Annotated in this window: 54 protein-coding genes (2 of these 54 only partly in view); 26 read left to right on the top strand and 28 right to left on the bottom strand. The window is 74.1% G+C overall.

The annotated features are described in order from the left end of the window. Both ACK8HX_RS08820 and ACK8HX_RS08815 read left to right on the top strand, forming a co-directional pair. Window positions 1-1006: the 3' portion of a phospholipase C gene (locus ACK8HX_RS08820; protein WP_411940310.1), read on the top strand. 482 nt of this gene lie to the left of the window's left edge; the window shows 1006 of its 1488 coding nt (coding positions 483-1488); its start codon lies beyond the left edge, outside the window; it ends in the stop codon at window positions 1004-1006. Continuing rightward, window positions 990-2033: a hypothetical protein gene (locus ACK8HX_RS08815; protein WP_411940309.1), complete on the top strand. Its 1044-nt coding sequence runs from the start codon at window positions 990-992 to the stop codon at window positions 2031-2033. Before ACK8HX_RS08820 ends, ACK8HX_RS08815 begins: the two co-directional genes overlap by 17 nt. Here the strand turns inward: ACK8HX_RS08815 and ACK8HX_RS08810 are convergent. Both ACK8HX_RS08810 and ACK8HX_RS08805 read right to left on the bottom strand, forming a co-directional pair. Continuing rightward, entirely contained in the window at window positions 2030-2848 is an 819-nt protein-coding gene (locus ACK8HX_RS08810; RefSeq protein ID WP_411940308.1) for an HAD-IIB family hydrolase, read from the bottom strand. The two genes, ACK8HX_RS08815 and ACK8HX_RS08810, sit on opposite strands and share 4 nt — an antisense overlap. A 7-nt stretch (window positions 2849-2855) precedes the next feature. Then, on the bottom strand, window positions 2856-4703 hold the full coding sequence (locus tag ACK8HX_RS08805; RefSeq protein WP_411940307.1) for a right-handed parallel beta-helix repeat-containing protein: 1848 nt from the start codon (window positions 4701-4703) through the stop codon (window positions 2856-2858). Window positions 4704-5237: 534 nt separating this feature from the next. On the opposite strand from ACK8HX_RS08805, the gene ACK8HX_RS08800 reads away from it, so the two are divergent. Further along, a complete protein-coding gene (locus ACK8HX_RS08800; protein ID WP_411940306.1) occupies window positions 5238-6611 on the top strand; it encodes an esterase-like activity of phytase family protein in 1374 nt (457 codons plus the stop codon). 57 nt (window positions 6612-6668) lie between these two features. Here the strand turns inward: ACK8HX_RS08800 and ACK8HX_RS08795 are convergent, their stop codons facing one another. The 3 genes from ACK8HX_RS08795 to ACK8HX_RS08785 all read right to left on the bottom strand — a co-directional run bounded on the left by ACK8HX_RS08795 (window position 6669) and on the right by ACK8HX_RS08785 (window position 8639). Beyond that, complete coding sequence (locus ACK8HX_RS08795) at window positions 6669-7250, bottom strand: fasciclin domain-containing protein (protein WP_411940305.1); 582 nt, start codon at window positions 7248-7250, stop codon at window positions 6669-6671. Window positions 7251-7357: 107 nt separating this feature from the next. Next, window positions 7358-8086, bottom strand: coding sequence for an anti-sigma factor (locus ACK8HX_RS08790; protein WP_411940304.1), 729 nt, complete (start codon window positions 8084-8086; stop codon window positions 7358-7360). Then, window positions 8073-8639: an RNA polymerase sigma factor gene (locus tag ACK8HX_RS08785; RefSeq protein ID WP_411940303.1), complete on the bottom strand. Its 567-nt coding sequence runs from the start codon at window positions 8637-8639 to the stop codon at window positions 8073-8075. The genes ACK8HX_RS08790 and ACK8HX_RS08785 overlap by 14 nt, the downstream gene beginning before the upstream one ends. A gap of 219 nt (window positions 8640-8858) precedes the next feature. Here ACK8HX_RS08785 and ACK8HX_RS08780 point away from each other — a divergent pair, with 219 nt between their 5' ends. Together ACK8HX_RS08780 and ACK8HX_RS08775 are read left to right on the top strand one after the other, a co-directional pair. Beyond that, a complete protein-coding gene (locus ACK8HX_RS08780; protein ID WP_411940302.1) occupies window positions 8859-9431 on the top strand; it encodes an RNA polymerase sigma factor in 573 nt (190 codons plus the stop codon). Window position 9432: 1 nt separating this feature from the next. After that, a complete protein-coding gene (locus ACK8HX_RS08775) occupies window positions 9433-10245 on the top strand; it encodes a hypothetical protein (RefSeq protein ID WP_411940301.1) in 813 nt (270 codons plus the stop codon). Window positions 10246-10273: 28 nt separating this feature from the next. Here ACK8HX_RS08775 and ACK8HX_RS08770 read toward each other — a convergent pair whose 3' ends face one another. Next, window positions 10274-13339, bottom strand: a complete 3066-nt coding sequence (locus tag ACK8HX_RS08770) for a bifunctional diguanylate cyclase/phosphodiesterase (RefSeq protein WP_411940300.1) — start codon at window positions 13337-13339, stop codon at window positions 10274-10276. A 154-nt stretch (window positions 13340-13493) separates the two neighbouring features. Between ACK8HX_RS08770 and ACK8HX_RS08765 the strand changes: the two genes are divergently transcribed. Next, entirely contained in the window at window positions 13494-14033 is a 540-nt protein-coding gene (locus tag ACK8HX_RS08765; protein ID WP_411940299.1) for an O-acetyl-ADP-ribose deacetylase, read from the top strand. Window positions 14034-14094: 61 nt separating this feature from the next. Here the strand turns inward: ACK8HX_RS08765 and ACK8HX_RS08760 are convergent, their stop codons facing one another. The 3 genes from ACK8HX_RS08760 to ACK8HX_RS08750 form a co-directional block, all read right to left on the bottom strand. Next, complete coding sequence (locus ACK8HX_RS08760) at window positions 14095-14859, bottom strand: hypothetical protein (protein WP_411940298.1); 765 nt, start codon at window positions 14857-14859, stop codon at window positions 14095-14097. Window positions 14860-15062: 203 nt separating this feature from the next. Next, complete coding sequence (locus ACK8HX_RS08755) at window positions 15063-15761, bottom strand: metal-dependent transcriptional regulator (protein ID WP_411940297.1); 699 nt, start codon at window positions 15759-15761, stop codon at window positions 15063-15065. 10 nt (window positions 15762-15771) lie between these two features. Then, window positions 15772-17010, bottom strand: a complete 1239-nt coding sequence (locus tag ACK8HX_RS08750) for an MFS transporter (RefSeq protein WP_411940296.1) — start codon at window positions 17008-17010, stop codon at window positions 15772-15774. 106 nt (window positions 17011-17116) lie between these two features. On the opposite strand from ACK8HX_RS08750, the gene ACK8HX_RS08745 reads away from it, so the two are divergent. Next, window positions 17117-17869, top strand: coding sequence for a hypothetical protein (locus ACK8HX_RS08745; RefSeq protein WP_411940295.1), 753 nt, complete (start codon window positions 17117-17119; stop codon window positions 17867-17869). Beyond that, the gene (locus tag ACK8HX_RS08740; protein WP_411940294.1) at window positions 17866-18708 is read left to right on the top strand and encodes an SDR family NAD(P)-dependent oxidoreductase; all 843 of its coding nucleotides are present in this window, start codon (window positions 17866-17868) and stop codon (window positions 18706-18708) included. Before ACK8HX_RS08745 ends, ACK8HX_RS08740 begins: the two co-directional genes overlap by 4 nt. A gap of 15 nt (window positions 18709-18723) precedes the next feature. Here the strand turns inward: ACK8HX_RS08740 and pdxH are convergent, their stop codons facing one another. Beyond that, window positions 18724-19401: a pyridoxamine 5'-phosphate oxidase gene (gene pdxH, locus ACK8HX_RS08735; protein ID WP_411940293.1), complete on the bottom strand. Its 678-nt coding sequence runs from the start codon at window positions 19399-19401 to the stop codon at window positions 18724-18726. A 19-nt stretch (window positions 19402-19420) separates the two neighbouring features. Then, a complete protein-coding gene (locus ACK8HX_RS08730; RefSeq protein ID WP_411940340.1) occupies window positions 19421-20698 on the bottom strand; it encodes an MFS transporter in 1278 nt (425 codons plus the stop codon). 163 nt (window positions 20699-20861) lie between these two features. On the opposite strand from ACK8HX_RS08730, the gene ACK8HX_RS08725 reads away from it, so the two are divergent. The 3 genes from ACK8HX_RS08725 (at window position 20862) to serC (ending at window position 24301) form a co-directional block, all read left to right on the top strand. Next, entirely contained in the window at window positions 20862-21764 is a 903-nt protein-coding gene (locus ACK8HX_RS08725) for an NYN domain-containing protein (protein ID WP_411940292.1), read from the top strand. Window positions 21765-21822: 58 nt separating this feature from the next. Continuing rightward, window positions 21823-22956 carry a citrate synthase 2 gene (locus ACK8HX_RS08720; protein WP_411940291.1) on the top strand — a complete coding sequence of 378 codons (1134 nt, stop codon included), beginning with the start codon at window positions 21823-21825 and terminating at the stop codon, window positions 22954-22956. Window positions 22957-23170: 214 nt separating this feature from the next. Then, the gene (serC, locus tag ACK8HX_RS08715) at window positions 23171-24301 is read left to right on the top strand and encodes a phosphoserine transaminase (RefSeq protein WP_411940290.1); all 1131 of its coding nucleotides are present in this window, start codon (window positions 23171-23173) and stop codon (window positions 24299-24301) included. Between the two features lie 123 nt (window positions 24302-24424). On the opposite strand, the gene ACK8HX_RS08710 is transcribed toward serC, so the two are convergent. From ACK8HX_RS08710 to ACK8HX_RS08700, 3 genes are all read right to left on the bottom strand, one after another. After that, on the bottom strand, window positions 24425-25723 hold the full coding sequence (locus ACK8HX_RS08710) for an MFS transporter (protein WP_411940289.1): 1299 nt from the start codon (window positions 25721-25723) through the stop codon (window positions 24425-24427). Further along, the gene (locus ACK8HX_RS08705) at window positions 25720-26175 is read right to left on the bottom strand and encodes a MarR family winged helix-turn-helix transcriptional regulator (RefSeq protein ID WP_411940288.1); all 456 of its coding nucleotides are present in this window, start codon (window positions 26173-26175) and stop codon (window positions 25720-25722) included. The genes ACK8HX_RS08710 and ACK8HX_RS08705 overlap by 4 nt, the downstream gene beginning before the upstream one ends. A 182-nt stretch (window positions 26176-26357) precedes the next feature. Then, window positions 26358-27857, bottom strand: coding sequence for an NCS2 family permease (locus ACK8HX_RS08700; RefSeq protein ID WP_411940287.1), 1500 nt, complete (start codon window positions 27855-27857; stop codon window positions 26358-26360). Window positions 27858-28030: 173 nt separating this feature from the next. Here ACK8HX_RS08700 and ACK8HX_RS08695 point away from each other — a divergent pair, with 173 nt between their 5' ends. Beyond that, window positions 28031-28330 (top strand): DUF2530 domain-containing protein, encoded by a 300-nt coding sequence (locus ACK8HX_RS08695; protein ID WP_411940286.1) that lies wholly within the window; start codon window positions 28031-28033, stop codon window positions 28328-28330. 38 nt (window positions 28331-28368) lie between these two features. On the opposite strand, the gene ACK8HX_RS08690 is transcribed toward ACK8HX_RS08695, so the two are convergent. Both ACK8HX_RS08690 and ACK8HX_RS08685 read right to left on the bottom strand, forming a co-directional pair. Next, window positions 28369-29109, bottom strand: a complete 741-nt coding sequence (locus ACK8HX_RS08690) for a DUF3027 domain-containing protein (RefSeq protein WP_411940285.1) — start codon at window positions 29107-29109, stop codon at window positions 28369-28371. Continuing rightward, the gene (locus ACK8HX_RS08685; RefSeq protein ID WP_411940284.1) at window positions 29106-29504 is read right to left on the bottom strand and encodes a cold-shock protein; all 399 of its coding nucleotides are present in this window, start codon (window positions 29502-29504) and stop codon (window positions 29106-29108) included. The genes ACK8HX_RS08690 and ACK8HX_RS08685 overlap by 4 nt, the downstream gene beginning before the upstream one ends. Before the next feature lie 194 nt (window positions 29505-29698). Here ACK8HX_RS08685 and ACK8HX_RS08680 point away from each other — a divergent pair, with 194 nt between their 5' ends. Continuing rightward, window positions 29699-31009, top strand: coding sequence for an MFS transporter (locus ACK8HX_RS08680; protein ID WP_411940283.1), 1311 nt, complete (start codon window positions 29699-29701; stop codon window positions 31007-31009). A gap of 114 nt (window positions 31010-31123) precedes the next feature. Here the strand turns inward: ACK8HX_RS08680 and ACK8HX_RS08675 are convergent, their stop codons facing one another. Both ACK8HX_RS08675 and ACK8HX_RS08670 read right to left on the bottom strand, forming a co-directional pair. Further along, window positions 31124-31960, bottom strand: coding sequence for a hypothetical protein (locus ACK8HX_RS08675; protein ID WP_411940282.1), 837 nt, complete (start codon window positions 31958-31960; stop codon window positions 31124-31126). A gap of 234 nt (window positions 31961-32194) precedes the next feature. Then, window positions 32195-33133: a hydroxymethylglutaryl-CoA lyase gene (locus ACK8HX_RS08670; protein WP_411940281.1), complete on the bottom strand. Its 939-nt coding sequence runs from the start codon at window positions 33131-33133 to the stop codon at window positions 32195-32197. 127 nt (window positions 33134-33260) lie between these two features. Here ACK8HX_RS08670 and ACK8HX_RS08665 point away from each other — a divergent pair, with 127 nt between their 5' ends. From ACK8HX_RS08665 to ACK8HX_RS08640, 6 genes are all read left to right on the top strand, one after another. Beyond that, the gene (locus ACK8HX_RS08665; RefSeq protein WP_411940280.1) at window positions 33261-33842 is read left to right on the top strand and encodes a hypothetical protein; all 582 of its coding nucleotides are present in this window, start codon (window positions 33261-33263) and stop codon (window positions 33840-33842) included. 78 nt (window positions 33843-33920) lie between these two features. Then, entirely contained in the window at window positions 33921-34628 is a 708-nt protein-coding gene (locus tag ACK8HX_RS08660; protein ID WP_411940339.1) for a response regulator transcription factor, read from the top strand. Continuing rightward, complete coding sequence (locus ACK8HX_RS08655) at window positions 34628-36130, top strand: sensor histidine kinase (protein ID WP_411940279.1); 1503 nt, start codon at window positions 34628-34630, stop codon at window positions 36128-36130. The genes ACK8HX_RS08660 and ACK8HX_RS08655 overlap by 1 nt, the downstream gene beginning before the upstream one ends. 68 nt (window positions 36131-36198) lie before the next feature. Next, a complete protein-coding gene (locus tag ACK8HX_RS08650) occupies window positions 36199-37596 on the top strand; it encodes a S1C family serine protease (RefSeq protein WP_411940278.1) in 1398 nt (465 codons plus the stop codon). A gap of 109 nt (window positions 37597-37705) precedes the next feature. Beyond that, on the top strand, window positions 37706-39547 hold the full coding sequence (locus ACK8HX_RS08645; protein ID WP_411940277.1) for a DUF2339 domain-containing protein: 1842 nt from the start codon (window positions 37706-37708) through the stop codon (window positions 39545-39547). Window positions 39548-39620: 73 nt separating this feature from the next. Further along, window positions 39621-40235 (top strand): HD domain-containing protein, encoded by a 615-nt coding sequence (locus ACK8HX_RS08640; RefSeq protein ID WP_411940276.1) that lies wholly within the window; start codon window positions 39621-39623, stop codon window positions 40233-40235. On the opposite strand, the gene ACK8HX_RS08635 is transcribed toward ACK8HX_RS08640, so the two are convergent. Further along, window positions 40216-40992, bottom strand: coding sequence for a DUF4031 domain-containing protein (locus ACK8HX_RS08635; protein WP_411940275.1), 777 nt, complete (start codon window positions 40990-40992; stop codon window positions 40216-40218). The genes ACK8HX_RS08640 and ACK8HX_RS08635 overlap by 20 nt on opposite strands. 51 nt (window positions 40993-41043) lie before the next feature. On the opposite strand from ACK8HX_RS08635, the gene ACK8HX_RS08630 reads away from it, so the two are divergent. Both ACK8HX_RS08630 and ACK8HX_RS08625 read left to right on the top strand, forming a co-directional pair. Then, the gene (locus ACK8HX_RS08630; RefSeq protein WP_411940274.1) at window positions 41044-42141 is read left to right on the top strand and encodes a DNA glycosylase AlkZ-like family protein; all 1098 of its coding nucleotides are present in this window, start codon (window positions 41044-41046) and stop codon (window positions 42139-42141) included. A 97-nt stretch (window positions 42142-42238) separates the two neighbouring features. Beyond that, window positions 42239-42529 carry a WXG100 family type VII secretion target gene (locus ACK8HX_RS08625; protein WP_411940273.1) on the top strand — a complete coding sequence of 97 codons (291 nt, stop codon included), beginning with the start codon at window positions 42239-42241 and terminating at the stop codon, window positions 42527-42529. Window positions 42530-42536: 7 nt separating this feature from the next. On the opposite strand, the gene ACK8HX_RS08620 is transcribed toward ACK8HX_RS08625, so the two are convergent. The 3 genes from ACK8HX_RS08620 to ACK8HX_RS08610 all read right to left on the bottom strand — a co-directional run bounded on the left by ACK8HX_RS08620 (window position 42537) and on the right by ACK8HX_RS08610 (window position 47770). Then, window positions 42537-45095: an ABC transporter permease gene (locus ACK8HX_RS08620; protein ID WP_411940272.1), complete on the bottom strand. Its 2559-nt coding sequence runs from the start codon at window positions 45093-45095 to the stop codon at window positions 42537-42539. A 2-nt stretch (window positions 45096-45097) separates the two neighbouring features. After that, window positions 45098-45874 carry an ABC transporter ATP-binding protein gene (locus ACK8HX_RS08615; protein WP_411940271.1) on the bottom strand — a complete coding sequence of 259 codons (777 nt, stop codon included), beginning with the start codon at window positions 45872-45874 and terminating at the stop codon, window positions 45098-45100. A 99-nt stretch (window positions 45875-45973) separates the two neighbouring features. Then, window positions 45974-47770, bottom strand: a complete 1797-nt coding sequence (locus tag ACK8HX_RS08610) for an alkaline phosphatase D family protein (RefSeq protein WP_411940270.1) — start codon at window positions 47768-47770, stop codon at window positions 45974-45976. 82 nt (window positions 47771-47852) lie between these two features. Between ACK8HX_RS08610 and ACK8HX_RS08605 the strand changes: the two genes are divergently transcribed. Beyond that, window positions 47853-48281 carry a hypothetical protein gene (locus ACK8HX_RS08605; RefSeq protein WP_411940269.1) on the top strand — a complete coding sequence of 143 codons (429 nt, stop codon included), beginning with the start codon at window positions 47853-47855 and terminating at the stop codon, window positions 48279-48281. 78 nt (window positions 48282-48359) lie between these two features. Here ACK8HX_RS08605 and groL read toward each other — a convergent pair whose 3' ends face one another. From groL to ACK8HX_RS08590, 3 genes are all read right to left on the bottom strand, one after another. Then, window positions 48360-49985 carry a chaperonin GroEL gene (gene groL, locus ACK8HX_RS08600; protein ID WP_411940268.1) on the bottom strand — a complete coding sequence of 542 codons (1626 nt, stop codon included), beginning with the start codon at window positions 49983-49985 and terminating at the stop codon, window positions 48360-48362. 213 nt (window positions 49986-50198) lie between these two features. Further along, window positions 50199-50804, bottom strand: a complete 606-nt coding sequence (locus ACK8HX_RS08595; protein ID WP_411940267.1) for a DedA family protein — start codon at window positions 50802-50804, stop codon at window positions 50199-50201. A 36-nt stretch (window positions 50805-50840) separates the two neighbouring features. Continuing rightward, complete coding sequence (locus ACK8HX_RS08590; protein WP_411940266.1) at window positions 50841-51305, bottom strand: hypothetical protein; 465 nt, start codon at window positions 51303-51305, stop codon at window positions 50841-50843. Between the two features lie 115 nt (window positions 51306-51420). Between ACK8HX_RS08590 and ACK8HX_RS08585 the strand changes: the two genes are divergently transcribed. Genes ACK8HX_RS08585 through ACK8HX_RS08575 form a run of 3 tightly spaced genes read left to right on the top strand, consistent with a single transcriptional unit; the run spans window position 51421 to window position 53561 of the window. Further along, window positions 51421-52653: an inorganic phosphate transporter gene (locus tag ACK8HX_RS08585; RefSeq protein ID WP_411940265.1), complete on the top strand. Its 1233-nt coding sequence runs from the start codon at window positions 51421-51423 to the stop codon at window positions 52651-52653. An 11-nt stretch (window positions 52654-52664) separates the two neighbouring features. Beyond that, window positions 52665-52964 carry a hypothetical protein gene (locus tag ACK8HX_RS08580; RefSeq protein WP_411940264.1) on the top strand — a complete coding sequence of 100 codons (300 nt, stop codon included), beginning with the start codon at window positions 52665-52667 and terminating at the stop codon, window positions 52962-52964. 6 nt (window positions 52965-52970) lie between these two features. Further along, complete coding sequence (locus tag ACK8HX_RS08575; protein ID WP_411940263.1) at window positions 52971-53561, top strand: DUF3349 domain-containing protein; 591 nt, start codon at window positions 52971-52973, stop codon at window positions 53559-53561. 94 nt (window positions 53562-53655) lie between these two features. Here the strand turns inward: ACK8HX_RS08575 and ACK8HX_RS08570 are convergent, their stop codons facing one another. The 3 genes from ACK8HX_RS08570 to ACK8HX_RS08560 form a co-directional block, all read right to left on the bottom strand. Beyond that, on the bottom strand, window positions 53656-53949 hold the full coding sequence (locus tag ACK8HX_RS08570; protein ID WP_411940262.1) for a DUF3263 domain-containing protein: 294 nt from the start codon (window positions 53947-53949) through the stop codon (window positions 53656-53658). A gap of 284 nt (window positions 53950-54233) precedes the next feature. Then, window positions 54234-55598 (bottom strand): pyridoxal phosphate-dependent decarboxylase family protein, encoded by a 1365-nt coding sequence (locus ACK8HX_RS08565; protein ID WP_411940261.1) that lies wholly within the window; start codon window positions 55596-55598, stop codon window positions 54234-54236. A 10-nt stretch (window positions 55599-55608) separates the two neighbouring features. Then, window positions 55609-56268, bottom strand: a complete 660-nt coding sequence (locus tag ACK8HX_RS08560; protein WP_411940260.1) for an HAD family hydrolase — start codon at window positions 56266-56268, stop codon at window positions 55609-55611. 143 nt (window positions 56269-56411) lie between these two features. Between ACK8HX_RS08560 and ACK8HX_RS08555 the strand changes: the two genes are divergently transcribed. Beyond that, window positions 56412-56566 carry the start of a uracil-DNA glycosylase gene (locus tag ACK8HX_RS08555; protein ID WP_411940259.1) on the top strand. 535 nt of this gene lie beyond the right edge of the window, so 155 of the gene's 690 nt are visible here — the first part of the coding sequence; its start codon is at window positions 56412-56414; its stop codon lies beyond the right edge, outside the window.

Here is a 56566-nt window from a genome sequence, read left to right as displayed (position 1 = left end):
GGCGTTCGCCGACGAGGGCGACCCCACCCGTCAGGCCATGGGCTACTACGACGACCGCGACATCCCCTACTACTGGAACGTCGCCGACGAGTACGTGCTCTTCGACCGGTTCTTCACCTCCGCCGGCGGCGGGAGCGTCTGGAACCACATGTACTGGGTCGCCGGCGTGCCCGGGAACCCCGACGGGGACAGCATCCCCGCCGAGGGGTTCGGCGACATCCCCACGATCTTCGACCGCCTCCAGGAGGCGGGAGTCTCGTGGAAGTTCTACGTCCAGAACTACGACCCGAGCGTCACGTACCGCACGTACCGGACCGTCGACGACGCCAACAAGGGCGCCCAGGTCGTCTGGGCCCCGGTGCTGGCCTACGCGCGCTTCCTCGACGACCCGCGCCTGTCCTCGCGGATCGTCCCGCTCGACCAGTACTACCGCGACCTCGCGGACGGCACGCTGCCCTCGGTGTCGTACATCGTCCCGTCCGGGGCCAGCGAGCACCCTCCGGGGAGCGTGGCCGCGGGCGTGCGGTTCGTCCGGGGTCTGCACACCGCCCTCATGCGCAGCACCTCGTGGGAGTCCTCCGCCTTCCTGTGGACCTACGACGACTGGGGCGGCTGGTACGACCACGTCGTCCCGCCCCAGGTCGACCCCTACGGTTACGGGTACCGGGCTCCCACCCTCCTCGTCAGCGCCTACGCGCGACGAGGGCACGTCGACAGCACGACGTTGGACTTCACGTCGGGCCTGAAGTTCATCGAGGAGAACTGGGGGGTGGAGCCGCTCGCCGAGCGCGACCGCGAGGCCAACAACATCCTCACCGCCTTCGACTTCACGCAGCGACCGCGGCCCCCCCGCCTGCTGTCCGACGAGCGCAAGCCGGCGCGGGAGTTCACCTCACCGCAGGGCTCGATCTACCTCGCGTACGGCGGGGGTGTCCTCCTTCCGGCCTCCGTGGTGGTCCTCGGTGCGCTGTGGTCCACGTGGAGACGACGTGACCGGCGGTCGTGAGGTGGCGGCGCGCCGCGCGCTCGTCACCCTCCTCCTCGCGGCGGCGGCGGCCTCAGGAGTGCCCGCCGCGTCCGCCGCGGCGGCGGCCGCCTGCCCGGCCGACCGCCCGCTGGTCGAGGTGTCGGTCAGCACGGTCCCGGTCGTGCCGGGGGCCCGGCTCGACGTCGCGGGCCGGACCGTCGTCACCGACGGCGCGGGCCACGCGACGGTGACCGTGTGCCGGCTGACCTCCGCGCGCGACATCACGGCACCGACGACGCCGATCCAGCTGCCGGGGCACCGCCGGGCGATCTTCGACCGGGTGTTCCTCAGCGCTCGCGGCCGCGTCGTCCAGGCGGCGTACGGGATCGACCACGAGGTCTCCTTCGCGTTCTCCGGCCTCCCCACACGCCAGATCGAACGCTTCTCGCTCAAGTCCAGCACGGGCGAGGTCATCACCCGGACCGACCTGGGACCCGTCCACCTCCCGGGCACCCGCGTGCTCCGGGGACCGGACGGGCTGGAGGAGCGCGAGATCTACTACTCGGTGGAGTCCGTGACGGTCGCGGGCTCCAGCGTCGTCAACCGCTCGCAGATCAGGTTCTACCCGAGTGAGCGCCAGGTGGTCCGGGTGCCGCTCCTGGCCTTCGACGTCCGCGTCGAGGTCGTCGACCGGCTCTTCCGGCACCCCGTCGGGTCCGAGGTGCAGCTCGTGCGCGAGGGCATCCTGGACCTGCGGAAGCCGCTCGTCGACGGCCAGACCGTCTTCACCGAGGTCCCGCGCGGTGAGTACGACGTGGTCGCGGCGGCCCCGGGTCTGCGGATCAACCGGAGCCTGACCCTGTCCACGGACCAGGTCGTCGTCATGCCGGTCCTCACCTGGCTGGACCTCGCCGTGCTCGGCGGCGTCCCGCTCGCGATCGCCGTGGGGCTCGTGCTCGCGCCCCGGCCGAGGCTGAGGCAGCGGCTGGTGGCCGCCGGCAGGTGGCCGCTCGTGAGGGGACGGCGGCTGGCCGCGCTCGCCCTCCGAGGGGCCGGGGGCGGCTAACGGCGACGCGCGAGGGCGGGTGCACCCCGGGCGGGCCCGGAGGCGCGTGCCCCAGCCCCGGCGAGCAGGGCGTGGATGATGCCGAGGGTCTCGTGCTCGTCCCGCACCGGCTGGGTCCGCACACCGAGCGACAGCACCGGGTGGTCGTTGCCGCCGGGGTCGAGCCGGTCACCGACGAAGAGCACCTCGTCGGGCCGCAGGGACAGCAGCTCGAGCATCCGCGACAGGCCGAAGGCCTTGTCGATGCCGCGTGCCGTGACGTCGACGGAGGTCGACCCGCCCGAGCGCACCTCCAGCCGCGGCAGGAGCGCCGCCACGCCCCGGCGCAGGTCCTCGCGGCGCCGGCCGTCGGGGTCCCACACCTTCTTCGCGTCCGGGCTCGCGTGCTGCCCCAGGGCGGAGAACGTGACCTGCGTGCCGCGGTCCTCGATGCGTTCGCCACTGACGACGTCGTCGGGCTCCCACAGGCCCAGGCTCCGCGCGACCGACTCCAGCGCCTCGGCCGCCACCGAACGGTCCTCGACGGACAGCTCGTGGGCGTAGAGCTCGACCCAGTCGCCGTCGACGAGCCGGAGGTAGCGGGTGCCGCACGTCGGCATGAGGTGGAGCCTCGCCAGCCGGCCCGAGGTCCCCAGCGGCGCCAGCAGCTGGGTCCGGAACTGCGTGACGTTGCCGCCGGAGATGACGAGGACCTCGTGGCGCTCGAGGAGGGCGAGGAGGGCCGCCACCATCTCAGGCGCCAAGGGGGTCTTGGACGGCGCCAGGGTGTCGTCGAGGTCGAAGGCGACGAGCCTGGTCGCGTGCGGGGTCGTCACGGCCGGCTCACGGGATCGTGTACGTGAGGTGGAGGACCGGTGCGCCCGCAGGACTCCCGTCCCAGGCCCAGGCGGTGCGTTTCCCGGTGCCGGTCACGAGGACGAGGACCGCGTTGCCCGCGTTCCAGTCCCCGCGGGCCACCACCTGCTGCAGCCCGTTCGCGAGGCCGGGGGTCCGCTGGTCGGCGCCGGCCGCACCGACGGTCGACCAGGGCGCGGGAGCCCACGCCACCGGGGCGCTCGACGACGCCAGCCGTGAGGACAGGTTGAAGGCGTTGCCCGAGATCGGGGCGGCGTCGCCGCTCAGCTGGACCCTCACCTCGAGGTTCGTCGCCGCCGTCGTCACCGCGCTCGACGTGAACTGGACGTGGGCGCCCGTCACGGTCGCCCCCCGTGGGACCTGCACCCCGGGGAAGCGCAGTCCGACGACCTGCGGAGCGCCGTCCGTGACGAGCTCGAGGTTCTTGCTCGACCTCGACACCGCACCGCCCTCGCGCTCCTCGCCGTCGTCGGAGCCCACAGTGATCGGGATGGCGAGCACGGTGGTGCCGCCCGCGTAGACCGTCACCCCCACCGAGTCGGCGGTCGACAGGCCCGCGCCGTCGGTCGCCACGAGCTGCAGGGTGTAGGTCCCGGGCTGGGTGAACCTCGCGGTCGTGTCGACCGCTCCGGGGTCGTCGAACGACACGCCCGACGGCCCGGCGGTCGCCGACCATGCCGTCGTGAGCGGTGCGGGCCCGTCGTCGCTGGCGGTGCCGTCGAGCACGACACCCGTCGTGACGGAGCCGCTCGTGTCCGGCCCGGCCGACACCGTCGGGTGCTGGTTGCCCTGCTCGAACACCGTTCCCGTGCCGCTGTTCTTGACCGTCCCGGCCTTGTTGCCGGTGAAGTCGTTGTCGCCGCCGACGATCGTGCCGACACACAGCGAGCTCGTGATGTTCAGGCCGTACGCCTGGGTCTTCGTGGCCTGCGTGTCCGTCGCGACGTTCGTCCGGATGACGTTGCCGTTGCACGAGCGGCTGTCGCTCGAGCTGATCCGGATGCCGTCGCGGCTCGTCACGTCGTCCGAGCTGTTGGTGATCCGGTTCGCGGTGATCCGGTTGCGGTTGCTGCTGTTGACGAAGATCCCGTCACGGCCCGCCTGGTCGATCGTGTTGCCGCGCACCGTGTTCTCGTCGGAGGGCTTGTTGGGCTGCGTCGCCTGCGACGAGGACTTCCCGATCCGCACCCCGTACCCGCCGACGTTGCTGATGCGGCAGCCCTCGACGAGGTTTCGGCTCGACGCGAGGAGCTCGATGCCGTCTCCGGGGACGTCGTGCACGTAGCAGTCCCGCACGACGTTGTCGTCCGCGTGCGTGATCGACCCGCCCCCCTTGCCGTCGAAGATGATCCCGCGCGCACGCGAGCCCGACACCTCGACACGTTCGATGACGACGAAGTCACCGCCGTCGAAGTCGATGGCGTCACTCGTGGACCGGAGCGGGCCACCGGCCCGCACCGTGAGGTCGCGGATGGTGATGCGGTCGCTCGCCGACATGTCGAACGGCTCGGTGTCGGTGGCGTCCGACGCGTTGTTCGTGATGAGCGTCGACCCCATGCCGGCGCCCTCGAAGGTCACTCCGTAGAGGTCGTAGAACTCCCACCACGTCCCCCCGAGGTCGAAGGTGCCCGCACCGAAGCGGATCGTGCCCCCACCGCCGTCGGTGAGCCGGGTCGCAGCGGTCTCGACGACCGTCTTGAGCGACCCGGAGATCACCGACCCGCTCGCCGGCGTGGCGGTGTAGGTCGACGTGGAGCCGACCCTCGCCACGGTGTAGGGACTGAGGGGGCTGTCGGCGCCCGCCGGGGCGGCCACCGTCCCCCCGATAGCCAAGGCCGCCACCGCGGCCGCGAACCACGCCACACCTCTGGAGGACGTCGACATCGTGCAACCCCTGCCTGGGCCGCCTCCTGCTGACGGCCCGCTCGGAGACTACCGGGCAACCAGACCGCCGCCCATGGCCCGGAAGAGCCATCCGTGCCCCCGCGGCATGGTCACATCGATGCCGGTCACGCCGGGCTCCGGCACGCTGACCCCGGCCCCCCGACGAGGCGGTGCCGCGGCTGCTCCCCTGCCGAGTAGCGACGGCACCGCCCGTCGTCATCGTCCACCCATCCGCCCCCGGTGTCCGGAGAACGGGGACCACGGGCCCGGATCCGGCCAAAGATGACTCGATCGGGCCATCAGCCGGTGGTGGAGGCACCACCCTGCACCGGCCCCGCTGCCATGGCCGGTCCGGGTGCCGCGACGTTTCCCGGACGTCCGCCCGATCGTCACCTCGGTTTCACCCACGCCGTCGAGGGCTCGCGTTGGCTGGGGCCACCGGACCCCTGACCGAGGAGACCCACCGTGCCCGGACCCCGACCGCAGCGGGTCCTGCCCGCCGCCGTGCTGACGCCGGCGTCCGCGCTCGCCGCCACCGCGCTCATCACGACGGCGCTCGCCGCCACCACGCCTCCTGCCCTCGCGTCGCCGACGGCCGAGCGCGCCGGTGACCTCGACGCGGCGAAGGCCCGCCTCGTCGCCCACTCGACGTTGCCCGCCGCCACGTACGTCCCGGGCAGCGAGCCCTCGGGCGCGTGGACGACCGGAAACGCGGCGATCCCGGCCCCGTACCCGGGCCAGCCGGTCCAGGGCTTCTCGGCGACCCACCGGCTCGCCGACGGCTCCTTCCTCGTCATGAGCGACAACGGGTTCGGGGCGAAGGCGAACAGCGCCGACTTCCTCCTCGCGGTCCACCGCATCCGCCCGAACGCCGCCGACCTCCCGACTGCGGCCGACCCCCGCGCCGGGCGCACCGAGGCCACCGCCTACCTCGGCACACCGCTGCGCCTCTCCGACCCCGACCGCAGGGTCCCCTGGCCGATCTGGCGCGACGGCGCCTGCGCGTCGGCGACCTCCCTCCCGGCCGGCTACTCCTGCCCGACGCCGGACCGCCTCCTCACCGGCTGGGACTTCGACATCGAGTCGATGCAGCTCGCCGCGGACGGCACCTACTGGTTCGGCGACGAGTTCGGCCCCTACCTGCTGCACACCGACGCCACCGGCCGCCTCCTCGAGGCCCCCGTACCGACGCCCGGGGTTCGCTCCCCCTCGAATCCCGAGCTCGGTTCAGCCACACCGAACCTCGCCGGCTCCAAGGGGTTCGAGGGGATGGCGGTCGCCCCGGACCTGGGCACCCTCCACCCGATGCTCGAGGGCACCGTCGCCGAGGACCGCGCCGCCGGCCGGGACCGCGACCTGCGCATCTACACCGTCCGGACGAGCGGCGTTGCCACCTTCGCGCCGACGTGGGTCCACTACCGGATGGAGGACGCCGCCAACGCCATCGGCGACTTCGCCCTCGTCAACGACCACCAGGGCCTCGTCATCGAGCGGGACAACAACCAGGGCGCCGCGGCCCGCACGAAGCGCGTCTACCTCGTCGACCTCGACCGCGTCGACGCCGAGGGCGTGGTCCACAAGGAGCTGCTCGTCGACCTCATGGCGCTCCCGAACCCCCAGCACCTCGGCGGCTTCGGGGACCCCTTCACCTTCCCGTACGTGACGATCGAGGACGTCGAGGTCGTCGACCGGCGGACGATCGCCGTGATGAACGACAACAACTTCCCGGCGGCGGGCGGGAGGTCGGCCACCGAGCCGGACGTCAACGAGTACCTGGAGATCCGGCTGCCGCGCGCCCTCGACGTCGCGCCCTCCCTGCTGCCGAGCGGCGCCCCCTGAGGCCGGCCGGCGGGGGCGACGCCTCAGGGTGCGTCGCCCCCCGTCGGGGACCGTCGGTCACGTCGGCATGAGCACCCCGTCGATGACGTGGATGACGCCGTTGCTCGCCTCGACATCGGTCTGGGTGACGTTCACCGTGCCGCCCGCGGCGTCGGTGAGGGTGACCTTGTCGCCCTCGACCCCGACCGTCAGCTCGGCACCCTGCACGGTCTTGACCTTCTGCCCGTCGAGGCCCACGACGTCGGCGGCCAGGACCTTCCCCGGAACCACGTGGTAGGTGAGGATCGCGGTGAGGTCGCCCTTCGGGTCCTTGAGCAGGGTGTCGACGGTCCCCTCGGGCAGCGCCGCGAAGGCGTCGTCGGTGGGGGCGAAGACCGTGAACGGCCCGGCGCCCTTGAGGGTCTCGACGAGCTCGGCCGCCTCGAGGGCCGCCGCGAGCGTCGTGAAGCTCCCGGCACCGACGGCGGTGTCGACGATGTCCTGGGCCGTCGCGGTCTCCGACGGCGACGGCGAGGCGGTCGTGGGCGGGGCCGAGCTGGTCGAGGCGGCGGGGCTCTCGGTGTCCGTGGAGCCACCGCCGCACGCGGCGAGGGTCAGCGCCAGCGAGAGGGCGGCCACGGCGGGGACGGTACGACGCATGGGACTGGTCCTTTCGGGGGGTTCGACTGACACCCCGTGTTCCGCCGGTCCCCGGTCCGCGGATGCACCCGTTGCCGATCCGTGACCTGGCCCGCGGGACCCGCCGGTCAGACCGGGAGCGTCCCGCGGGCCAGGCTGTCGCCGGAGTGCCGTGCGTCGTCGTCGAACGGCTCGCGCGAGATGTCGACGATGACGTAGCCCTGCTCGACGAGCTCGGCCGGCACCGCGAAGGACTGCTCGGACCGGCCCGGCTCGAGGACCCCGATCGACACCATGCGCGCGAGGTCGCGGTTGATGAGCCACACCTCGAGGTACCCGTCGCCCGCGCCGAGCGCCTCGGCGTGGACTGCGAGGTCGGTGCTCGAGCCCTTCCGGACGAGGTCGGCCGAGCCCGCGGTGGTCCCGCTGTCGAGGGTCGCGAGGTCGGCCCGCGCCAGCACGACCGGATCCGAGGCCGGTGGCTCCCGGTCCAGGGCGGTCACCCCGAGGCCCCCGACGAGAACGCCCGCTGCCGCCGCGGCCACGAGCCAGCCGGCCCCGAACCGCCCCCGGGCAGAGCCGGATCGCTTGCTCGACGGCCTTCTCCCGAACGCCGGCAGTGGCGCCGCCACCTCGGGCAGCGGCTCGGCGAGCGCCGCGGTGAGCACGCGCCCGCGCAGGTCCGGCGGCGGTGCGACGAGTTCCGGGACCGGGGTGCGCAGCAACCCTGCGGCCTCGGCCAGGGCCTCGACCTCGGCACGGCACGGCAGGCACCCGGCGACGTGCGCGCGCACCTCGTCGGCCACCGGCTCGCCGAGCGCCAGGCCGGCGAGCAGGTCGGCATCAGGATGGCTCACCGTGCACCTCCTCCATTCGCGTCCTCATCTGCACCAGGCCGCGTCGCACGTGGCTCTTGACGGTTCCGAGCGGCAGGCCGAGCCTGGCCGCGATCTCCTCGTGGGTGAGTTCGTCGACGAAGGCCATCCGGATGACCGTGGCCCGCGGGTCCCCCAGCCGCTCGAGCTCGTCGGCGAGGAGCAACCGGACCGCCAGCCGCTCGTCGGGGGGCGGGTGGTCCTGGACGACGGCGTGCGCAGCGAGCGCCCCGGCGTCCCGGGCCGCCCGCGCCCGCTGCGCCCACGTGTCGGCGATGCGGTGCCGGGCGATGCCCACCAGCCACCCGGGGACCGACCCGCGGTCCGGGCGCAGGGTGGACCGGCTGCGCCAGGCCGAGACGAACACCTGCTGCGTCACGTCCTCGGCGTCGTGGTGGCTGCCGAGCGAACGCAGGGCGAGGGTGTGGACGAGCGGGGCCCACCGGTCGTAGGCCTCTGCGAGGGCGTCCGGTTCGCCGTCGCGCAGCCTCGCCGCGAGGTCGGCGAGGTCGACCTCGAGGTCCTCGGTGGTCACGCCCTCCACCCTAGGCGAGCCCGACGCCATCCTTCAGGGGCCGAAGGGACGCAGGACGAGGATGCGGCAAGCCATGCGGGTTCCTCTCTCTCGTGCGGCCGCCCCGGAGGCGACCACCCGACCTGCTTTCCGCTCCGGACGGCTGCGCGGATGCACCTGTGGCCGCCGAAGTGCGACGACCCCGGGACAGGGGGCCCTCCGCCCTCGCATACTCGGCCTGTGATCGGCGACGAGTTCGCCACCGTGCTCGAGCGCGCGAAGGGCGGCGACGAGCGCGCCTTCGCCGCGCTGTGGCGAGACCTCAACCCGGCACTGCTGCGCTACCTCCGGCTCGGCGGCGAACCGTCGGACGACGTGGCGGGGGACACCTGGGTCACCGTGGTCGAGGGTCTGCGTCGCTTCAACGGCGACGAGACGGCGTGGCGCGCTTGGGTGTTCACGATGGCTCGGCGCCGCGCCGTCGACTCCGGGCGCCGCCGGACCCGCTCCGCGGCGCGCGAGGACTCGTGGCGTCGTCAGGTCGCCACGAGTGCGCCCCCCGACCCGGCCGAGGTGGTGCAGCGGCGCCTGGACACCGGCGCGGCCCTCGACCTCGTCGCCCGGCTCAGCCCGCTCCAGGCCGAGGTCGTCGTCCTGCGCGTCGTGGCGGGCCTCCCGGTCGAGGACGTGGCGCGGGTCGTCGGCCGCACACCCGGTGCGGTCCGGGTCGCCCACCACCGGGGCCTGCTCCGGCTGCGCGCGCTGCTCGGGCAGCGGGGTGTAACGGATCGCGACGCGGCGACGCTTCCCTGACGTGACAGCTGCGCGATGGCCCGGTCTTCGGCGGCGGACTCGAGAGGACGGTGCCGCCGGCTTCGACGCCGCGCCCGTCGAGGACGACCCCGTCCTCGACGAGCTGGTCGCGGCGCTCACGGCCGACCCGAGCTCGCACGAGCTCGACGGCCTGGAGCGGCCGCTCGCCGCCTACCGCCGCACCGTCGGCGGGCGACAGACCGTCGGCCACGGCGCCAGGAGGCCATCGGTGCTCACCGGACTCCTCACGACGAGGGCGGCCGCCGCGGCCGCCGGGGTCGCCGCCGGCCTCGCCGCGACCGCCGTCGTCCTCGCCCTCGGCCTGTCGCCCACCGGAACCGCACCGTCGTCGGTCACCCCCGCCGCGACGCCCTCCGGCACGCCGACGACGGTCGGTCAGCGAACGGGACCGGACGCGACCGGACCCGCGGCCCACGGCCTGTGCCGCGCGTGGGCGAACCACCGCGAGGGGGGCGACGCCGCCGCCCTCGACACCCCGCCCATGCGCAACCTCGCGGAGGCGGCGGGCGGGTCGGGCCGCATCGAGGCGTACTGCGCCGCCGTCCCGCACCCCGGCCAGGGCCAGGGGCGAGGTCAGGAGAAGGACGACATGGACGCGAAGCACGACAAGGGCCGCAAGGACGACAAGGACGACAAGAACGACAAGGACCACGAGGACGGCAGGACCCCGGGGCCCAGGACCACGCCGCCCGGCACGCCGTCGCCGAAGCCGTCGAAGCCCGTGAAGCCCTCGCCCAGCGCGTCGCCGACCACGTCGCCGTCCGCGTCGCCCTCACCCTCGCCGTCGCCCTGACGGCCGGGCCGGCGCCCCACCGCCGGGGTCAGCTGCCCGTGAGGGCCGGGCGGGGCCGGCCGTCGTCCTCGACCTGAGGCAGACCGAGCCAGAGGCCGCGGTCGCCGACGAGGTGGGTCGAGACGAACCGCTCGAACGGCACGGGTTCGCCGATGAGGAAGCCCTGGGCGAAGTCCACCCCCAGCTCGCGCACGACGCTCAGCGCGCCCTCGTCCATGACGAACTCGGCGACGGTGCGCTTCCCGAGCGCGCGGGCGATGCCGATGACGGAGCGCAGGATGGCGCGGTCGACCGCGGAGTCGTGCGCGCCCTTGACGAACTCGCCGTCGATCTTGATCGAGTCGAAGCTGAGGTGCTTGAGGTAGTAGAACGACCCGTACCCCGCGCCGAAGTCGTCGAGGGCGAACTCGACGCCGAGGGCCCGCAGCGGCTCGGCGAACCGCCGTGCGGCGGCGACGTCGGAGACGGCGGCGGTCTCGGTGACCTCGACGACGAGGCGGCGCGGGTTGACGTCGTGGGCGCGCAGGGCGTCCTCGATGGTGCGGGCGACCGTCGCGTCGCCGATCGAGTGCGCCGACAGGTTGATGCCGAGGTGCAGCTCGGGGTCGATGCGCAGCAGGCGTCCGAGCATCTCGACGGCGTGACGGGCCACCCACTCGTCGATGGCCGGTGCGAGGCCGGTGCGCTCGGCGACGCTGATGAAGGCGCCGGGCGCGACCGGGTCGTCGCGGTCGACGAGCCGCAGCAGCGCCTCGGCCCCGGTGACCCTGCCGCTGTCGAGGTGGAGCAGGGGTTGGAGGTACAGCTCGAAGAGGTCGTTCTCCAGGGCCGCCTCGATCCGGGCCTTCCACTGCATCCGGGCCCCGGATCGCGGCAGGTTCGACGTGCTGTCGTCCAGGCTCGCGAACCCGTCGCGGCCGGCCTCCTTCGCGTCGTACATGAGCATGTCGGCGAGGGCGAGGACGTCCTCGGCCCGCTCGGCGGCCCCCGCGAAGGTCACGACGCCGACGCTGGCGGTGACGCGGCGGTTGACGCCCTCCAGGGTGCGGCTGTTGGCCCGGATCCGCTCGACGACGGCGGCGGCAACCTGCTCGGCAGCCTCCCGGTCCGCCTCCCGCAGGAGGACGGCGAACTCGTCACCGCCGAGGCGTGCGACGAGGTCGGTCTCGCGCAGCGACCCGCGCAGCACCGTGGCCGTCGACACGATGAGCTCGTCGCCGGCGTCGTGGCCGCGGGTGTCGTTGACCTCCTTGAAGTGGTCGAGGTCGAGCAGGAGCAGCGCACCGTGGGGCCCGACCCGGGCACACCGGGCCAGGTGCTCCTCGAGCGCCTCGTCGAAGCGGCGCCGGTTGGGGAGGCCGGTGAGGACGTCGTGGTCGGCGAGGTGGGCGAGCCGCTGCTCGTACCGGCGCCGCTCGGACAGGTCGACGACGTTGACGAGGATGACCTCCTCGCTGCCGTCCTGGGAGGAGATGACGCGGCTGGTCAGGGAGACGTGGACGTCGTCGCGCCCGGGCCCCGGGATCGTCCACTCCCCCATGACCCGTGAGCCCGGCGTCGAGACGGCGCGCTGGAGGTGGAGGGCGACCTCCTCCCGGTTCTCCGGGGCGAGGTCGTCGAAGCTGCAGCCGACGAGGTCGTCCACCGGACGGCCGGTGATCGCGGCGAGCGAGTCGTTGACCTGGAGGACGACACCGCGCATGTCGAGGACGGCGACCCCGTGCGGCGCGTCGGCGATGAGGCGCTCGGTGCGGGCGTGGGCGGCCTCGACGTCGTCGAGGCGGCGGTGCTCGTCGGTGACGTCGCGCAGGACGAGCAGGGCCCGGTCGGGGACGTCGGAGGCGCTGTCGAGCAGGGGCGAGGCGTCGACGGACACGAGGCGCAGCTGGCCGCTCTCGAGGTCCTCGGCCTCGAGGACGAGGCCGCGGACGTTCTCGCCGTCGAGGGCACGGCGCGAGGGCCGCTCGTCCTCGGCGAGGAGGGCGCCGTCGAGTCGGCGCCGCGGCGGGACGGCCTCGGCGTCGAGCTGTCCGTCCGGACCGTGCTCGGTCACCGCGAGCCAGCGGCGGGCGGCGTGGTTGTGGAGCAGGACCGAGCCGTCGTGGTCCATGACGATGAGCGCGTCGGGGATGGTCTCGGTGATGACGCGCAGGTCCTCGGCCTGCCGGCGGGCCCGACGCCCGGCGGCGGCGACGTCCGAGACGAGGCGGTCCCGCTCCCACTGCGTCGTCGAGAGCACGAGCGTCAGCACGGTCGCGAGCATCATGAACGCCTGGAGCGTCAGGGCCTGCCCCGCGATGTCGCCGACGTCGCCGAACGGCCCGCCGGGGGTGGCGAGCACGAGGACGAGCGTCACCACCGCGGTGCCGGCGCCCTGGAGCGCGGCGAGCGGCACCGGGAGCCGCAGCCCGCCCCAGACGAGGACGGCGAGCGGGAGGAAGGACAGCGACGCGGCGCGGCCCGGCCCGAAGACGAGCCAGAGGACGCCCAGGGTGACGAGGAGGACGACGGCGAACTCCAGGAGGGGGCGCCGGGTCACCATGTCGCGCGCGCCGCGCAGCGCCAGACCGGTGCCGGCGATGACGACGACGGCCGCGAGGTTGCGCAGCGCCCACCCGAGCGCGGTCTGCCCGGTCACCGCCGTGCCGCCGACCACGAGGCCGAGCATGCCGAGGCCGGCGCTGACGACGATGGCGCACATCGTCGCGGCGAGGAAGCGGACGACGTCGCCGAGGCGGCGCAGCGGCGGCGGGGTCCCGCCGCCGTCCCACGCGAGGTTGCCGGTGGGCGAGGACGCGCAGAGCCACGCGCACACGAGCCGGGTCCCGACCGCCGCGACGACGTTGGCGACCCCGATGACGAGCGCCGGGGACCACTCGATGCCGGTGAGCGCGAGGCCGATGGTCGCCTCGACCCACACGAGGACGGCGACGAGGCCCACCTCGGCGCGGCGCATGGCGAACAGGGCCCACGTGGCGCCGACACCGGCCGCCGGCCAGAACAGGGCCAGCCCGGTCTCGGGCAGCACGGTGAGCCGCCCTACGTAGATGGCGAGCGCGTAGGCCGCCGCGAACGTCACCGTTCTCCCGGTCACGGGTGTTCTCTCGCCTCTCGGACTCGGGACCACGGACTCCCCTGCGCGCTCACCAGTATGGGTTGCGAACCGTCCGCGCGTGACCCGAACGGGTGGGACCGGGTGGGATCCGTGGGACCGGTGGGACCTCGTCAGCCGGGCCTAGGCTGCGGGGATGACGGGGACGACGGTCATCGAGGCGGTGCGCGGCGACATCACGACGCAGGAGGTCGACGCCGTCGTCAACGCGGCGAACTCCTCGCTGCTCGGCGGCGGGGGCGTCGACGGGGCCATCCACGCCGCCGCGGGACCCGCCCTGCTCGAGGAGTGCCGCGAGCTGCGCCGGACGACCCTCCCGGGCGGGCTCCCCGTCGGCGAGGCCGTGGCGACGGGTGCGGGCGCGCTGCGGGCGCGCTTCGTCATCCACACGGTCGGGCCGAACCGGCACCGCGGGCAGACCGAGCCCGCTCTCCTCGCCTCCTGCTTCACCCGCAGCCTCGCGGTCGCGCGGGCGGTCGGGGCGCGGTCGGTGGCCTTCCCCGCGGTGAGCGCCGGTGTCTACGGGTGGATCGGCACCGAGGTGGCCGCGGTGGCCGTCGCCGCGGTGCGCGCTGACACCGCGGCCGCCCCGGGCCTGGACCTCGTGCGGTTCGTCCTGTTCTCCGAGGACCTGCTCCACGCGTTCGACGCCGAGCTGGCCGACCGGCTCCCCTGAGTCGACGACGGGCCCGTCACCGGTGCGGTGACGGGCCCGTTCGTGGTCGTGCTGCGCGCGGTCAGTTGACCGTGACGTGGACGTGGTCCATGTGGTTCGCCGTGGGCGAGCCGCGGTCCTCCATCATGCTCCAGCCCTCGCCGGGCGCCCAGTAGCGCTGCTGCCAGATGATGTACTTGACGTTGTAGCGCGAGTAGTTGGCCTGCACGAACGCGGCGACGGCGTCGCCCTCGGAGCTGCTGCCGATCATGAAGTCGATGGCCTGGCCGGTGCTGTGCTCCCCGGCGTTCGGGCGGTAGCCGCCGATCGAGGGAATGCCGTACTTGTTCTCGACGGCCGTGCAGAGGACCTTGGCGGTCGTCGTCAGGCCGATGCCCGAGCACTTCGCGGCGATGCCCGACACCTTGACGTACGACGTGTCGCCGCCGCCGGAGGGGCTCTTCGACGCGGTCGAGCGGGCCTGCGGCTTCGGCGTGGGCTTGGCGACGGCCTTCAGGCCGGTGACACCGACGGTCTCGGGGGCGGCGGGCGCGGCCTCCGCGGGGGCGGAGACGGCCGGCTCGGGCGCCGAGCGGGCGGCGGAGCGCGACGCGACATCGGCGGCGCGGCCCTCGACGGCACTCGTCGTGGCGGTGGGCAGGCTCAGCGCCGCGGCGCCGGGCTCGGCCCCCACGGGGAGGGCCAGGGCGGCGGCGGCACCGCCGACGACGCCGATGCTGGCGACGGACTTGACGGCCCACGACGCACTGAGGCGCGGGAAACCGTCCGGGAGACGACGAACTGCACCATGGGCGCGGCGCCGACCGGGGGCACGATGACGTGACACGGGGGACTTGCCTTCCGGGGCGGGTACTGATCGCGACCCACCGTAGGCCACCGGGGGGCCCTACGTCACATTCCGGTAACGGCGAGTCGTTGACGGGTGAACGGTCCGACAACGGCCGGCCACCCGCCGAACCCCATCTGACCTGCGACGATGCGCCGATCCATCCGCGCTGAGGTCGCTCTCAGGCTCGTCGAGGGTGTGACTCAGGTCGCCTGGACGAACACGTGCGAGGCGACCTCGCCCGGCAGCGAGACGCCCGAGGACTCCTCGGCGCCGTCGCGGAACGCGACGACGCGCGCGCCGTCGCGCCGCACGCGGGCCGGCTGGCCGGGCAGCAGCCCGGCGGCGGTGAGCAGGGCGAGGGCCTCGGAGTCGACCTGGACCGGCTCGCCGATGCGGCGCACGACGACGGTGACGGCCTCCTCGCCCGCGACCTCGTCGAGGGTGTTCAGCCCCTGGCGGAAGTCGATGCGCTCGCCGAGGTCGCCGAGCTCCTCGAGCCCGGGGATGGGGTTGCCGTACGGGGAGAGGGCGTGGTCCGGGAGGATCGCGAGGATCTTGCGCTCGACCCGCTCGGACATGACGTGCTCCCAGCGGCACGCCTCGTCGTGGACGTACTCCCACTCGAGCCCGATGACGTCGACGAGCAGCCGCTCGGCGATGCGGTGCTTGCGCATGACCCGCGTCGCGAGGAGGCGGCCTTCGTCGGAGAGCTCGAGGTGCCGGTCGCCGGCGACGTGGACGAGGCCGTCGCGCTCCATGCGGCCGATCGTCTGCGAGACGGTGGGGCCGGAGTGGCCGAGGCGCTCGGCGATGCGGGCGCGCAGGGGCGTGATGCCCTCCTCCTCGAGCTCGAAGATGGTGCGGAGGTACATCTCCGTGGTGTCGATGAGGTCCGTCACAGCGGTCAGCCTACGGGGGCCCGGCGACACCGGGCGCTGACGGTCCGGCAGGACCGGGCGGAGGGGTCCGGCGGCGGGGGTCGTACTCGGGGAGCCAGCGCCACAGCCACGCCCCGCCCGCGAGCGCGAGCACGCCCACCGAGACGCTCGCCGCCCCGATCGTCGTCAGCGCCGCCACCGCGCCGACGACGAGGCTGGCGCCGTTGTGCCCGACGAGCGACACGAGCCGCCACAGCCCGAGGAACGGCGCGCGCCCGACGGCAGGCGCTGCGTCGGCGCCGAGGGTCATGACGATCCCCGACCCCAGCCCGTTGCCCACCCCCATGAGCAGGGTGAGGGCCGCCACCCCGACGACCGTCGTCGTCAGTGGGAGGAGGACGAGGGCGAGCCCGATCGTCACCGCGACGGGGACCGCGACCCACACCCGCCCGTGCCGGTCCATGACGGTGCCGGCCGGCCAGAAGAGGACGACCTCGACGAGGGCGGCGGCCGCGAAGACGAGGGAGGTCTGGGCCGGCGACAGCCCGATGTGCTCCGCCCAGAGGGGCACGACGACGACGCGGGCCGACCGCGCGAGCCCCAGCCCGAGCACGCCCAGGCCGACGGTCAGCAGGACCCTGCGGTGGCGGCGCGCGACCTCGGTGACCCGCAGGCGCTCCGGTGGGACGTCGGTCGGGTGGCCGGCCGGGCCGAGGTCGCGGGCCCGCCCGGCGAGGGCCGCCGCGAGGGCGCCGGCGACGACGGCCACGCCGAAGGCCGCCTGCGGTCCCCCGTACGCGATGACGGGCGCCCCGACGAGCGGGCCGAGGAACATGCCGGCCCGGGTGACCCCGCCGAGGGTCGACATCGCGCGGGCGCGCAGGTGCACGGGCGCGGCGGCGGTGAGGTAGGACTGCCGCGCCAGGAGGAACACGGCGCCGCTCGGTCCGGTGAGGACGACCGCCAGGCCGAGGACCCAGAGATTCGGGGCGACCAGGGCGACGAGGCAGGCGGCGGCGTCGGCGGCGCCGGCGAGGACGAGGGCGCGCCGCTCCCCCAGCCGTTCGACGAGGACGCCGGCCGGGACGGCCGAGACGAACTCCGAGAGGGTCGAGAGGCCGACGAAGAGGGCGGCGAGCCCGACGGAGGCGCCGAGGTCGCGGGCGCTGAGGGCGACGACCGGCAGGACCGCGCCCGCACCGACCGCCCAGATCGCGGAGGGCCCGAACGCCGGGACGGCGATCCGCCGCAGCGAGAAGTCCTGCGCCATCGCCCCTCCCTCTCGGTGCCGTGCTTTATCTTGACGTCAAGATATCCCGTCCGTCCCCTGTGGAGGACGAGACCGCCGCGTCGGTCGCCGTCGGTAGGTTGGCCGGATGGAGCTGACGATCCCCAGCCGGTACTGCGGCCCCCCGGAGTCCGGCAACGGCGGCTGGGTGAGCGGCGCCGTCGCGCGCACCGTCCCCACGACCGCCGACCGCCCGGCCGTCACGGTGCGCCTGTCCGCACCCCCGCCGCTCGACCGACCGATGGTCCTCGACACCGAGATCACCCCGGGCGAGGGCGGGCCCGTGGTCACCGTCCGCCTCCTCGACCGCGGCCACCTCGTCGCCACGGCCACCCCCGCCGCAGACCTCACCGAGCCGCTCCCGCCCGCCCCCACCCTCGAGGAGGCCCGGGCGGCCGAGGACCGGTACGAGGGCCTCGCGGACCACCCGTTCCCCACGTGCTTCTCCTGCGGCACCGCCCGTACCCCCGGGGACGGCCTGTGCCTGCGCCCGGGGCCCCTCGCCGACGGGTCCGGCCGGTACGCCACGACGTGGACCCCGGGGGAGGACCCCGAGGTGCCCCTCGTCTGGGCCGCCCTCGACTGTCCGGGCGGCTGGTCGGCGGGCATCGCCGGGCGGCCGATGGTCCTCGGCACGATGACGGCCCGTCTCCACGCGCTCCCCGAGACGGGTGAGCCCCACGTCGTCCTCGCGTGGCAGCGTGGGTCGCAGGGGCGGCGCCACCACTCGGGCAGCGTCCTCCTGTCGCCATCGGGCACGGTGCTGGCGCGGGCCGAGGCGACGTGGGTCGCCGTCGACCCCGCCACCGTCCGGCCCCGGGAGACGAGGGAGACCGCATGACCGACGCCGTCCCGCCCACCGACGACCTCACGCCCACCGGCGCCGCCTCCGCACACCTCGTCGCGACCGGCGGGCCGTGGCTCGAGGGCGTCCGCGACGAGCGCCGCACCGCCGTCGTCACCGGCGCGAGCAGCGGCATCGGTGCGGCCACGGCACGCCTCCTCGCCGACCACGGCTTCCGGGTCGTCTGCGCGGCCCGTCGGGCAGACCGGGTACAGGCGCTCGCCGACGAGGTCGACGGAGTCGCCGTCGCCTGCGACGTCACGTCCGACGCCGACGTCGCCCGCCTCGCGGCTGCGGCCGGGCCGCGCGTCCACGTCCTCGTCAACAACGCCGGCGGCGCCCTCGGCCTCGAGCCGGTCGCCGAGGCCGACGTCGACCTGTGGCAGCGGATGTACGACAGCAACGTGCTCGGCACGCTGCGGGTCACCAAGGCCGTGCTCCCCGCGCTGGTCGCGGCCGACGGCGAGGGCGTCGTCGTCAACGTCGGCTCGGTCGCGGGCTTCACCGCCTACGAGGGCGGCGCGGGCTACACGGCCGCCAAGCACGGGGTGCACGTCATGACCGAGACGCTGCGCCTCGAGCTGTTCGACCAGCCGGTCCGCGTCACCCTCGTGGCGCCGGGGATGGTCCGCACCGACGAGTTCTCCCTGACCCGCTTCGACGGCGACCGCGAGCGCGCCGACCGGGTCTACGAGGGCGTCCCGGGGCCCCTGGTCGCCGAGGACGTGGCCGACGCCATCGTCTGGATGGCCACGCGTCCGGCCCACGTCAACGTCGACCTCCTCGTCGTCAAGCCGCGGGCGCAGGCGGCCGCCCACAAGGTCCACCGCACCTGAGCGGAGCGGGCGTCCTCAGGGCTGGCGACGCGAGACCGCCCAGGCCGAGGCCTCGTCCATCCCCCCGGGCCCGACCCGGGTGAACACGAGCCGGTCGTGGAGCCGGTTGCGCCGACCTCCCCAGAACTCGACCTCGTCGGGCGTGACGAGGTAGCCGCCCCACGCGTCGGGCACCGGGACGTCGTCGGCCGAGCCGGTGTCGGGCCAGCGCGCCGCGAGCCGCTCGTACTCGGCCTCGAGCTCGGCCCGCGACCCCACCGGCTCGGACTGGCGCGAGGTCCACGCCGAGATCCGCGACCCCCAGGGCCGCGAGCGGAAGTAGGCCGCGACCTCCTCTCGGCCGAGCTCGGACACCGGCCCGCGGAACCGCACCGCCCGGTACATGGAGGGCCACGTCAGCGACACCGCCGCCGCGGGGTGCGCTGCGAGCTCGCGCCCCTTCGTCGACGTCAGCCCGGTGTAGAAGCCGACGCCCCGCTCGTCGAGCACCCGCAGGAGGACGGTGCGCACGTTGGGCAGCCCGCCGGCGTCGACCGTCGCCACCGACACCGCCGTGGGTTCGGGGACGTCGCCGGAGGACGCCGCGCGCTCGACCGCCGCGTCGAGCCAGGCCCGCGCCTGGGCGAGCGGGGTGGGGAGCAGCCCGTCCTCGCAGATGCCCTCACCGTCGTAGTCGACCCGCGCCTCGCCCATGGCCCGATCGTAGGCCGGGTCAGGGGGTCGGGTGCCGGGCGTCGTAGCGGACGAACCCGCGGTGCCTCAGCCCGAGGAGCAGGACGGCGAGGACGCACGCGAGCCCGCCCCACACGGCCATCCAGCCCTCGCCGATCCGCTCGGCGACCGCACCGCCGACGAGCTCGCCGACCCGGGGGCCACCCGCGACGACGACGATGAACACCCCCTGGAGCCGCCCGCGCATCCGGTCCGGGGCCGCGGTCTGCAGGATCGTCGTCCGGAACACCGCGCTCACCGCGTCCGACCCGCCGGCGAACGCCATCGCGGCGAGTGCACCCCAGAACGCCTGCTCCCGGGTCAGCCACCCTCCCGCGCCGAGCAGCGCGGCACCGAGGCCCACGATGCCGAGGCCCCACCCGACGATGCTCACGAGGATGGCCAGGCCCTGCCGGCGGACCGCCCCGAGCCGGCCGGACAGCAGGGTCGCGAGCACGGCCCCCGCCGCAGCGGCCGCGTAGAGCGCCCCGACGGTGCTCGCCCCGCCCCCGAGGATGACCGCCCCGGCGGCCGGGAAGATGACGCGCGGCTGTGCGAGCAGCATGGCCGCGATGTCGGCGACGAACGTCATCCGCACGTTCGGGGCGGTGCCCAGGAAGCGGAACCCGTCGACGACGGAGCCGAACCCGGCCCGACCGGCCCCGCCCTCCCCGTGGGGCTCGGGCGGAAGCGGACGCAGCCGCGCCAGCCCCCACAGGGCGGCCATCGTCACCGCGACGTCGACGGTGTAGGCGGCCCGGAACCCGCCCTGGTCGACGAGGACGCCCGCGAGCAGCGGACCGGCCATCATCGCCGTCGACATCGCGAGGACGCCCAGGGCGTTGGCGGCCGGCAGCTGCGCGCGCGGCAGGATCCGGGGGTAGATGCTCGTGCGCGCCGGCGAGCTGACCCCGAACGCCCCGTTCCACACCGCCACGAGCACGTAGAGCAGCCACACCTCGGTGTTGCCGGCCCAGGCCTGGAGGGCGCAGGCGATCGAGGTGCCCCACGCGACGAGGTTGGCGCCGAGGGCGACGCGGCGCCGGTCGTGGTGGTCCGAGAGCGAGCCGCCGTAGAGCCCCATGACGACGAGCGGCACGAGGGCGAACAGCCCGACGAGACCGACCGCAGCCGTGGAGCGGGTGAGGTCGTAGACCTGGAGGCCGATCGTGACGACGGCCAGCTGCGAGCCGATGTTGGACAGGGTGAACCCGGTGAAGAGGCGGCGGTACTCGGCGCTCTCCCGCAGCGGCGTGAGGTCCGGGAGGTGGGAGCGCAGCACCCGGCGATCATGCCCGACGCCCCACCCCCGCCCGCCCTCCAGCGCGACCTACCGCCTGGTCAGTGCTGTGATCACGACGCGTACCAGGCGGTAGGTCGCGACGACGGGGGTGGCGGGAGGGGCGACGGTTGGGCGCCGCCGTCGGCGTAGGGTCCCGACCATGGACACCCCTGCGCGGATCGCGCTGCTCATCGACGCCGACAACGCCCGGGCGGCACGCATCGACGTCATCCTCAGCGAGCTGTCGGCCTTCGGCGAGACGAGCATCCGTCGGGCCTACGGGAACTGGACGAAGTCGGGCCTGAAGTCGTGGCAGGAGGTGCTGCACGACAACGCGATTCGCCCGGTGCAGCAGTTCGACCCCTCGAAGGGGAAGAACGCCAGCGACATCGCCCTCGCGGTCGACGCCGTCGAGATCCTCCACACGCAGCGCCCCGAGGCCTTCGCGCTCGTGTCCTCCGACGCCGACTTCACCCCGCTCGTCATGCACCTGCGCGAGCACGGGGTGGCGGTCTACGGGTTCGGTGACGCGAAGACGCCCGCGCCGTTCCAGAGCGCGTGCACGCGCTTCCTCGTCCTCGACCGCCTCACCTCACCGTCGGGCCAGGCGGACCCGGGCGAGGACCCCGAGCCGGCGCCCACCACCGCCCCGGCCTCGCGCACGGCCAAGGCCACCGCGAAGAAGGCGTCGACGAGGAAGGCCTCCGCGGCCAGGACCACCGCACCCGCCGCGGCGTCCGCGCCCGCGTCCCCGCCGTCCGCCCCGGGCCGGGCCACGCGGGCCCAGCTGCGCGGCGACGCCAAGCTCGTCGCCCTCCTGCGCCGGGCCGTCGAGAGCGCCGCCGACGACAGTGGCTGGGCCCGCATCGGCACGGTCGGCCAGCGCATCTCGAACCAGTCGAGCTTCGACTCGCGCAACTACGGCTACGCGCGGCTCAGCAAGCTCCTCGAGGCCACCGAGCTGTTCGAGGTCCGAGACGCCGGCACCCCTGACATGCGTGTTCGCGACACGCGCACCGCCGGTGGGACGCCGGTCACCGGGACGAACGGTGGGAACGAATGACGTCTGCGTGCACAATGGGCGCGCCCGACACCGGCGCCGAGCAACGAGCGGAGACCCCATGACGAGCACGGCAGCGACCACGACCACGGTCGACGACCCCGACTTCCGACCCGGCCTCGAGGGCGTCATCGCCTTCGAGTCCGAGATCGCCGAGCCCGACAAGGAGGGCGGCGCGCTGCGCTACCGGGGCGTCGACATCAACGACCTCGTCGGCCGGGTCTCCTTCGGCCAGGTGTGGGGCCTGCTCGTCGACAACGAGCTCGACCCAGGCCTGCCCCCGGCCGAGCCGTTCCCGCTGCCGGTCCACACCGGCGACATCCGCGTCGACGTCCAGTCGGCCCTCGCGCAGCTCGCCCCGGTGTGGGGCTTCAAGCCGCTCCTCGACATCGGCGACACCGAGGCCCGCGACAACCTCGCCCGCGCGTCCGTCATGGCGATCTCGTTCATCGGCCAGTCGGCGCACGGCCAGGCGACCCCGATGGTCCCCCAGAGCGAGGTCGACAAGGGCCGCACCATCGCCGAGCGGTTCATGATCCGCTGGCGCGGCGAGCCCGACCCCAAGCACGTCGAGGCGATCGACGCCTACTTCATCTCCGCGGCCGAGCACGGGGTCAACGCCTCGACGTTCACGGCCCGCGTCATCGCCTCCACCGGCGCCGACGTCGCGGCCTGCCTCTCGGGCGCCATCGGCGCGCTGTCCGGCCCGCTCCACGGCGGGGCGCCGAGCCGCGCGCAGCACATGATCGAGGGCGTCGAGCAGATGGGCGACGCCCGCCGCTACGTGCGCGAGACCCTCGACCGCAAGGAGCGGCTCATGGGATTCGGGCACCGGGTGTACCGCGCCTACGACCCGCGCGCCGCCGTCCTGCGCGAGACCTGCCGGCGGCTCGGCGCCCCCCGCTACGAGGTCGCCCTCGAGCTGGAGAAGGCGGCCATCGCCGAGCTCGCCGAGCGCCACCCCGAGCGCCGGATGGAGACCAACGTCGACTACTGGGCGGCCGTCCTCCTCGACTTCGCCGACGTCCCCGGCGACATGATGACGCCCCTGTTCGCCTGCGCCCGCACGGCCGGCTGGTCGGCGCACATCCTCGAGCAGAAGCGCACCGGTCGCCTCATCCGGCCGAGCTCTCGCTACGTCGGGCCGGCCGGACGCCCCATCGAGGACGTCGCGGGGTTCGACCCGAACCGCTAACGGCCCCGGCTCCTCGCGGGGCCACGGCCGCGGCCACGGCCCCTCGCGCGGCCCCGGCCGCCGGGTTCCACGTGGTGGACCTCACGTCCGCCATGCGGTCAGGGTGGGTGAGGATGGGTGGCGGCCACGGGCGTGCCGACGATGCCGCGCCCGGGCCCCCCGGGAGCCGCCGCCAGGCGCCCCCACGACACCGCCACCGACTCCGGAGACCCTCGTGAGCGACCCCGCCCAGATCACCGTCCCCGCCGACCTGCTGCCCGCCGACGGGCGCTTCGGCTCCGGCCCGAGCAAGGTCCGCCCGGAGCAGGTCGAGGCCCTCTCCGCGATCGGCCGCACCGTCCTCGGCACCTCGCACCGGCAGGCGCCGGTGAAGAACCTCGTCAGGGAGGTCCGCGAGGGCCTCGCCGAGTTCTTCTCCCTCCCCGAGGGCTACGAGGTCGTCCTCGGCAACGGTGGCGCGACCGCCTTCTGGGACGTCGCCGCCTTCGGGCTGGTCCGCGACCGCGCACAGCACCTCACCTTCGGTGAGTTCTCGAGCAAGTTCGCCTCCGTGACGAGGAAGGCGCCCTTCCTCGGCGAGCCCACCGTCATCGCGAGCGACCCCGGCACCCTGCCCACCCCGGAGGCCGAGGCCGGCGTCGACGTCTACGCCTGGGCGCACAACGAGACGAGCACCGGGGTCATGGCCCCGGTGCGGCGGGTGGACGGTGCCGATGACGACGCGCTCGTCCTCGTCGACGCCACCTCCGGTGCGGGCGGCCTCCCGGTCGACGTGTCGCAGGCCGACGTGTACTACTTCGCCCCGCAGAAGTCCTTCGCCTCGGACGGCGGGCTCTGGCTGGCCCTGTTCTCCCCGGCCGCCCTCGCGCGCGTCGAGGAGGTCACGGCGTCGGGCCGCTGGGTGCCCGACTTCTTCAGCCTGCCGACCGCCATCGACAATTCCCGCCTCAACCAGACCTACAACACCCCGGCGGTCGCGACGCTGGCGATGCTCGCGAACCAGGTGCAGTGGCTCAACGGCAACGGCGGCCTCGACTGGGCCACCGCCCGGACGGCCGACTCGTCCGGCCGCCTGTACGCGTGGGCCGAGGCGAGCGAGTACGCGACGCCGTACGTCACCGACCCCGCGCACCGCTCGCAGGTCGTCGCGACGATCGACTTCGACGACGCCGTCGACGCCTCCGCCATCGCGAAGACGTTGCGCGCCAACGGGGTCGTCGACGTCGAGCCCTACCGCAAGCTCGGCCGCAACCAGCTGCGGGTCGCCTGCTTCCCCGCCGTCGAGCCCGACGACGTCAGCCGGCTCATCGCGTCGGTCGAGTACGTCGTCGAACGGCTCGGCTGACACCGCCGGGTCGCCGCTCGGCCCGTCGGTGTACCGCGCCTCAGCGGGTGAGCGCGTAGAGGATCGCGACGCCCACGAGCACCCCGAGGACGCCGAGGGTCATCCGGCGCCGGAAGAGCGGCGTCATCGGGCCGGCTCCGGCACGGGGTGGGTGGCGCGCTCGACCGGGGGAAGGGCGTCGACCTGGACCCGGGGCCGGCGCTGCGACTCGTAGCTCACCCGGACATTCTGCGACCGGCCCAGCCACACCGACACCCCGACGAGGGTGACGCCCACGGCGACCGCCCCGATGCCGATGGTCCAGCGCGGCCCGAAGGTCTCCGAGATCCATCCGATGAGCGGCGCCCCCGCGGGCGTGCCGCCCATGAAGATCGCCATGTAGAGCGCCATGACGCGCCCACGCATCTCCGGCACGACGCGGGTCTGGACCATCGCGTTCGCGGTGGTCAGGGCCGTCAGTGCGGTGAGGCCGACGGGCACGAGGGCCACCGCGAACCACCAGAACGTCGGCGCGGAGGCCGCGAGGGCCGCGGCGACGGTGAAGCCCACGAGGGCCAGCAGGAGCACCCGCAGGCGCGGGCGCTTGCGCCGGGCACTCAGCAGCGCCGCGGTGAGCGACCCGACGGCCATGACCGAGCCGAGCAGCCCGAACTCCCCCGCGCCCTTGTCGAAGACCTTGGTCGCCATGAGCGCCATCGTGATCTGGAAGTTCATCCCGAACGTCCCGAGCACGAAGACGAGGAGCATGACGAGCTGGAGGTCGCCGCGCCGCCGGACGTACCGGAACCCGTCGCGGATCCCGCCGCGACCCCGGGCGAGCGGCGCGGGTCGGAGCTCGGAGCCCTTGAGCCGCAGCAGGGCCGCGATGACGAAGACGAACGTCACGGTGTTGAGGAGCAGGGCCTCCCCGGTACCCCACCACGCGATGACGAGCCCCGCCGCGCCCGGTCCGATGAGCCGGCCGAGGTTGAACGACGCCGAGTTCAGCGAGACCGCGTTGGCCAGCTTGTCGTCGGGGACCATCTCGGAGACGAACGCCTGGCGGGCCGGGTTGTCGATGGCCGTCGTCACGCCCTGGAGGAGCGCGATGACGTAGACGTGCCACAGCTGCGCCACCCCGGTGACGGCGAGGACGCCGAGGAGCAGGCTCGACACGGCGAGCATCGACTGGGTCGCGAGGAGGGTGCGGCGCTTCGGGAAGCGGTCGGCGATGAGCCCCGCCCAGGGGGCGAGGAGGAGGAAGGGCAGGAACTGCAGGCCCGTGACGACGCCGAGCGCCGTCGCCGACCCGGCGGTCAGCACGGTGAGGACGAGCCAGTCCTGGCCGACGCGTCCCATCCACGTGCCGATGTTCGAGACGAGCGCGCCGGCCGCCCACAGGCGGTAGTTGCGGACCTCGAGCGAGGTGAAGGTCGGGCTCACTCGGCAGCCACCCGTTCGAGCAGGGCCGTCGCCTCGGCGAGGAGGGCCCGCTCGTCGTCGGTCAGCGTCTCGAGGCGCGCGGCGAACCACTGGTCGCGGCGGCGCCGGGTGTCCTTGACGGTCGCGCGGCCCTCGGGGGTCAGCGACAGGATGACCTGGCGACCGTCGGTGGGGTCGTCGGCGCGGGCGACGAGGCCGAGCTCGACGAGCCCGTTCACCGTGCGGGTCATGCTCGGGGCGCTGACCTTCTCGATCCCGGCGAGCTCCTTGGGCGTGCGCGGGCCGTCCTCGAGGCGCACGAGCACGGAGAACTGGTGCGGCGCGACGTTGGCACCCGCCTCGTACCGGACCCGGCGCGAGATGCGCATGCACGCGGTGCGGAGGTCGCTCGTGAGCCGGTCCTTCTGGCTGCGCGTCATCGAGGGGCGGTTCGTGGTGGTCGTGTCGGCCATGGCGACGCTCCTCGTGGCACGCGGTGGAGGTGGTTCGTTAGCAGAACTCATTACCTCTGCTAACTATTCCACACGTGTCAACCTCCCCGAACGCCAGCGAACCTCCGCCGGGGCGCCCGATATCGGGCGCCACGACGGAGGTTCGGTGGTGGTCGGCCGGCAGCGGGGCCGCCGGCGGGAGGTCAGGACACGAGCTCGGTGAGCGGGGCGATGAAGAAGTAGAGGACGAACAGCGCCGCCACGACGGCCATCATCGGGTGCACCTCGCGGGCCTTGCCCTTGACGAGCTTGATCACGACATAGGCGATGAAGCCCGCACCGATCCCGACCGAGATCGAGTAGGTGAACGGCATGAGGATGATCGTGAGGAAGGCCGGGATCGCGATCTCGAGGTCGTCCCAGGCGATCGCCTTGACCTGCTGCATCATGAGGAACCCCACGAGGACGAGTGCGGGCACCGCGGCCTCGTTGGGGATGACGTGGACGAGCGGCGTCACCGCGATCGACACGAGGAAGAGCAGTCCGGTGACGACCGACGCCAGGCCGGTGCGTGCGCCCTCACCGACACCGGACGCCGACTCGATGTACGACGTGTTCGACGAGACGCCCGCGGCGCCGCCGGCGGCCGCCGCCACCGAGTCGACGACGAGGATGCGGCGGGTGTTCGGCGGGTTGCCCTCCTCGTCGAGGAGGCCGGCCTCGGCGCCGATCGCCGTCATCGTGCCCATGGTGTCGAAGAAGTCGGCGAGCAGGAGGGTGAAGACGAGGAGCAGCGCGGCGACGACGCCGACCCGCGAGAACGAGCCGAGGAGGTTGAACTCGCCGAGCGTCCCGAACGAGATCGGGTCGAGCTGCGAGGGCCACTCGGGCACCGAGAGGTTCCAGCCGCGCGGGTTGACGATGTTGTTGCCCTCGGCGTCGACCCCGGTCACGGTCGGGCCGACCTTCGCCACGGCCTCGACGACGAACGCGACGGCCGTCATCGCGAGGATCGAGATGATGATGGCGCCCTTCACCTTGCGCACCCACAGGGCGATGATGAGGACGAGCCCGAGCGCGAAGACGAGGGTCGGCCACCCGGCGAGCTGGCCGCCGATGCCGAGCTCGACCGGGACGGGTCCGGCGCCGGTGCGCCGCACGAACCCGGCGTCGACGAGCCCGATGAGCGCGATGAACAGGCCGATGCCGACCGAGATCGCGGTCTTCAGCGGCGCCGGCACGGCGTGGAAGACGGCCTCGCGGAACCCGGTGAGGACGAGGACGAGGATGACCAGGCCCTCGATGACGACGAGCCCCATCGCGTCGGCCCACGTCATCTTCGTCGCGATGGCGAACGCGACGAAGGCGTTGAGCCCCAGGCCGGTCGCGAGGGCCAGCGGGTAGTTCGCGAACAGCCCCATCGCGATCGTCAGGACGCCCGCGACGAGTGCCGTGGCGGCCGCGATGGCGGCCAGGTTCGGCGCGTCGCCGCCGCCGAGGTACTGGCCGTCGGCGTCCTGGACGAAGCCGAGGATCAGCGGGTTGAGGACGACGATGTAGGCCATCGTGAAGAAGGTGGCGACGCCACCGCGGACCTCGCGGCCCAGGGTGGAGCCGCGGCGGGAGATGTGGAAGAACCGTTCGAGGAGTCCCTCGTCGGTCGGTCGGGCTGTGGTGGCGTCGGTGGCCGTCGCATCGGACATGGCTCGGACCCTAACGGGGGCGCGTTTCGTCCGCATGACGGGGCCATCACCCGGCGGGCACGCCCCCTGCGACAGCACCGGTCCTCCGTCCGCGCGCCGCCGGCCGGGCGGCCGCGAGCGGGGCGGGCACGACGCGTGAGGAGGCCACGGCACCCACCTCGTAGGCTGGCCCGGTGAGCGACGAGACCACCCCCGCAGGAGCGCCCGAGGACGAGCGCGCAGCCGCGGCGGCTCGGATCGGCGCGACGCTCGGCGAGGCGGCCCCCACCGAGGCCGTCGACGTCCCGACCCGCACCATCGTGGCCGTCGGAACCGGCCTGTGGGCGGTCGCCCTCGTCCTCGCCCTGCTCGTCCCGTCGCTCCACGAGGGTGAGCGGTCGTGGTGGCCGTGGACCTGCGTCACCGGCATCGCCCTCGGCGCCTTCGCCTGGTGGTACGTGGGTCGCGGCCGCGGCAACGCCGTCGGCGCCTGACCCACCCCTGGTCGAGCAGGCCCGAGCCGGGGAGGAGGTCAGGCCGGGTCGAGCTCGAAGTCGTCGAGGATGGTCGGCGAGACCTTCTCGGGCTCGGGCGCGTCGACGTCGACCTCGGAGTGCGCACCGCACCCGTGGTCGAGGCTGACGACCCGGGCGTCGGAGGGCGACCACTCGTTGGCGCACACGCCGAAGACCGAGCGGAGGGCGCCGGCCATCGGGAGGAAGTAGCCGCACGTCGAGCACGGAGCGGGTGCCTTGGTCGCGACGGCCGACGTCGGGCCGGACTCGCCGTCGTACCAGCGCTGGGCGGCGGCGTCGCGGCCCTCGGCCGACAGGACGCGCGGACGTCCCAGGCCGAGCTCCCAGAGGGCGACCGCGTCGACCTCCTCGTCGCCGGTGGCCTCGAAGCCGGGCTCGAGGAACGGGTCGTCCTCGACGAAGGGGGTGACGTCGCCGGGGCCGACGTCGCCGGGCGCGAGGCGCTCGGCGTACGGGACCCACTCGGCCGACAGCAGGGCGCCCTCGCCGGGGACGAGGTTGGCCTCGCACACCGTGACCGTCTTCGACCTCGGCACCCGGGCCACGGACACCGACCAGCGCCAGCCGCGGTAGGCCAGCGCGGTGCACGTGAAGTAGTGCGTGGCGAGGCGGTCCTCGACCATCTCCATCCCGAGGTGCTCGCCGACCGTGCCGGGCTCGGCGATGTCGACGGCCGCCTCCCGCGCGAGCTCGAGGGCCGCGCGCAGGGTCGGGTCGGTCTTGACGGCGGCCGTCATGCCTCGAGGTCGCCGGCGACGGCGCGCAGCACCTGCGCGACCTTGGCGCCGTGCGCCTTGTCGGGGTAGTGGCCGCGCCGCAGCGACTCGGACACCGAGTCGAGCAGCTTGATGACGTCCTCGACGATGACGACCATCTCGTCGGCGGGCTTGCGGTCGCGGACCCGACGACCCTCGGCGACCGAGGGCGCGGGGTCGAGGACGCGCACCGACAGCGCCTGGGCGCCGCGGCGGCCCTCGGCGATGCTGAACTCGATGCGCTGGCCGCCCTTGAGGCCGGTCACGCCCGACGGGAGGGCGCTCGCGGGCACGAAGACGTCACCCTCGCCGGCGTCGCCGGACACGAAACCGAAGCCCTTCTCGGTGTCGAAGAACTTCACCTTGCCAGTCGGCACGGTCCACCTCTGTCGCTGGTCGTTCGGGGGTCGCGCCCGGGGGCGCGGTGGGTGCGCCCGGGTGGGTGCACCGGTCAAGGCTAACGGCTCGACCGCCCGGCCCGCTCCCGGGTTCGGTGGGTCGGGCGACCCGGGGACACCGGTGCCCGAAAAGGCGTCGAGGGGTGTCGGTGCGGCGTGGGACGGTGGGAGGCGTGCCGGAGCCCACCGACGACCTCACCGCGACCGCCCCGCCCCTCGACGAGGGGCGCGGCCACCGGCTGACCCTGCGGGGGTTCTGGGGGGCCCTGCCCACCTCCGGCCGCTGGCTGCTGTCGACCACGGCGATCTCCACGCTCGGACGCGGCATGACCCTGCCCTTCACGATCATCTACCTCCACGAGGTGCGCGGGGTCTCCCTCGACGTCGCCGGCCTCCTCATGGGGCTCATCGCGGGCGTGGCCCTGCTCGTCACCGCACCGATGGGCGTCCTCGTCGACCGGCTGGGGGCCCGGCGGGTCGTCATCGCCGGCAACCTCTCGCACGCGGTCGGGGCCACGGTCCTCGCCTTCGCGACCTCGCTGCCGCAGTTCGTCCTCGCGTTCGTCCTCATCGGCGTCAGCTTCGGCATCGGGTGGCCGGCGTTCAACGCGATGATCGCGACGATCGTCGAGGGTCGGCTGCGCACCCAGTACTTCGGCATCAGCTTCGCGCTGGTCAACCTCGGGATCGGCCTGGGCGGCGTCGTCAGCGGCTTCCTCACCGACGTCTCGCGCCCGGTGACCTTCACGGCGATCTTCCTCGCCGACGCGGTGTGCCTCCTCGTCCCGGTGGGTCTGCTGCTCGGGCCGCTGCGCGCCGTCGCCGGCCGCCCCGAGCACGCCGGGGGCGTCGCGAGCGTCGGCGGCGGCTACCTCACGATCCTCCGCAACCCGGCCGTGCTCTGGATCACCCTGCTGACGTTCCTCTCCAGCTTCGTCGGCTACGGCCAGATGGAGGCCGGCTTCCCCGCGTTCGCCCGGCAGGTCAGCGAGGTGTCCACCCGCACGATCGGGTTCGCCTTCGCGGCCAACACCGCCGTCATCGTCGGGCTGCAGTTCCTCGTCCTGCGACGCATCGACGGCAAGCGGCGCACCCGGGTCTTCCTCGGGCTCGTCGCGATGTGGGTGCTCGCCTGGTCCCTGCTCGGCGCGACCGGGCTCGTGGCCGGCACGCTCGCGGCCGCGGCCGGTGTCATCGTCTTCCACGTGCTCTTCGGCCTCGGCGAGACGATGCTCCAGCCCACGGTGCCCGCCATCGTCAACGACCTCGCCAGCGACCGCGACCGTGGCCGGTTCAACGCCGTGTCGTCGGGGGCGTTCCAGCTCGGCGCGATCACCGCGCCCGTCATCGCCGGGTGGATGCTCGACCGCCGGCTCGGCACGGCGTTCATCGCCGTGCTCATCGCCTGCCTGGGCGTGGTCGCCGTGCTCGCGCTCGCCCTCGAGCGCCGGATCAGCCCCGACGTCAACGGCGTCGTCGGCTGACGGCCGGGAGGGAACAGGGGGAGGGGCGAGGGAACGGAGGGCGGCGGGGCCCCGGTCCCTGAGCTCCGAGACCCCGCCGACCGGTGACGGGTGCGGTGGCGGCACCCGTCATGATCAGGAGACGACGGCGAGCCGCGTCACCTTCATGCCCTCCTTGACCGCAACCACCCGAACCTGGGCACCGGTCACGAGCCGAGCCGCCACCCGTGGGGTGACGACCGAGTCGTCGAGACTGTAGGTGGCCTCGAAGCCGTCGGACGAGCGAAGCGTCAGGGATCGGCCGGAGGTATAGGTCCTGACCTCCCCCGTTTGGACGACCATGACGGTGGGCTCCCCGTTCGCCGTCGTCGTGAACTCCCCGTGGAGGACGCCGCCGCCGAGCCCCGCCGCCCCACGGCCCGGTCCCATGCCCCCACGCATCCCCGTGCCGTCGCCGTTCCTGGAGCCGGGGATGCCGGGGCCGACCTCGTCCTGCCCGCGCCCCGGGCCCTTCTCGCCCTGCCCGAGCCTGCGCTGCTGCCCGGGGACGTCCATCCAGCCGCGGTCGGAGCGCTCCTGGGTCAGCGCGACCCGGTCGTGGCGCCCCCAGTCGGCGACACGGCCGACGACGGCTCCGAGGAGGGCCGCACCGACGAGGACGACGACGGCGCCGAGGACGCCGGCCGTCACGAGCGCGGCCCTGCCGCCGCCGGTGGAGGTCGCCTGACCCCACCACCCGCGGGGGCCACGGGGCGGGCCGCCGGCCGCTGCGGCGGCCGCTGCGGCGGCGGCCGCGGGCTGCGGGGGCAGCGGCGCCGTGGGCGGGTCCTGACGTGCGGCCTCGGTGGTCGCCGCGACCTGCTCGGACGCAGGGTCCGGCGCGTCCGCGGCCTGCTGGGGCAGGACCGTCGTGTCCTCCGACGGGGCGCCGGCATCGGGCTCGTGGCCCGGGGAAGGCGGGATGTTGCTCATGCCCACATGATCCGCCGGCAGCAACCCCACGTCACCGGCCGCGCCCGGACTCACACCGAACTCACACCGTGCGGTCAGGAACCGGGCGGGGGGCCCTGTCCGGCGCTCTCGGCACCTCGGACCTCCGACCCGCTCGCCTCCCCCGTCCCTCCCCGCGGACGTGGGTGAAGATCGTCGCCGGGCCGACGATCTTCACCCACGTTCGCGGGCGAGCGGAGCCGGCCGGTCGCCCTCTCAGCCGCCGGTGAGGGCGCGCACGACCCGCGAGGGCGACGGCCGGCCGAGGTGGCCCGCCATCCAGGCGCTCGTGTCGACGAGCGCGTCGAGGTCGACCCCCGTCGAGACGCCGGCGCCGTCGAGGGCCCACACGAGGTCCTCCGTGGCGAGGTTGCCCGTGGCGCTCTTCGCATAGGGACACCCGCCCAGGCCCCCGGTCGAGGCGTCGACGACGGTGACACCGTCACGCAGCGCCGCGACGGTGTTCGCCAGCGCCTGCCCGTACGTGTCGTGGAAGTGCACTCCGACCCGGTCCACGCCGATCCCCGCAGCGTCGAGAGCAGCGAGGAGCCGGTGGACGTGACCCGTTGTCCCGACACCGATCGTGTCGCCGATGGAGAGCTGGTCGCAGCCGAGGTCCATGAGGCGCCGGCAGACGTCGACCACCTGCCCCACCGGCACCGGACCCTCCCACGGGTCCCCGAAGCACATCGACACGTAGGCCCGCACCCACAGGCCGGCGTCGCGCGAGCGCTCGACGACCGGGCGGAACATCGTCACCGACTCCTCGACCGACCGGTTGAGGTTCTTGCGGGCGAAGGTCTCGGTGGCGCTGCCGAAGATCGCGACGGCCCCCACCCCGGCCGCGAGCGCCCGGTCGAGGCCGCGCTCGTTGGGGACGAGGACGGGTCGGCGCGGCCCCCGACCCTCGTCGCCGAGCAGACCGAGCAGCTCCTCGGCGTCGGCCAGCTGCGGCACCCACCGCGGGTCGACGAAGGACGTCGTCTCCACCGTGGACAGCCCCGCGGCCGCGAGGCGCCGGACGAACTCGGCCTTGACCTCGGCCGGGACGACTGCCGACTCGTTCTGCAGGCCGTCGCGCGGGCCCACCTCGTAGATCGTCACCGACGAGGGGAGGGTGGGGTCGGGCTCGACCTGCGGCAGCGGGAGTCTCACCCCCCGATCCTGACACGCGGCGGGATCGGCCGGTCGCCAGCGGGGGCCGCGCCCCGGGGGCTACCCTCGTCGCGGCGGGCCACCCGGAGCCGCCGGGGGACGGAGCACCACGGAGGACGAGCGCCGGATGAGCGACACGCAGGACCCGCGCGACGAGCAGCGCGACGACCCCACGGCACCGCCCTCGGCCACGCCGCCGCCGTGGACCCCGCCGACGGACACCCCGCCGCCCACCTACGGCGCCCCGCCCACCTACGGCTCGACCCCACCCGTCCCCCCGGCCCCGCCCGCGTACGGAGCTGCGCCCGCCTACGGCGCCCCGCCCGCCTACGGCGCCCCGCCCGCCTACGGCGCCCCGCCCGCCTACACCGCCCCGCCCGCCTACACCGCCGACCAGTCGGTCTACGCCCAGTCGGCGCCCTACGGTGCACCGCCCCCCTCGAACGGCAGCGCGATGGCGCTGACGATCATCTCGGCGGTGTCCGTCGCCTTCTGCGGCGGCCTCCTCGTCATCCCGGCCCTCATCTTCGGGATCATCGGACTGACCAAGCAGTCGACCGACCCGAGCGAGTCGCAGCGGATGACGCGGATGGGCTGGTGGGCGTACGGCATCGGGGTCGTCGTCTCGGTCGTCCTCGTCGTCGGCTTCATCATGTTCTTCGTCGTCGCGGCAGGGTCGGCGGCGACCGGGGGCTACGACGGGTACTGACCCGCCACGCCGGGCACCCAGTCCCCAGCCGACGTCCAGCGGACTCACAGGAACGGCGCCGACACTGGACGGGTGAGCATCCCCACGACCCCCGAGGCGAAGCTGCTCGTCGTCGAGGACGAGCCGAACATCCGCGAGCTCCTCGCGACATCGCTGCGCTACGCCGGGTTCGACGTCGCGACGGCGGCCAACGGCACCGAGGCGCTCAAGGTCGCCGGCGACCACCAGCCCGACCTCTGCGTCCTCGACGTCATGCTCCCCGACATGGACGGCTTCACCGTGACCCGCCGCCTTCGTGAGCAGGGCCGCCAGCTCCCCATCGTCTTCGTCACCGCACGCGACTCCGTCGACGACAAGATCAAGGGCCTCACGGTCGGCGGCGACGACTACGTCACCAAGCCGTTCAGCCTCGAGGAGGTCGTCGCGCGCATCCGCGCCGTGCTCCGCCGCACCCGCGGCGAGACCGACGACGACCGCCCGGTCCTCACCTTCGCGGACCTCGAGCTCGACGAGGACTCGCACGAGGTCCGCCGGGCCGGCCGCGTCATCGAGACCAGCCCCACGGAGTTCAAGCTGCTCCGCTACCTCATGCTCAACCCCAACCGCGTGCTCTCCAAGGCGCAGATCCTCGACCACGTGTGGGACTACGACTTCCGCGGCGAGAGCGGGATCGTCGAGTCCTACATCTCCTACCTGCGCCGCAAGATCGACACCGAGGGCCTGCCTGCGCTCATCCACACCAAGCGCGGGGTCGGGTACGTCCTTCGCCTCCCCCCGCAGGGCTGATGACCGAGGCCCCCACGACGACCCCGTCGACCCCCTCCACGCAGGCCGCCCCCCGAGCCGGCTCCGCACCGAGGGTGCCGCTCGCCCGGGTCGTCCGTCGCCTCGAGGCCGTGCCGCTGCGACGGCGGCTCGTCGCCATCGTCGCGACCCTCGTCGGTGCGGCGCTCCTCCTCACCAGCGTCGCGACGGCCCTGCTCACCCGCAACGACCTCATGGACCGCGTCGACGCCGAGCTGGCCTCGGTCGTCAAGCCCGTCGCCGACCAGGCCTTCGACGACCTGCGCGGCCGAGGCTCCTCGCTGCCGTCGAGCTACGCGTTCGTGCTGCAGAGCCCCGCCTTCGACGTCTACCGACCCCCGACCGGCGCGAGGTCGAAGCCCGTCCTGCCCGAGCTGTCGACCACCGACGAGCGGGTGCGCACCGGGGAGCCGTTCACCGTCCGCTCCGAGCGCGGCGGCACGCGCTGGCGCTTCGTCGCCGGCCGCGTCGCCGGGCAGGACGCCACCTTCGCCGTGGGGGTCCCGCTCGACACCGTCACCCACACCGTGACCCGGCTCCTCCTCCTCGCTGCCCTCATCGGCACCGGCGTCCTCCTCCTCTCGGTGGTCCTCGCCCGTTACGCCGTGCGGCGCGCGTTCCGCCCGCTCAGCCGCATCGAGGACACCGCCGCCGCCATCGCCGGGGGCGACCTCACCCAGCGCGTCCCCGAGCGGCACGCCGACGACGAGGTCGCCTCGCTCACCCGCAGCCTCAACACCATGCTGGCGCGGGTCGAGTCCTCGTTCGCGGTCCGCGAGGCCAGCGAGGAGCGGATGCGGCAGTTCGTCGCCGACGCCTCGCACGAGCTGCGCACCCCCCTCGCCACGGTCCGCGGGTACGCCGAGCTCTACCGCCAGGGGGCCGTGCGCGAACCCGAGGCCGTCGCAGGAGCGATGGAACGGATCGAGGCCGAGTCGGGCCGGATGAGCGGGCTCGTCGAGGACCTGCTGACCCTCGCCCGCATCGACGACGCCCCCGAGGTCGATTCCGGACCCGTCGACATCACCGTCCTCGCCGCGGACGCCGTCGCCGACGCCCGGGTCCGCGCACCGGAGCGGCGGATCCAGCTGCTCGGGCTCGAGGGGCCCGTGGGCCCGACCGTGGTGCGTGGCGTCGAGCCGCGGCTGCGGCAGGTCGTGACGAACCTCGTCGCGAACGCCCTGCGCCACACCCCGGACGGCACCCCCGTGGAGGTCGCCGTCGGCACCGACCACGGCGAGATCGCCCTCGAGGTCCGCGACCACGGCCCCGGCGTGCCACACGACGTCGCGACGAAGGTGTTCGAGCGCTTCTACCGCGCCGACCCCTCCCGGGCCCGGACCCAGGGTGGAGGCAGTGGGCTCGGCCTCGCGATCGTCGCCGCCATCGTCGCCCAGCACCACGGCCGGGTCGGCGTGGCGAGGACCCCCGGAGGCGGTGCGACCTTCGTCGTCCGACTTCCACAGCCCTCTCCCAGCCGCTGACCAGCGACTGCCCACTTCGGCGGACTTGACTGGCGTTCAGCCAGATTCACCACCGAAGGAGTCTCACGATGAGCGACTCGACCCCCACACCGCAGTGGTTCTCCCCCCGCGGCGGGACCGCCACTGACCCCGGACCGGCCACGGCGACCGGTGCGGCCCCGACCGCGCCGACCCCCACCCACCCGTCCTCGACGACGACCCCCTTGCCCCCGACGGGCCACGGGCCGACCCCGCCACAGGGTCCGCTCGGCCCGTCGGGACCGGGCGGGGCGCAGGGCCACCCCTCCCCGCACCCCGGACGGCGCCGCGCGGCCGAGCTCACGTCCGTCGCGGTGCTCGCCGCCCTCCTCGCCTCCGGCGGCACCGTGGCCGCGACCCGGCTCCTCCCCGAGACGTCGTCGACCCCCTCCACGACGTCCGGGACGCAGCTGGGCCGCGGCGCGGACGCCGCGCCCGTCACCCAGGCGGACGCCTCGGCCCCCGACTGGACCGCCACGGCGGCCGCCGTGACCCCGAGCGTCGTGAGCATCACCGCGACGGGCCGGGGCGGCGGAGGCGAGGGGTCGGGCGTCGTCATCGACCGCAGCGGCCACGTCCTCACGAACAACCACGTCGTGTCCGGGGCGCAGCAGCTCACGGTGACGCTCTCGGACGGGCGGACGTTCGCGGCGACCGTGCAGGGCACCGACCCCTCGACGGACCTCGCCGTCATCACCATCACCGGCGCGCCCGACGATCTCACGCCCGTCGCCATCGGCGACTCCGACCAGCTCGAGGTCGGCGACCCCGTCATGGCGGTCGGCAACCCGCTCGGGCTCTCGGGGACGGTGACCACGGGCATCGTCAGCGCCCTCAACCGGCCCGTGACGACGCAGGGCGAGTCCGAGGGGCAGAACCCGTTCCAGCAGGGCCAGGCCGAGCCGGTCGTCACGAACGCCATCCAGACGTCGGCGGCGATCAACCCGGGCAACAGCGGCGGCGCCCTCGTCAACGCCGGCGGCCAGCTGGTCGGCATCAACAGCTCGATCGCCTCGCTCGGTTCGTCGTCGGGCCAGTCCGGCAACATCGGCATCGGCTTCGCCATCCCGGTCAACGAGGCGACGTCCATCGCGAAGCAGCTCATCGAGTCCGGCACCGCGACGCACGCCTATCTCGGCGTCACCCCGCAGGACGGCTCGGCGAGCGACGGCTCCGGCTCGGTCGCCGGCGCCGAGGTCACCGCGATCGGTGACGGCACCCCCGCGGCGCGGGCAGGGCTGCGGGTCGGTGACGTCATCACGAAGGTCGACGGCGAGCGCGTCGAGTCGGCCCTCTCCCTCGTCGGCCACGTCCGCGAGCGCAGCGCCGGGTCGACGGTCACCCTCACCGTCCTGCGCGACGGCCGCAGCATCGAGCTCACGGCGACCCTCGTCGCCAAGCCGGCGGCCACCAGCGGCGGGAACGGGGACGAGGGCGGCAACGGCTGACCGCCGCGACCGCCGCGACCGCCGCGGCAGGACGACGGAGGCGCCCGGGCCCGCACGATGAGTGCGCGTGCTCAGGCGCCTCCGCCGCGTCCGCGCGCATCGTGGCGGCATGAGCCAGCGCGCCACCGTCCACCAGCTCGAGGCCGACTTCGCCGACGCGATGCAGCGCCTCTACTCCGTCGGCAACGCCCTGGCGCGCCTGCGCGTCGAGCTCGACGCCGAGGCTGCCCGACCCGCGGCACCGGCCGCCCCCCCGGCGCCGCCCGCTCCCCGGGCGCCGGCCCCCCAGGCGCCGGTCCCTCCCCCGGTGGCCACGCCTCCCACGCCGGTGACTCCCCGCCCCATGGCACCCGTTGCACCGTCCCTGCCCTGGTACCGCCGCGAGGGCCGGGTCACGGCCTTCCTCGCGATCGCCGGTGCCGTCATCACGATGGCCGGCGTCGCCATGCTGCTCGTCCTCGCCGTCCAGCAGGGCTGGTTCGGGCCCGAGGCGCGCGTCGCGGCCGGAGCGGTCCTCGCCGCGGTCCTCGTCGGGCTGGGCGTCCGCAGCGGCGCGGCCGACCTGCGCGAGGGGCGCGAGGGCGCCCGGGTCGGCAGCGCCCCCGTCGCGCTCGTCGCGACCGGTGTCGCCGCCGCCTACCTCGACGTCGTCGCGATGACGAGCGGCTACGGCTGGGTGCCGCCCGGCCCCGGACTGGTCCTCGCCGGCGTGCTCGCCCTCGGGGGCCTGCACCTGGCCCGCCGTTGGGACAGCGAGCTGCTCGCCGTCCTCACCGTGGCCGGTGCCGCGGCCCTCGCCCCCTTCGTCGCGCAGGACTTCTCCTGGGTGGTCTCGGCCTTCCTCGCCGTCCTCTGCCTCGTCGCCTGGTGGGCCGGGGGCAGCACCACCCGGCCCGTCCTCACCCTGGTCCGGGTGCTCCCGGTGACCCTCTCGCTGCTCGCCGGCGCCGTCCTCGCGGCTCCCGACAGCACCGACGCACAGGGGCACCTCGCCGTCGGCGCCGTCGTCCTCCTGGGCACCCTCCTCACCTCGGCCGTCTCGGTGCGCCGCGACGCCACCGACGCCACGTCATCGGCGGCGCTCGGCCTCACGGGTGCGGGCCTGTTCGCGGTGGCCGCCCCGATGTCCGAGCCGACCCGGACCCTGACCCTCGCCGGTGCCGCCGCCGTCCTCCTCCTCGCCGCCACCGCGCTCTCGCGCCGACCCCTCGGGCCGGTCGCCGCCCACCTCGTCGCGACGAGCGGTGCCGCCGGGACGCTGGCCGCGGTGCTCGCGGTCGTCTCCGGTGCGCCCGAGCGGTTCGTGACGACCGGCCTGCTCGCCCTCGCCCTCGGCCACCTCGCCGTCGCCGGCGTCACCCGGGCCCACACCACCCTCTGGCTTGCGGTGGGGGCCACCACGGTCGCCCTCCTCGCCTGGCTCCAGCACCCGTTCGCCGTCGTGTCCTCGTGGACCGCGACCGACCACGACCTCGTCGCGGCTTTCCTCGACAGCGTCCTCGCGGGAGCACTCGTGGCGGTGGGCGTCTGGGCCGTCTCGACGCAGCGCGGCGTCGGCCTCGGCCTGCGGCAGCTGACGACCGCCGTCGCCTGGGTGACCGGGCTGGCCGCGTCGGCCACCGCCGTCGTCGCGCTGGCGACGCTCGTCGGTGAGCAGTCGGGGCGCCCGGTCCTCGGCTTCACCGTCGGGCACGCCGTCGCGACCGTGACGTGGATGCTCGCGGCGGCCTGGCTCCTCCTGCGCGGTCTCGACCGGGCGGTCGACTCCGACCTCGTGCTGCGCAGCGGGCTCGTCCTGTCCGGGGTCAGCATCGCCAAGCTCTTCGTGTACGACCTCGCGGCGCTGAGCGGCATCGTCCGCTCGGTGGCCTTCATCGCCACGGGCCTCGTCCTGCTCGCCACCGGCACGCGCTACGCCCGCGCGTACGAACACCGTCGTCGCACCGCGTGACGGGCGGGCCGCGCTCTGCCACAGTGTCCGGATGGACGCGCTGAGGGGGCGGTGGCGGGCAGACTGTGCCCCGGTGTCACGGGTCGGGTCGGACCAGGTCGACGAGGTGGGGGCCCGGCTGCTGCGCCGCTGGCGCGAACCGCACCGGTACTACCACGACGTCACGCACCTCGCGGAGGTGCTCGCCGCCGTCGACACGCTGTGCACCGCCGAGGACGTCGGCCGCGACGACCACACGGTCGCGGTCCTCGCGGCCTGGTTCCACGACGCGGTGTACTCGGCCGAGCAGCACGAGACGAACGAGGCGGAGTCGGCGGCGCTGGCCGACGCCGAGCTGGCACGTCTCCACGTTCGTGGCGAGATCCGTTCTCGCGTGGGCGAGCTCGTCCTCGACACCGTCGCGCACGACCTCTCCGACGAGCAGGCCCGGGACGCCGCACGCACCGTCCTCCACGACGCCGACCTGTGGATCCTGGCCGCCCCGGTGGCGCGGTTCGACGAGTACTGCGCCCAGGTCCGCGAGGAGTATGCACACGTACCGGTCGTCGCCTACGCGAAGGGGCGAGGCGAGGTCCTCCGGCCGTTCCTCGTGCGCGACCACGTGTACCGCACCCGGCACGCCCGCGAGGCCTGGGAGGGGATGGCGCGGGAGAACCTCGCCCGCGAGCTCACCCGCCTCGCGGGCTGAGCGTCGCGACCGCGAGCGGCCACCAGAACTGGTCCGCGCAGAGGACGGCGAGCTCGTCCCAGGTGACCCACCGCCGGTCCGAGGTGTCGCCCAGCTCGGCGGCGAGCGGGGGCCGGCGGCCCGGGACGTCGACGGTGAAGACCTGGAGGAGGTCGCAGCCCTCGCGCCACAGCCCACCGGAGGACCGCCGCCGGAACCGCTCGTAGCCCAGGGGCAGGAGCGCGTGGGGGTCGACCACGAGCCCGGTCTCCTCGCGCACCTCGCGAGCGGCGTTCTCGCGCACCGACTCCGCCCCCTCGCGCCAGCCGCCGGGGGCACCCCACTCGTCGCGGCGGATCGAGTGGACGACGGCGAAGTCGCCGGCGGCGTCGCGGACGAACGCCATCGCCGCGAACACCCGCGCCGGGTCGGCCTCCCGGGACGAGCGGATGAGGTCGACGTCGGCGCTCGTGCCGTCGGGGAAGCCGACCGCGAGCACGCGGGCGACCCCCTTGTCGCCGCGCCGCTTCTGCATCCGCAGCCCGCTGGCCTGGAGCGCGCGGACGAGCTCGCGCGCGGGGGTGGGCCGGGCGCCCGCGGCGACGACCGCGTCGTACCGCTCCTCGGGGACGTCGTAGTGGTCACCCTCGAACCCCCGGGCCGGGATGCCGAGCGCCTGCGCGAACGCGTGCAGCTCGCCCAGGTCGGAGTCGCTGACGAGGTGCGACCACCGCCGGCCGTGGGCCTCCGCGCGCGGCGGGTCGATGAGGATGGCCACGCCCCGATCGTAGGCGGGCGGTCCGTCGGCGCCCCGCGTAGCGTCGGGGCCGTGGTCCTCCAGCTCTCTCGGCGGGACGCCCGGCGCCTCGCGGTCCGTGCCCAGCTCCTCACCGCGCCCCGCCCCACCGACGTCCTCGACGTCGTCCGGCGGCTCACCGTCGTGCAGGTCGACATGACCGCGCACGTGGCCCCGAGCGCCGACCTCGTCCTCTGGTCCCGGATCGGGCCGTCGTACGACCCCGACGAGCTCGACCGGCTCTTCGAGGAGCGCCGGGTCGTCGAGCTCGAGGGTCTGTTCCGGCCGGGTGAGGACGTCGCGCTGTTCCGCGCCGCGTGGGCCGCGTGGCCCGGGCCGCCGCCGCTCAAGGAGTGGATGGAGGACGTCGCCGACTGGCTCGACGCCAACCGCGCGTGCCGCGACGACGTCATCGCCCTGCTGCGCTCCGACGGGCCGCTGCCGACCCGCGACCTCCCGGACACCTGCGTCGTGCCGTGGCGGTCCAGCGGGTGGAACGACGACCGCAACGTCCGGATGCTCGTGGGGCTGCTCGAGGCGAAGGGCGAGGTGGCCGTGGCGGCGCGGGAGGGCAAGGACCGGCTGTGGGACCTCGCCGAGCGGGTCCACCCGGAGACCGCCACGGTCCCCGTCGAGGAGGCGGACGCCGAACGGCGGCGTCGGCGGCTGCGCGCCCTCGGGATCGCCCGGGCCAGGGCGGCTCAGCACCCCCTCGAGCCGAACGACGTGGGTGAGGTGGGCGAGGAGGCGGTCGTCGAGGGGGTGAGCGGGCGGTGGCGCGTCGACCCCGAGCTGCTCGACGAGCCCTTCCGCGGGCGCACCGCCCTGCTCTCGCCGCTCGACCGGCTCGTGGCCGACCGCAAGCGGGTCGCGGAGGTCTTCGAGTTCGACTACCTGCTCGAGATGTACAAGCCACGGGCCGCCCGCCGGTGGGGCTACTGGGCGCTGCCCGTCCTCCACGGCGACCGGCTCGTCGGCAAGGTCGACGCGACGGCCGACCGCGAGCGCGAGGTGCTGCGCGTCGACGCCGTGCACTGGGACCACGAGACGCCGGCCGCGGCCGAGGGTGTCGAGCGCGAGCTGCGGTCGCTGGCCCGGTGGCTCGCGCTCGGGCTGGTCCGCTCCGGCTGAGGCCTGTGGACAACTCGCCGGGCCCGTCGGACCACGCGCCTAGGGTCGACGGGAGAGGGGCGCGCGACCGCGGTGCCCCACGACGAGGGGGTCCTCGATGGCAGCTCAGTTCCAGGTCGACACCGACCGCATCGCGGCGGCGGCGGGCGACGTCGCCCGCATCTCCGCCGAGATCGAGGGGCAGGTGGCGGTGATGATGGCGCGGCTCACCGGTCTCCAGGACGCGTGGACGGGGTCGGCGTCGGCCCAGTTCCAAGGGGTCGTCGGGCAGTGGCGCGGCACGCAGCAGCAGGTGCGGACCTCCCTCGACGCCATCGGTCAGGTCCTCGGCGTCGCCGGGGTCCAGTACGCCGAGGCCGAGGCCCAGGCGGTGCGGATGTTCACCTGACGCCGGGTCACTCCGTGGCGATCGCCCGCAGCACGTCGAGGCGGGCGGCGCGCCGCCCCGGCCACAGGGCGGCGAGCACGCCGACGAGCGCCGCGGCCGCGACGAAGAGGGCGAGCTGGCCGCCCGGGATCGCGAGGACGTCGATGCCGTCGTCCACGAGCGAGCGCTGGAGCGCCACGGCGAAGGCGAGGCCGAGGACGATGCCGAGCACCGCCCCGAGCACGGCGATCGCCACCGACTCCAGGCGGAGCATCGTCCTCAGCTGGCGACGGCTGAGGCCGACGGCGCGCAGCAGCCCGATCTCCCGCACGCGCTCGATGACGGAGAGGGCGAGGGTGTTGACGATCCCGAGGATGGCGATGACCACGGCGAGGCCGAGCAGGGCGTAGACGATGTAGAGCAGCTGGTCGATGGGCTCGCGCTGGGAGGCGGCGAACTCGGCCTGGTCGCTGACGCTCACCGTCGGCAGGTCCTCGACCGTGTCGGTCAGGGCGCGCTTGAGGGCCGGGCGGTCGGCGTCCGGCGCCGCGACGACGTAGAGCGTGCGGTCGGTCGGGGGTACCCCGAGGGCGTCGAAGCCGTCGAGCGACATCGTGACGTCCGAGGACAGGGCGGTGTCCTCGGTGTAGGTCGCCACGACGGTCCGTTCGTTCTCCTCCCCTGCGTACTCCACCGTCACGGTCGAGCCCACCGCGAGGCCGCGCTCGGCGGCGAGCTCGGTCGACAGTGCGACGGAGCGGGCGTCGAGGTCGGCGAGGGACCCGGTGACGACCTCGGGCCGCACGACCGTCACGACGGCGGCTGGGTCGACACCCGTGGCGAAGTCGCGCTCACCGTCGAGCTGGAGGAGGGCGGCGCGCACCCGGACCACCGCGGCGACCCCCGGCACCTGCTCGACGTCGCGCGCGACGGTGCCCGAGAACGGCTGCCCCACGGGGTTGGTGAGCACGTAGTCGGCGATGATGTCCTCGGCGAGGGACTTGTCCAGGCTCGCCTTCGCCGAGGCGCCGATGACCGCCATCATCGTGACGAGCGAGACGCCGATCATCAGCGCCGACGCCGTCGCGGCCGTACGGCGTGGGTTGCGACGGGCGTTCTGCTCGGCCATGAGGCCCACGGCCCCGAAGGAGCGCCGGTAGGCCCAGCCGAGCCCGGCGAGCACCGGGCGACCCAGCACCGGGCTGAGCATTGCCGTCCCCACCAGCACCCCGAACGCGCCGGCGCCGAGGACGTACGTCGGCTCCTCGCCGACCCCGGCCAGCCCGGCGGCCATCCCCGCGATCCCGGCGAGGAGGAGCACGGCACCGACGGCGAGCCTCCAGCGCAGGCCGCTCTCGGCGAGGGCGACGTCGTCCCGCATCGCGGCCACGGGGGGAACGCTGCCGGCGCGACGAGCCGGCAGGTACGCGGCCGCCACGGTGACCAGGACGCCGACGACGAGGCTGACGACCACGGTGCGCGGCTCGAGGACGAGCGGGTTCTCGCTGAGGTCGAGCCCGATCCGGCCGAACACCGCCTTGATCGCGTGCGCGAGGAGGATGCCGAGGCCGATGCCGACGCTCGAGCCGACGAGCCCGACGACCCCGGCCTCGAGGAGCACCGAGCGCGCGACCTGCCGGCGGCTCGCCCCGATGGCGCGGAGCAGGGCCAGCTCGCGGCTGCGCTGGGCGACGAGGATCGAGAAGGTGTTGACGATGAGGAAGGCACCCACCGTCAGGGCGATCCCGGCGAAGACGAGGAGGAAGGTCGTGACGAAGGAGAGCGCCTCGTCGATCCGGCTCGCGGCCCGTGCGGCCGTCGCGTCCCCGGTCGCGGCCTGGGTGTCCTCGGGCAGGGCGGCCTCGACCGCCGTCCTCAGCTGCTCCTGGGAGGTCCCCGGCGCCGCGGTCACCCACACCTGCGAGAACGCGTCCTCGCCCTGGAGGAACAGCTCCTGCGCCTGCTCGGTGGTGAACATGACGACGCTCGCGCCGACGAGCGTCGAGCCGCCGAAGGCCGCCGTACCGACGAGCCGCGCCTCGAGGCGCGGGGTCTCGGTCGCGGTGACGAGGGGGACGGTGTCGCCGACGAGGTAGCCGGTCTTCGAGGCCGTCGCCTCGTCGAGGACGATCTCGCCCGACGCCGCGGGCCAGCGCCCCCGTTCGAGGGTCGCCGACGGCACGCCGTTCGCGGCCGGGCCCTCCGACTGGTTCACGGCGATGCCGGGCGGACCGGACCCGCCGACGAGCTTGCCGTCCTTGCCGACGACGAAGGTGCCGAAGCTCGTGATCCGCCCGTCGGCGCGGGCCGCCCCCGGAACGGTGGCGAGGTCCTCGACGAGGGAGGCCGGGACGGTACGGACCCCCGTCGCCCCCGGGCCGAAGCCGCCCCCGCTGTCGCCGGACGTGCCCGGCCGCACGATGACGTCGCCGACCGCGCCGCTCGTCAGCCCGGTGAAGGCGCGGTCGAGGGTGTCGGTGAAGACGTAGGAGCCGGAGACGAAGGCGACGCCGAGGATGACGGCGAAGGCGCTGAGGAAGAGGCGCAGTTTGCGGGCGAGGAGGCTCCGCCAGGTGGCGCGCAGCACGGTCAGGCCCCGACGTGGGAGTCGAGCGCCGCCATGCGCTCGAGGACCCGCTCCGGCGTGGGGTCGCGCAGCTCGTCGACGACGTGCCCGTCGGCGAGGAAGACGACCCGGTCGGTCCAGCTCGCGGCGCCGGGGTCGTGGGTCACCATGACGACCGTCTGCCCGTGGGTGTCGACGACCCGGCGGAGGAAGCCGAGCACCTCGGCGCCGGAGGTGGAGTCGAGGTTGCCGGTGGGCTCGTCGGCGAAGACGATGTCGGGTCGGCCCACGAGCGCTCGGGCACAGGCGACGCGCTGCTGCTGGCCCCCCGACAGCTCGCTCGGGCGGTGGCCGAGCCGGTCGCGCAGGCCCACGGTGTCGACGACCTCGTCGAACCACGCCTGGTCCGGTGCCCGCCCGGCGATGGCCGCGGGGAGGGCGATGTTCTCCTCGGCGGTGAGCGTCGGCACGAGGTTGAAGGCCTGGAAGACGAAGCCGATGCGGTCGCGGCGCAGCTCGGTGAGGTGCTTCTCCTTGAGGGTCGTGAGGTCGACGTCGCCGAGCCACACGTGCCCCGCGGTCGCGTCATCGAGCCCGGCAGCGCAGTGCATCAGCGTCGACTTGCCCGAGCCCGACTTGCCCATGATCGCCGTGAACTCGCCGGCGTACAGGTCGAGGCTGACGTCGTCGAGGGCGACGACCCGCGTCTCCCCCGAGCCGTACACCTTCGTCAGGCCCTCGACGCGGGCGGCGGACACCTTCGCGCCGGTCGTCGTGGCGGTGGCGTTCGCGAGGGTCATCGGCGGGTCCTTCGGGGAGGGGCGTGAGCCCACGGGAGCGGAGGACCGTCGTGGTCCGACCGGGGCGGTCCGGCGTGCACCGCACCTGCCCCGCCAACGCTAGGCGACGCCCTCGGTGTTCCGCCCTCGTGGGTGACCCTGAACAGACCCCGAGCCGACCCCGGCGCGCGGACGCCCCTCGGGGGCCGGCGGGTCGATCCGTGCGGCGTACACCGTGCGCAGCCGCGGGCGGTCGACGTCGTCCTCGACGACCCCGGTGACCCACTCGAGCTCCAGGCCCCGGTCGGCGACGTGGACGAGCGAGATGTTGTTGTCGAACCACGGCCCGTGGGTGACCGCCCACCGGTACGCCGGGTCGGGCACTCGACGCGAGCGCGAGGCGATGGCCCGCATGGGGCGCACGAGGGAGCGGGCGAACAGCGACATGACGACGCGGACGCCGCGCGGCATCGGGTTGCGGATCGGGGAGCACACGGCCTGCACGATCCGCGAGCGCGCTCCGGCCCCGGCCGGGTCGGTGACCTCGGCCAGGTAGGAGTTGTGGACGTCGCCGGACAGGAACGTCACGGTGTCCGGCGCGGGGCCGCGCTCGCCGCGCGCCACGGAGACGACCATCTCGAAGACCTCGTCGAAGCCGTCGTTGAACGCGGCCCAGTGCTCGAGGTCGATGGTCCGGCGCAGCCGCTCGGCGGCGTGGGCCACCCGGCGGCCGTACGCGCCCTGCGCCATCGCCTCGTTCAGCGCCTCGAAGTCGTGCAGGCCCGGCGGCAGGAGGAAGGGCAGCGAGGTCCCGACGAGCAGGTGCCGGACCCCTCCGCGCAGGACGCCGTCGAGCCACGCCATCTCGACCTCGTCGAGCATCGAGCGCGAGTCGGGTCGCAGGTCGCGCGCGGCCCGGCTGTCGATGACGACGAGCGCCGAGTCACCGAGCGCGCGCGTGTAGCTCCACCGGTAGGTCGACGGCTCGGCGTCGGCGCGGTGCGCCAGGGCTTCGAGGGCGGCGGTGAGGTCGAGCTCGCCCGGCTCCTCGCCCGTCCGACGTCCTTCGTGGGCGGCCGCGTGTGCGGCGACGGCCCGCCACACCTCCTCCTCGGCGAGCTCGGCCGGAGAGAGGTTGCCGATGTGCTGGTGGACCCAGTAGGCGGCCAGGCCCGAGACGATCCGCTCCTGCCACCAGGTCGTCGCCCGGATGTCGCGGCGCCACGACCACGAGGTGTTCCAGTCGTCGCGGATGTCGTGGTCGTCGAACATCATCGCGCTCGGCACCGTCGACAGGACCCACCGGATGACGTCGTCGCTCCACGCGAGCCGGTACAGCTCGGCGTACTCGACGTAGTCCTTGATCTCCTCGCCCGGCGGCTCGTCGAGGCTGCGGCGGGCGCGCATGAACTCCTCGAGCTCGGGGTGCGGCGTCGTGTCGGCGTAGACCTGGTCGCCGAGGAGGAGCAGCAGGTCGGGCCACGCACGCGCCGGGTCGTCGCGCAGCGCGACCCCGAGGCTGCGCAGGGCGTCGACCCCGTGGGCCCGGTTGCCCTCCTCGTCGTGCGACCCCGTCGTGCGGCAGGTCCCGAACGCGAGGCGGACCGCTCGCGCGGGGTCGAGGGTGCGGATCCGGCTCGGCGGCATCCCCTCACGGGGCCAGACCGGCTCGCCGTCGAGGTCGACCGTGTAGGGGTCCTCGGACCCGGGGAGCAGCCCGTCGCAGACGACGAGCGCGTAGTGGGACCCGTGCACGCAGAACGTCGGGGCCGACCACGTCCGCCCGGCCCGCCCGACGGTGACCGTGGCCGCCTCCGCCGTCCGGACCCACACGGTGGCCGACGTCTCGTCGACGTACCGGAGGAGGGGCCCGAGGACGAGGGCGTCGTCGTGCGGGCGGGGTCCGGGGCTGCTCATCACCCCATCGTGCACCGCGCGGCTGCGTGGCGGCTGTGGGTGGTCACCCGGGTTGGACCCCGACCCGGCTACGGTGACCGCCATGCCCGACCCCCGGTCCGACGCCGACGAGCCCGACTCGCCCGACGAGACCACCGACCTCGACGGGCCCGCCGAGCCGGCCGAGGCGGAGGCGCCCCGCCTCGAGATCGCGGCCGTGGCCGTCCTCGTCGCGTCCGTCCTCCTCGCCGTCATCCCCGCGACGGAGCCCGTCGCGCCGGCCGGGTGGGTCGCGGGGATGGTCATGGTGCTGCTGTCGCGCCGCTGGGGCCCGGGCGACAAGGGGCTCTCGCTCCTCGCCTACGGGATCCTCGGCGTGCCGTTCGTCGTCCTCGGCCGCGACGAGCTGCGAGCCCCGGCGAGCATCGTCACCGGCATCGTCCTCGTGGCCCTGTGGGGCACCACGGCGGCCTGGCTGCTGCGCAGGGCGCGGTCGGGCCGGGTCGAGGGCCGCGGACTGCGCATGCGCTGACCCGCGCCCGCACACGGCACGAGGGCGGCCCCCCGGCTGGGGGGACCGCCCTCGTGTGCGTGCGTCGGGTGACGGGGCTCAGAAGCCCATGCCGCCCATGTCGTCGCCGCCGGGCATGGCCGGGGCGGCCTTCTCCGGCTTGTCGGCGATGACGGCCTCGGTCGTGAGGAACAGCGCCGCGATGGACGCCGCGTTCTGCAGCGCCGAGCGGGTGACCTTCGCCGGGTCGATGACACCGGCCGCGACGAGGTCGACGTACTCGCCGGTCGCGGCGTTGAGGCCCCAGCCCGACTCGAGGTTGCTGACCTTCTCCGCGACGACCCCGCCCTCGAGACCGGCGTTGACCGCGATCTGCTTGAGCGGCGCCTCGATGGCGACCTTGACGATGTTGGCGCCGGTCGCCTCGTCACCCTCGAGGGTGAGGTTGGCGAACGCCTTGGCGCCGGCCTGGATGAGGGCGACGCCACCACCGGCGACGATGCCCTCCTCGACGGCGGCCTTCGCGTTGCGGACGGCGTCCTCGATGCGGTGCTTGCGCTCCTTGAGCTCGACCTCGGTGGCCGCGCCCGCCTTGATGACGGCCACGCCGCCGGCGAGCTTGGCGAGGCGCTCCTGGAGCTTCTCGCGGTCGTAGTCGGAGTCCGACTTCTCGATCTCGGCGCGGATCTGGTTGACCCGACCCTGGATCTGGTCGTTGTCCCCGGCGCCCTCGACGACGGTCGTCTCGTCCTTGGTGACGACGACCTTGCGGGCACGGCCGAGCAGGTCGAGGTCGGCGGTGTCGAGCTTGAGCCCGACCTCCTCGGAGATGACCTGGCCACCGGTGAGGATGGCGATGTCGCCGAGCATGGCCTTGCGGCGGTCACCGAAGCCGGGCGCCTTGACGGCGACCGACTTGAAGGTGCCGCGGATCTTGTTGACCACGAGCGTCGACAGGGCCTCGCCCTCGACGTCCTCGGCGATGATGAGCAGCGGCTTGCCGGACTGCATGACCTTCTCGAGGAGGGGCAGCAGGTCCTTGATCGAGCCGATCTTGGAGTTCGCGATGAGGACGTAGGGGTCCTCGAGCACGGCCTCCATGCGCTCGGCGTCGGTGACGAAGTAGTGGCTGATGTAGCCCTTGTCGAAGCGCATGCCCTCGGTGAGCTCGAGCTCGAGGCCGAAGGTGTTGCTCTCCTCGACGGTGATGACGCCCTCCTTGCCGACCTTGTCCATGGCCTCGGCGATCATCTCGCCGATCTGGGGGTCAGCAGCGGAGATCGAGGCCGTGGCAGCGATCTGCTCCTTGGTCTCGACGTCCTTGGCGTTGGCGAGCAGCTCGTCGGAGACGGCCGCGACGGCCTTCTCGATGCCGCGCTTGAGCGCCATCGGGTTGGCGCCGGCCGCGACGTTGCGCAGGCCCTCCTTGACGAGCGCCTGGGCGAGGACGGTGGCGGTCGTCGTGCCGTCACCGGCGACGTCGTCGGTCTTCTTCGCGACCTCCTTGACGAGCTCGGCGCCGATCTTCTCGTACGGGTCGTCGAGCTCGATCTCCTTGGCGATCGAGACGCCGTCGTTCGTGATGGTGGGGGCGCCCCACTTCTTCTCGAGGACGACGTTGCGGCCCTTGGGGCCGAGGGTGACCTTGACGGCGTCGGCGAGGGTGTTCATGCCCCGCTCGAGACCGCGGCGAGCCTCCTCATCGAAAGCGATGATCTTGGCCATTCGGGTGGTTCCTCCCACGCGAGTCGAAGGTGGGACCGGTGGTGCCCGCGACGGACGGACCGGGAGCCGCGGCTCACGTCGCCGTGGCGTCCCGACCCTCACCGGACCGGTCAGGATTGTCACTCTCAAGGGGAGAGTGCTAACGCCATTATTGGCACTCTCGGGGGGAGAGTGCAAACGACCCGTCGCCGGTGGAACGGGCGCCGGCGCCCTTCAGCGCCCGCGGCGCCGGAGGACGACGCGCACCGCGTGGTCCGCGGCGAACCCGAGGGCGAGCGCGACGGTGATGCCGGCGGCGGCGCCCAGCAGGGGGTTGTCGTCGAGCCAGTGGCCGGCGAGCGCCCCCACGGAGACCGTCCACGCGGCCCACGACACCGCCGCGAGGGCGGCCAGGCCGACGAACCGGCGCGGGCCGAACCCACCGGCCCCGGCGGTGAGGTCGACGGCCACCCGCCCCACCGGCACGTACCTGGCCGCGAGGATGACGAGGCCGCCGCGCCGCTCCAGGATGTCCGCCGCGCGGTCGAGGGCGCGGCGCAGGCCCCGGCGCCGCACGCGGGCGAGGCGGGCGGTGCCGAAGCGCCGGCCGAGGAGGAAGACCGTCGTGTCACCGACGAACGCGCCCGTGGCCGCGGCGGCGGCGAGGAGGACGAGGTTCGGGCCCGAGGCCGCGACCGAGATCGCGGCGAGGGCCACGACGACCGTCTCGCTCGGGAGGGGCGGCAGGAGGGCGTCACCCGCGGCGAGGAGCGCCACGACGAGGAGGACCCACGGCGCGGCCGCGTGGGCCCGGACGAAGGCCTCCAGCGTCTCGACCACCGGACCTCCTGCGGGCGTGTCGGGTGTGGCCCCGGGTCAGAGGACGGGCTCGTGGCCCTCGAAGGTCGCCCGCATCGAGCCGTCGGCCTCGGAGGCCACGGGGTCCTCGAGGTCGGCGACGAACACCGCGACGGCCTCGCGGGCGGGGTTGCCCTCGAGCTCGGCGAGCACCTGGCGCCAGGCCGCGAGGTTCGGGTGGTCGACGGTCGTGCACGCCTCGGCCGGCTCGAGCGACTCGACGGCGGCGGCGAGCTCGGGGCGCGAGAGGGGCACCGTGGCGGTCGACCCGTCGTGCCGCAGCACCGTCGCGAGGACGACCGCGGGGAGCCCGTGCGTCCCGCCCGGGGCGTTGACGTGGGGGAACACCCACTCCGGTGACGACGAGGCCGGGCTGAGCGCGACCGCGTACGCCACCGGTGCCCGCCAGCCCTCGATCCGGGCCGCGAGGTGGTCCTTGATGGCCGCGAGGCCGGCGGGGGTGCTCCAGTCGAGGTCGGTCACCTCGGCATCCTCGCAGACCACTTCCGCCCCACCCACGCACGGAACAGGTGAACGGAGGGTGAACGACGGCCCTCGCCTTGGTGAAGTGCCGATGGCCGCGCAAGACTGCTGCCTCGTGGACGCAGCAACCATCACCCTCGTGCTCGTCATCGTGACGGCACTGGCCTTCGACTTCACGAACGGCTTTCACGACACCGGCAACGCGATGGCCACCTCCATCGCCACCGGTGCGCTGAAGCCCAAGGTGGCCGTCGCGCTGTCGGCGATCCTCAACCTCGTGGGCGCCTTCCTCTCCGTCGAGGTCGCCCTCACCGTGACCAACGCCGTCGTCAACCTCCAGGACAAGAGCGGGGCGCCCAAGGGCGAGCTGCTCGCGTCCGGCGGGCAGAACCTCCTCCTCATCGTCCTCGCCGGACTCGTCGGCGGCATCGTGTGGAACCTCTTCACGTGGCTGTACGGCCTGCCCTCGAGCTCCTCGCACGCCCTGCTCGGCGGGCTCGTCGGCTCGACGCTGGCCGGGCTCGGCATCAGCGGCGTGAAGTGGGTCGGGGACGGGACCAAGCTCGACGGCGTCGTCGGCAAGATCCTCCTGCCGGCCCTCATCTCGCCGGCCATCGCGATCGCGGTGGCGGCCGTGGGCACCTGGCTGGTCTTCAAGATCACCGAGGGGGTCACCGACCGCTGGCGTCAGAAGGGCTTCCGCTGGGGCCAGATCGGGTCGGCCTCCCTGGTCTCGCTCGCGCACGGCACGAACGACGCGCAGAAGACGATGGGTGTCATGACGCTCGCGCTCATCGCGGCGGGCCACTGGACCGACACGGGCAGCGTCCCCCTGTGGGTCAAGGTCACCGCCGCCGCGGCGATCGCCCTCGGCACCTGGCTCGGCGGGTGGCGGATCATCCGCACCCTCGGCAAGGGCCTCATCGAGATCTCGCCCGCGCAGGGCATGGCCGCCGAGTCCAGCTCGGCCGCGGTCATCCTCTCCTCGAGCCACCTCGGTTTCGCGCTCTCCACGACCCACGTCGCCACCGGCTCGATCCTCGGGTCCGGCGTCGGCCGGCCGGGCGCCCACGTCCGCTGGGGCGTCGCGGGCCGCATGGTCGCCGCGTGGGCCATCACCCTGCCGAGCGCCGGTCTCGTCGGCGCCCTCATGTACCTCGTCGGGAAGGGGCTCGGCGGCACGCTCGGCGCGATCGTCGTCTTCCTCGTCCTCGCCGCCCTGTCGACCTGGATGTGGATGCGCTCGCGCCACACCGCCGTCGGCGCCCACAACGTCAACGACGAGTGGGAGGGCCAGGGCAGCAGCACCTCGCCCGCGCCCACCCGCCCCCACGACCACGCCCACTGAGGAGACTCCCCGTGCACAACGTCACGTTCGCCCTGGAGGGCGCCCTCAAGGTGCTCCTCGCCGGCCTGGTCCTCGGCGCCGGGCTCCCTGCCGTGTTCGCGCTGGGCATCCGCAGCCTCGCCTACGGTGTCGGTGGTGACGCCGAGGTCGACCACGCACCGCCGCACCCGATCGGCCGGCTCCTCGCCGTGCTCTGCTTCGCGGTCGTCCTCGGCGGCGTCGCCCTCGGGATCACGATCGTCGTGGCCTCGGGCTTCGGCAAGGAGGTCGTCTTCGACCCGATCCTCCCCGTCATCGTCGACAAGGACTGACCGACCATGAAGCAGCTCAACGCCGCCGTCATCGAGTGGATCCGGACCGGGTACCCCACGGGGGTCCCGGACCGCGAGGCTCCCGCGCTCGGTGCCGTGCTCCAGCAGCGCCTCGGCGCCGAGGCGGCCCAGGACGTCCTGCGCCGCCTGCTCGCCGAGGGCATCATCTCCGCGAAGGCCGGCCGCGCCCTCATCCCCGACGACGAGCAGATCCGTCGGGTGTCGGCCAAGCTCGTCCTCGGCGGGTGGCCGCTCGGCGGGTCCGACGAGGAGGAGGACGAGGCGCCCCCGCGCGAGGGCAGCCCTCTGGCCCGGATCGTCAGCTGGCTGCGCGAGGGCTACCCGGGCGGCGTGCCCGAGCACGACTACCTCCCCCTGCTCGCCCTCCTCGAGCGCCGGCTCACCCGCAGCGAGGTGAAGAAGGTCGCCAAGGCGCTGCGCCGCGCCGACGTCAGCCCGGCCGGGCCCTCGGACATCGCGGCGGCGATCACCGAGTACACCCACGTCGACGCGAGCGAGAACGACCTGCGCCGCGTGCGCGACCAGCTCGCGAAGAAGGGCTGGCCCGTCGAGTTCCCCGACCCCGACCTGCCCTGACCCCGCCGTGCGGGCGCGCGTCGCCCCCACGTGCAGAGACGCCCGTCCGGCTTCCCTCACGGACGGGCGTCTCTGGTCTGTGGAGCCTGCGGGGCTAGGGCTCGATCCCGAGGCGGCGGGCGCTGCGAGCCCGCTGACGGCTGGCCCGCAGGCGGCGCAGGCGCTTGACGAGCATGGGGTCGTGCTCGAGGGCGGCCGGGAGGTCGATGAGGGCGTTGAGCACCTGGTAGTAGCGCGTGGAGCTCATGTCGAACAGCTCCTTGATCGCCGTCTCCTTCGAGCCGGCGTACTTCCACCACTGTCGCTCGAAGGCGATGATCTCGCGGTCTCGCTCGCTGAGTCCCGTCGACGGTGCGGCGGTGCTGAGCTGTTCGGAGGCGGCGCTCACTGGTTTGATCCTCGACCCTTCGTGGCTGGTGTCCCGGTGCGCCCACTGTACCCGCCGGAATGACACGGATGTCATTCGTCGGGGAGGTCCGCCGCGTGTCGGCTGGACATCCTGCGGACCCCCAGACTCACGAGTCACACCGGCCCCACCACCCCCATCCTCCTTGTCCCAACTTTCCCGCCTGATGCCGAAACCTTCGGTGGGACACCCCGAAGTTCGGGGTGTCCTTCGCCAGCTTCTGGCATCAGGCGGGAAAGTGGTGACTGGTGCTGGCCGGGGTGCCGTCAGGCCATGGTGTCGAGGATGGCCGCGATGTCGTCCGTGCTCGTCTCGGGGTTGACGATGGCGAAGCGCGCCAGCGTCTCCCCGTCGTGGGCCGTCGGGACGACGAACGCGAACTCGTCGGCGAGCATCCGGTCCGACCACGCCTGGTAGTCGGCGGGGGTCCACCCGAGGCGCCGGAAGACGATGACCGACAGGTCGCGCTCGCGGACCAGCTCGAGGTACGGCCGCCGCGTCACCTCCTCCTCGGCGAACCGGGCGACGTCGAGGGTGTGCTCGATCGCGGCGGTGTAGGCGTCCGTGCCGTTGACGACGAGCGAGAACCAGAACGGCAGACCGCGGGCCCGCCGGGTGAGGCCGACGGAGTAGTCGGTGGGGTTCCAGTCGGGGGCGTCGGTGAGCACGTCGAGGTAGCCCGCGCGCTGGGTGTGGGCCGCGCGCGCCAGGGCCGGCTCGCGGTAGAGCAACGCGCAGCAGTCGAACGGCGCGAAGAGCCACTTGTGCGGGTCGACGATGAAGGAGTCGCAGTGCTCGATGCCGGTGTACAGCTCGCGCACCGAGGGCGCGGCGAGGCCGGCGCCGCCGTACGCGCCGTCGACGTGGAACCAGATGCCGTGCTCGCGGCAGACCTCCGCGACCGAGGCGAGGTCGTCGACGATCCCGAAGTTCGTCGTGCCGCTCGTCGCGACGACGGCGAAGAACGTCTCGGGGCCGTGCTCCTCGAGGACGCGGCGCAGGTTCGGGCCCGTGAGCCGCCACCTCTCGTCGGCCTCGACGGGCACGAGCTCGGCGTCCATGACGTCGCACGCCGAGGCGATCGAGCTGTGCGCGCCCGCGGTGGCCGCGACCCGGAACGGCCGCACGCCCTCGGGGGCGCGGTGGCGCGCCGTGGCCCGCGCGGCGTGGAGGGCCGAGAGGTTCCCGATGGTGCCGCCGGGGACGAAGACGCCGCCCGCGCCCTCGGGCAGCCCGACGAGGTCGGCGACCCAGCGCAGCGCCTGGTTCTCCGCGTACACCGCGCCGGCGCCCTCCAGCCAGGACCCGGCGTAGATCGACGAGGCGCCGACGACGAGGTCGAACATCACCGACGCGTCGCTCGGCGCGCACGGGATGAATGAGAGGTAGCGCGGGTGGTCCGTCGACAGGCACGCGGGCGCGAGGTCCTCGGCGAACAGTCGCATCGCCTCGACCCCGCCGAGGCCCTCGGCGGTGATGGTCTGTCCGACCGCGCGCTCGAGCTCCTCGGGGGTGGCCGTGCGGTCGAGCGGCGCCTCCATGCGGACGCGCTCCTCGGCGTAGCCGACGACCGCGGCCGTCAGCGCCGAGAGCTCGGCGTGGGTGTTCTGCTGGTAGGTCTTCCCGTGCACGGCGGCGAGTCTAGGTGCGGGCTCCGCCGAGGAGGTACGCGTGCAGGTCGGCGACCGTGTCGAGGACCGCGTCGGGCCCGGACGCCTCGAGGGCGCCGCGCTCGCCGGCCCCCCACGTGACCGCGACCGCCGCCATCCCCGCGCCCCTCGCGGCGAGGACGTCGACCGTCGCGTCGCCGACGTAGACGCAGGCTGCCGGGTCGACGCCGAGGGTCGCCGCGGCGTGGAGGAGGGGGTCGGGGTCCGGCTTGTGGCGGGTGGTGTCCTCGAGCGCGGCGACGACCTCGATGACGCCGTCGAGGCCGACACCGTCGAGGGCCAGCCGCGCGGTCTCACGGCGCTTGGAGGTCGCGACGGCCGTCGTCACGCCGGCCTCGCCGAGCGCGGCGAGGAGCTCGGGGACGCCGTCGTACCGGCGGATGAGCGCGGCGGTGTTGGCCAGGTTCCACTCTCGGTAGGTCTCGTCGAGGACGTGGCCGTGCTCGGGGCTCTCCTCGAGGAGCGCGCCGAGCAGCGGGCGCCCGATCCAGGCACGCGCTCGGGCCTCCTCGACCTCCTCGCCGAGCACCTCCCGGAAGGCGTGCTGGTACGAGGCGACGATGAGGGGGATGGTGTCGGCGAGCGTGCCGTCGAGGTCGAACAGCACGGTGCGCCAGCGCGGGGAGGTCACGGGGCCAGTCTGCCGACCCCGGCGGTGGGGCCCCGGCCCCGGTCCCCCGTCGAGTGGCCACGACACGTTGACGAACCGGCCGGACCTTCAGCGTGTCGTGGCCACTCGACCGCGGCGGGGGCCCGGAGGCTACGGTGAGGACGATGTCCACCTCGACCCCGGCCCGGCCCCTGCGCGACCTCGTGCACCCGTCGTGGGCCGAGGCCCTCGCCCCGGTCGAGCCCGTCGTCGCCAGCCTCGGGGAGTTCCTCCGCGGCGAGGTCGCGGCGGGGCGGGGCTACCTCCCCGGCGGCCCGAT

It is taken from the genome of Oryzobacter faecalis (assembly GCF_046764005.1).
Lineage (GTDB): Bacteria > Actinomycetota > Actinomycetes > Actinomycetales > Dermatophilaceae > Oryzobacter > Oryzobacter faecalis.
Note: the sequence above shows the minus strand (reverse complement) of the source record. Positions and strands in the feature narration are given on the sequence as shown.

Bases quoted from the DNA above. Each gene is read 5' to 3' on its own strand.
- ACK8HX_RS08700 (WP_411940287.1), bottom strand. From the start codon at position 27,857: ATGTCCGATGCGACGGCCACCGACGCCACCACAGCCCGACCGACCGAC.
- ACK8HX_RS08690 (WP_411940285.1), bottom strand. From the start codon at position 29,109: ATGACGGCCGCCGTCAAGACCGACCCGACCCTGCGCGCGGCCCTCGAG.
- ACK8HX_RS08795 (WP_411940305.1), bottom strand. From the start codon at position 7,250: ATGCGTCGTACCGTCCCCGCCGTGGCCGCCCTCTCGCTGGCGCTGACC.
- ACK8HX_RS08765 (WP_411940299.1), top strand. From the start codon at position 13,494: ATGACGGGGACGACGGTCATCGAGGCGGTGCGCGGCGACATCACGACG.
- ACK8HX_RS08615 (WP_411940271.1), bottom strand. From the start codon at position 45,874: ATGACCCTCGCGAACGCCACCGCCACGACGACCGGCGCGAAGGTGTCC.
- groL (WP_411940268.1), bottom strand. From the start codon at position 49,985: ATGGCCAAGATCATCGCTTTCGATGAGGAGGCTCGCCGCGGTCTCGAG.
- ACK8HX_RS08740 (WP_411940294.1), top strand. From the start codon at position 17,866: ATGACCGACGCCGTCCCGCCCACCGACGACCTCACGCCCACCGGCGCC.
- ACK8HX_RS08610 (WP_411940270.1), bottom strand. From the start codon at position 47,770: ATGAGCAGCCCCGGACCCCGCCCGCACGACGACGCCCTCGTCCTCGGG.
- ACK8HX_RS08655 (WP_411940279.1), top strand. From the start codon at position 34,628: ATGACCGAGGCCCCCACGACGACCCCGTCGACCCCCTCCACGCAGGCC.
- ACK8HX_RS08750 (WP_411940296.1), bottom strand. From the start codon at position 17,010: ATGGCGCAGGACTTCTCGCTGCGGCGGATCGCCGTCCCGGCGTTCGGG.
- ACK8HX_RS08675 (WP_411940282.1), bottom strand. From the start codon at position 31,960: ATGAGCAACATCCCGCCTTCCCCGGGCCACGAGCCCGATGCCGGCGCC.
- ACK8HX_RS08665 (WP_411940280.1), top strand. From the start codon at position 33,261: ATGAGCGACACGCAGGACCCGCGCGACGAGCAGCGCGACGACCCCACG.
- ACK8HX_RS08575 (WP_411940263.1), top strand. From the start codon at position 52,971: ATGAAGCAGCTCAACGCCGCCGTCATCGAGTGGATCCGGACCGGGTAC.
- pdxH (WP_411940293.1), bottom strand. From the start codon at position 19,401: ATGGGCGAGGCGCGGGTCGACTACGACGGTGAGGGCATCTGCGAGGAC.
- ACK8HX_RS08705 (WP_411940288.1), bottom strand. From the start codon at position 26,175: ATGGCCGACACGACCACCACGAACCGCCCCTCGATGACGCGCAGCCAG.
- ACK8HX_RS08720 (WP_411940291.1), top strand. From the start codon at position 21,823: ATGACGAGCACGGCAGCGACCACGACCACGGTCGACGACCCCGACTTC.
- ACK8HX_RS08625 (WP_411940273.1), top strand. From the start codon at position 42,239: ATGGCAGCTCAGTTCCAGGTCGACACCGACCGCATCGCGGCGGCGGCG.
- ACK8HX_RS08605 (WP_411940269.1), top strand. From the start codon at position 47,853: ATGCCCGACCCCCGGTCCGACGCCGACGAGCCCGACTCGCCCGACGAG.
- ACK8HX_RS08745 (WP_411940295.1), top strand. From the start codon at position 17,117: ATGGAGCTGACGATCCCCAGCCGGTACTGCGGCCCCCCGGAGTCCGGC.
- ACK8HX_RS08725 (WP_411940292.1), top strand. From the start codon at position 20,862: ATGGACACCCCTGCGCGGATCGCGCTGCTCATCGACGCCGACAACGCC.
- ACK8HX_RS08645 (WP_411940277.1), top strand. From the start codon at position 37,706: ATGAGCCAGCGCGCCACCGTCCACCAGCTCGAGGCCGACTTCGCCGAC.
- ACK8HX_RS08650 (WP_411940278.1), top strand. From the start codon at position 36,199: ATGAGCGACTCGACCCCCACACCGCAGTGGTTCTCCCCCCGCGGCGGG.